Consider the following 55,607-nt stretch of genomic DNA (forward strand, 5'->3'; position numbering starts at 1 on the left):
GCGCGGCGATCTCGGACTTCGCCGGCAAGGTCAGTGCCAGCGGCCCCGACACCGTCGCGCTGGTGTTCTATGCCGGCCACGGCCTTCAGATCGACGGCGAGAACTATCTGGTGCCTGTCGATCTCGATCCCAAGCGCGAGGCCGACATCCCGCTGCAGGGCGTGCGGCTGAACGACATGCTCAACACGCTCGGCGCGCTGCCGACGCGGGCGCGCATCTTCATGCTCGATGCCTGCCGCAACAACCCGTTCCCAGCGCTCAGCGGCGCCGGCCACGGCCTTGCGATCGTCGATACCAAGGCCGGCGCGCCCGGCTCGTTCATCTCCTATTCGACCTCGCCCGGCGCCGAGGCCGAGGACGGCAACGGCCTCGACAGCCCCTATACGACGGCCGTGCTGACGGTCGCCAAGCAGCCGAACCTGCCGATCGAGGAGATGTTCAAGCGCATCCGCGTCGCGGTGGCACAGTCGACCGACGGCCGGCAGATCCCCTGGGAAAGCTCCTCGCTGACCACCGATTTCAGGTTCTTTGGCGAGAGCGGCGGCAGCACGCCCGCTCTTCCCGGCGCATCCGCCATGGCGCTCGCCGGCGGCACGCGCAGCGTCGCAGACTGGCGCAAGACATTGCAGGGCAAGCCGGCCATGGTCGCCTATGAGCTCGTGATCACCGAGGACACCGTGGAGGCGTATCAGGCCTATATCGAGCTGTACGCCCAGGACACCCGCACGCCGCGCCTTCGCACCGTGCTGGAGCGGCGTCGCCAGATGCTGGCGTGGGAGCGTGCCACCGCCATCAACACCCGCGCCTCGTTCGAGGCATACCTGGCGAACTGGGACAACAGCGATCTCGCGGCAACCGCGCGCCGGCTGCTGCTGCGCGTGCAGAACCGCAACTACGCCGTGCCCGTCGCCGCCGCGGCGACGCCCGTCGCGGTCGCGATGGCGCCGACCTGCCCGTGTTCGACGCCCGCGACCCCGGCAACGCCGGTCCCGCCCGTGATCAAGAAGCGCGTCGAGGAGACCCCGCCGAAGCGCAAGGTGGTCGAGACGCCGCCCAAGCGACGGCCGCCGTCCGAGCAAGTGGTCTACGAGCGCGCACCGCCGCCGGATCGCGGCCCGCCGCCGGAGGCCGTGATGCAGGGCATCGGCATCGGCGTGGGGATCGGCCTCGGCATGGGAATGGGCGGCCGCGGCGGCGACCATAACAGCGGTGGCTACCGCAGATACTGAGCCGGTCCGGCACCAGCAACATTCGGCTCGCGCCAATCGCGCGAGCCGAGCTTATTGCGACAGGGCCGGATGGTCCCGGAGCACGGCTTCTCGAATCCAGCCTGCCTGGATCGCACGCGACAAGATCTGCGCCGTCTTGATGTCCTCAGCCTTCATGCAGAGATCCACGATGCGGCGCACGGCGTCGTCGCGCATCAGATCGTCGGAGATCTTCATCGCGATCTCCATGGCAGCGCGGGCTGCGCGCTCATAGCGCTCGCGCGTGCTGGTCGGCGCCGAAGCGCCGGCGGCTTCGGCGATCGCCCGCGCAGCCTGGCAGATGTTGCGAATCCGGTCGGCTGCTTCGATGTCGCCGAGCGGCCCCCCGATCGGCTCGTCCCAGACGTCTGCCGGCTCTCGCCTCGCGAACCACTTCATTGCCCCACCAATGGTCTTCAATTGCTCGCGGCGTTCAGGACATGCGGCGCGGGCCGATCGCCTCGAACTGCGCCTTCTGCTCGTCGTTGAGCGTGGCGTAGAAATCATCGAGCGCCGCCCGGACCGACTTGATTCCGTCCAGCATGACATCGAGACGCTTGCGGATCGCGGCCATGCGGGCCGGCGGCGTCATCACCTCATTGGGCTCGCAGGACGCCTTGAGCGACGTGCTAACTTTAGCGCTGGTGTCCTGGAGCACCTGGAGTGCCGCGCGCTGAGTGTCGTTGGGACGAAGCCGTTCTTCGATCGTGGCGCCGGGCCAATCGAACGCGGCGGACGGGCTACAAGTCTGCACCGACGATCCACCTGTATTGTTCGATGCCGCGGCACGACGCTGATCGTCGGCAAGCGCATTGAAGCGCGCCTTCTGCTCGTCGTTGAGCGAGCCATAGAATTGGTCCAGCGCAGGCTGAACCAGATCGACGGCCTTCTGCATCGCCTCGACCCGCTGCTGCATGGCGGCGAGCCGGCCGGGCGCCGTCGCTGCGGCCTGCGTCGGACAGGAGGTGCGGATCAACGCTGCCGCGTCGACCGAGGCGTTGCCTAGCGCATCGAGAGCAGCGCCTTGCGCGTTCGTCGGCTGCACCGCGGCTGCGATTTGATCGATCGGCAGGCCGACGATGGCGCGGCGATCGCTGCCGCAGAGCTGATCGAGCGGCGCGCTGCGCGCCCGCCGCCGTCCCTGCGGCTGCTGCGGCAGATAGGCCGACAGCCGATCATAGCCATAGGGGCCGAAAATGCCGGCATAGATGTCCGGATAGCCGTAGCCCCAGAAGGCGATCCCGTCGCCCCAGATCGTGTAATCGTAGAGGTCGTTATAGGCGAACGGCCAGAACAGCGGCCCGACCCAACCGTAGCCGCCGCCGGGATGCTGCCACCATCCGCTGCTTGCACCGCTCCAGCCGGCGAGTGCCGCCGCTGCGGCAATCTGCGCGCGGGCCGCCGGATTGCTGATCAGCCGGCCGTTGCGGAATGCGCCGGCGTTCCATGCGTTGCGGAAGTTCGCTGGCCGGATCGCGGCATTGCGGATCTGACCGAAGTTCGGGCCGCCACGCCGGGCGCCGGTTGTGAACCGCATCCCGCGATGATGCCCGCCATGCGCATGCCCGCCGCCGTGGCCGCGGAAATGGCCGCCGTGGTGACCGCCGCCATGGCCACCTCCATGGCCGCCGCCGTGTCCGCCCTTCGCGAACGCGGCCCCCGCAAGCATGCAGGCAAAGGCCACCGCGGCAATTCCAACGACCGGTCGCACCATCGCACCCTCCCGCGCAAAGCCCTGCCATTGAGCATCGGAAATTGGCGGGAATTGGAACCGGCAGGATTGCCGAAAGTTCCCGGTCAGAGATGCACTGGCCCTTAGGCCTCCGGCACGATCTTGCCGGGGTTGAAAATGTTGAGCGGATCGAGTGCCTGCTTCAGCGCCCGCATCGCGTCGAGCGCCTCGGGGCCGAGCTCGGCCTCGAGATATTTCTGCTTGCCCTGCCCGATGCCGTGTTCGCCGGTGCAGGTGCCGTCCATCGCCTGCGCACGCTCGACCAGGCGATGCATGAACTCCTCGCCGCGCGCCATCTCGTCGGCGTCGTTGGTGTCGCACACCAGCGAGCAGTGGAAATTACCGTCACCGACATGGCCGACGATCGGCGACAGCAAATTGAGCCGCTTGAGATCCTCCTCGGTCTCGCTGACGCAATCGGCGAGCCGCGAGATCGGCACGCAGACGTCGGTCGCGACCACGCCGATGCTGTCGCCGGGCCGCAGCGCCTTCACCGACCAATAAGCATCGTGCCGCGCCTGCCACAGCTTGGTGCGGTCCTCCGGCTTGGTGGTCCAGGAGAAATCGCCGCCGCCGCAGTCCCTCGCGATCTCGCCGAACGCCTTGGATTGCTCGGCGACCTCGATCTCGCTACCGTGGAATTCCATCAGCAGCAGCGGCGTCTCCGGCAGCGTCAGCTTGGAATAGGCGTTGCAGGCCTTCACCTGCGCGGCATTGAGCAGCTCGATGCGCGCGACGGGAATGCCGGTCTGGATCGCCAGGATCACGGCCTGGCAGGCCCCGTGCACGGTCTCGAACGACACCGCGCCGGCCGCGATCGTCTCGGGGATGCCGCGCAGGCGGATCGTCAATTCCGAGATGATGCCGAGCGTGCCTTCGGCGCCGACGAACAGATGCGTCAGGTCGTAGCCCGCGGACGATTTCTTGGCGCGCGTGCCCGTGGTGATGATCTCGCCGTCGCCGCGCACCACTTTCAGCGCCAGTACGCTGTCGCGCATGGTGCCGTAGCGCACCGCGTTGGTGCCGGAGGCGCGGGTCGAGGCCATGCCGCCGAGCGAGGCATCCGCACCGGGATCGATCGGGAAGAACAGTCCCTGGTCACGCAGATGCTCGTTGAGCGCCTTGCGGGTGACGCCGGGCTCGATCACGCAGTCGAGGTCCTCGGCATGCACCGCGAGCACCTTGTTCATGTCGCGCAGGTCGATCGAGATGCCGCCGGCGGGCGCGTTGACCTGCCCTTCCAGCGAGGTGCCGGTGCCGAAGGGAATGACGGGCACGCGATGTCTCGCGCAGATCCGCACCACGTCCTGGATGTCGGCGGTCTCCTGCGCCATCACCACGCCATCGGGCGGCTGGTTGGGAATCCAGGTGGTGGTATGGCCGTGCTGCTCGCGCACGGCCTGCGAGGTGATGAGGCGGTTGCCGAAGCGCGCGGCAAGCTGCTCCAGCGCGCTTGCGAGGGCTTTCGGCTCCGGCCGCGGCGGATTATTGGTGATGGTCGTACCCACGGAATTCCTCCCGACGAGAAGAGACCGTGGCAAAGGACATATAACCGGTCAAGTCAAGGGACCGGACGCATAGCTTGGGAAGGACACATGCCGGAGACTGCCACAGCCCCGATCGCAGAGCCGTTTCGCTCCTCGATCATGCAGGTCGAGCCGCAATGGATCGACTATAACGGCCATCTCAACATGGCCTATTACAACGTGATGTTCGATCGGGCGATCGACGAGTTCTGGCTCGAGCTCGGGATTGGCCCGGTCTACAAGACCGAGTGCAACGGCTCGACCTTCACCGCCGAATGCCACGTGCGCTATTTGCGCGAGATCCATCTCGGCGATCCCGTGCAAATCCTGGTGTGGCTGCTGAACGCCGATGACAAGCGGCTGCACACATTCGAGGAGATGCGGCACGGCACCGAGGGCTGGCTGTCGGCGACGTCTGAGAACATGTCACTGCACATGGACATGAATGCGCGGCGCGTTGCGCCGTTTCCGCCCGACATCCGGCAGCGCATTGCAGGGGTCGCCAAATCCCACAGCGCCTTGACGCGACCCGAGGGCATCGGCCGGAGCGTGGCGATGCCCTCGAAGCGTTAGCAGCGCGGTGCTGCCTGGGATTGACCTCTCCCGCCGGGGAGAGGTCGGATTGCGCAGCAATCCGGGTGAGGGGCTGCAGCACCAAGCGAGACTGTAACCCCTCACCCGGATCGCATCTTGCGATGCGATCCGACCTCTCCCTACGGGAGAGGTAAACTACGGCGCGCTATATTCTGTTGCGGCCGCGGGCGAGGCCGACGACGGCCGAGACCAGGAACAGAACGACTGCGATGAAGAAGATGATCTTGGCGATCTCGATCGAAGCGCCGGCGACGCCGCCGAAGCCCAGGATGCCGGCGATCAGTGCGATAACCAGAAACGTCACAACCCAGCCTAGCATGGTCAAACCCTCGTCTTGATGTTGTCTGCGATCGACGCGGCTGGCCGCGCCACCTGTCCTGACAATCTCGACGCGGGAACGATAGTTCCGGTCCCGGCGGGAGCGAAATTCGCCGGCTCAGCTGGAACAAATCGGCCTGACGCGCACGTGGAAAACCCGGCCCGGCGCCCCATATAGGCACCAATCCCTGTTAAGAAGGCTCCCTTCCACCACCCCGCGGTGCCATCGTGGGGCCGATGATTCGCATGACCGAGCCGAGCAAGATCACAGCCGTACCCGACCACCAGCCCGCAGCCGGCGGCATCGCCGCGCGTGCGCGTGCCTCGGTGGGCCCGAAATACCTCGCCGGGCTCAATCCGGAGCAGCGCGAGGCGGTGGAGACGCTGGACGGCCCGGTCCTGGTGCTGGCCGGCGCCGGCACCGGCAAGACCCGCGTCCTGACCACGCGCATCGCGCACATCTTGAGCCAGGGCCGCGCCCGCCCGGCCGAAATCCTGTCGGTGACCTTCACCAACAAGGCCGCGCGCGAGATGAAGCACCGGCTCGGCCAGATGCTCGGCCACGCCGTCGAAGGCATGCCGTGGCTCGGCACCTTCCACTCCATCGGCGGCCGCGTCCTGCGTTTCCATGCCGAGCTGGCCCAGCTGAAGTCGAACTTCACCGTGCTCGACGTCGACGACCAGGTCCGGCTGCTCAAGCAGCTGCTGCAGGCCGAGAACATTGACGAGAAGCGCTGGCCGGCGCGGATGCTGGCCGGCCTGATCGACGGCTGGAAGAACCGCGGCCTGATGCCTTCGCAGGTGCCGTCGGGCGAGGCCGCGATGTTCGCCAACGGCAAGGGCGGCAAGCTCTATGCGAGCTATCAGGAGCGGCTGAAGATCCTGAACGCGGCCGACTTCGGCGACCTCCTGCTGGAGAACATCCGCATCTTCCGCGAGCACCCGGATATTCTCAGGCAGTACCAGCAGCGCTTCAAGTTCATCCTGGTCGACGAGTACCAGGACACGAACGTCGCGCAATATCTGTGGCTGCGGCTCTTGTCGCAGGCGCCTTCTTCCACCTCTCCCCGCTTGCGGGGAGAGGTCGCATCGCGAAGCGATGCGGGTGAGGGGGACTCTCCAAGCACCGAGCTCGTGGAGACTCCCCCTCATCCCGGCCTTCTCCCCGCAAGTGGGGAGAAGGAGAAGACCAAAAACATCTGCTGCGTCGGTGACGACGACCAGTCGATCTATGGCTGGCGCGGCGCCGAGGTCGACAACATCCTGCGTTTCGAGCACGATTTCCCTGGCGCCAAGGTCATTCGCCTCGAGCGCAACTACCGCTCGACGGGTCACATCCTCGCCGCCGCCTCGCACCTGATAGCGCACAATGAAGGCCGGCTCGGCAAGACGCTGCGCACCGAGGACCAGGACGGCGAGAAGGTCACCGTCACGGGCTCCTGGGATTCGGAAGAGGAAGCCCGCGGCATCGGCGAGGAGATCGAGCAGCTGCAGCGCCAGGGCGAGAAGCTCAACGAGATCGCCATTCTCGTGCGTGCCTCCTACCAGATGCGCGAGTTCGAAGACCGCTTCGTCACGCTGGGCCTGCCCTATCGCGTCATCGGCGGCCCGCGCTTCTACGAGCGCGCCGAAATCCGCGACGCGCTGGCCTATTTGCGCGTCATCAATTCGCCGGCCGACGATCTCGCCTTCGAGCGTATCGTCAATACGCCCAAGCGCGGGCTCGGCGATGCCACCGTGCAGATGCTGCACGACCACGCCCGCAAGCGCCGCATTCCCTTGTTCGAGGCGGCGCGCGCCGTGGTCGAGACCGACGAGCTGAAGCCGAAGGCGCGCGGCTCGCTTCGCGATCTCATCGCGCAGTTCGACCGCTGGCGTGCCCAGCGCGAGGTCACCGCGCACACCGATCTCGCCCAGATCGTGCTCGACGAGAGCGGCTATACCGAGATGTGGCAGAAGGACCGCTCGGCGGACGCCGCGGGCCGGCTGGAGAACCTGAAAGAGCTGGTGCGCTCGATGGAGGAGTTCGAGAACCTGCAAGGGTTCCTGGAGCACATCTCGCTGGTGATGGACCGCGAGGGTGGCGCCGAGGACGATGCCGTGTCGCTAATGACGCTGCATTCGGCCAAGGGCCTCGAATTCGACAACGTGTTCCTGCCGGGCTGGGAGGAAGGCCTGTTCCCGAGCCAGCGCACGCTGGACGAGCAGGGCCGCGCCGGCCTGGAAGAAGAGCGCCGGCTTGGCCATGTCGGCCTGACGCGCGCCCGCCGCCGCGCAAAGATCTATTTCGCGACCAATCGCCGGATCCATGGCACCTGGTCGACCACGATCCCGTCGCGCTTCCTCGACGAATTGCCGGCGGCCAATGTCGAGATCACGGAATCCAAGGGCGGCTCCGGATGGGGCGGCAGCGGCGGCTACGGCGCCTCGCGCTTCGACGACATGGAGGCGTTCGGCTCCAGCTATTCGACCCCGGGCTGGCAGCGCGCGCAGGCGAACCGGAATCGCGGCGGCGGTCGAAGCGGCGGTTTTGAGGAAGAGGCAGCGACGTTCTCCTCCTCGTCATCCGGCCCCGATTTCGGCAGCTTCTCCTCGCGCCGGCGCGGGCCCTTGACGATCGAAGGCGAGCTGGTCGCCAAATCGACCGGCACGACGTCCGAATTCTCGCTGGAAGACCGCGTCTTCCACCAGAAATTCGGCTATGGCCGCGTCACCAAGATCGACGGCAACAAGCTCACCATCGCCTTCGACAAGGCCGGCGAGAAGAAGGTCGTGGACAGTTTCGTGCAGCGGGCGTGAGGCCCGATATGGCTCAGTACGTTGCCATCATCGAGGACGCCGAGCCGGACGAAACCGTGAGCTTGTGGTTTCCGGACCTGCCCGGTTGCATCTCTGGCGGCGACGACGTCGAGGAGGCCCTGGAGAATGCGCCCGAGGCGCTCGCATTCTATGCGCAGGAGCTGATCGCGGACGGTCGCCAGCTGCCCCCGCCACGGACGCTGGACGAGCTCAAGGCCGATCCGGCGTTTGCCGAGGATGTCAGGAACCATACCATCGCCCTGGTCGACTGGCCGCCCCTCGCTGAGGCCGAGTGAGGACTGTTCGCCGCACTGCGCAACTCTCGACAGTTCTCGCCCGAAACGCCCCTTGACCACCGCGAACTTCCCCGTATCAGATAACCCCATGGTCCGGGGCTCCATCACATTGATCGTGCTTGCATTGGGGATGCCGTCGCTTGCGGCGGCGGAGACCATGAGCTTTGGCGATTCGATCGGCAAGCTGGCGGCGAGCTGCGGGGCGGAAATCGTCGCCAATTGCCGCGGCGTCAACCCGGATTCGAACCGGCTGAAGGAATGCCTGTCGCGCAATCGCGACGTGCTCTCGCCGCAGTGCACGAGCGACTATCTCGGCGTGTTCGAGGCCATCCAGAAGCGCGTCGCCGCGCGCGTCACCGTGGCGAACGCCTGCCAGCGCGAGATCGTCAAGGTCTGCGGCGGCTCGACCAAGGAGACCAGCAAGTCGGTCCCGTGCCTGGTCTCGACGCCCAAGGGCATCAGCAACAACTGCCTGAAGGCCGTTGACGACGCGGGGTATCGCTGATGCGCGCGAACGGGCTCGCCACCGCAGGACTGGGCTTGGCGCTGGGCCTCGCTTTGCTCGCGGGCCCCGCCGGCGCTCAGACGGCGGCGCCGACCCGCGACGACATCGTCGCGAAGCTGAACCATTTCGAAGAGGCCGCCGAGATCGACCTGCCCGCGCTGAAGCAGCAGGTGATGGAGCGCGCCAAGACCAGGATCAAGAACGATCCGGGGCCGGTGAACCGGCCGCTGATCGCGCCGGAGCTCGCCAAGCTGCCCGCCTTCAATGCGCAGATCCAGTTCGACGCCGACACGCCGATCATCCAGCCGACATCCTACCAGACGGTCGGCCGCATTGCGGACGCGCTGGTTCATGCCTCGCTGCTGCCCTACACTTTCCTGATCGTCGGCCACGTCGAATCCAATTCGAAGACGCGCGAGGCCAATGCGATCCTGAGCCAGCGCCGGGCCGATGCGATCCGTGACGTGCTGGTGAACACCTTCAAGATCTCGACCAAGCGGCTGCATCCGATCGGCCTCGGCGAGGAGCAGTTTCTCGATCGGGCCAAGCCGACCTCCGCCGTCAACGGCCAGTTGCAGATCCTGACTTATGCCAAGCTGCCGGAGGAGCCGCGTCCGGCAGCGACGCCAGCGCCTGCGGCGAAAAAGCCCGTCAAGAAGCGCTGAGTGAAGGCGGCTGCGCGGCTGACGGAACCCTTTGAAGTGCGGACTATTTTGCAGCCTGTCCCGGACGCGCGCAGGCGGTTTCACGCGACAAAAGTGCCGGTTTGTGCACTGCCCGGTCCAGTGCTATAGCCTCTGTTCGCCCTTCCCGACCCCGTGCTGCATGAGACCGAAATGGGTGGCTTTTTCCAGCGCCAACTTGCCGTTTATGTCGAGTACCATCGCGATCCCCGCAATACGGCGATGCATGTGGTCGGCATCCTTCTGCTGTTCACCGGCGCCGTGCTGCCGCTGACGCTGGTCAAGCTTCCGCTGTTCGGATTCAACGTCAGCCTGGCGGTGGTCCTGGCTGTTCCGGTCTTGATTTATTGGCTGCTGCTCGACGCGGCGCTCGGGCTCGGCATTCTGGCCGTCTCCGTCGTGCTATTTTCGGTTGCGACGACGATCGCGGCGCAAGTCAGCACCGCGACGATGTGGGCGATTTTCGCGACGCTGGTGGTGCTCGGCCTCGCCGCGCAGGCCATCGGCCACAAGGTTTTTGAGGGGCGCGAGGCCTCGTTGTTCACGTTCCCCTCGCATCTTTTGCTTGGACCGATGTTCGTCATGGCAAAATTATTCATTGCATTGGGCTTCCGTCGCGACCTTGCCGCGATTCTGGCGCCTCTTCCGGCCAATTCTCTTTCAACCCGATAACGCTCGAAGCGAAACAGCAACTTCTGCATGGCTCTCGTCCTGGTTACCGGTGGCAGTGGCTTCATCGGACATCACCTCGTAGAAGCGCTCCGCGCCCGTGGGCAGCGGGTCCGCATTCTTGATGTCCGTGTGCCGAGCGCGGCGAACGCGGATGTCGAGCATGTCCACGGCTCGGTGCTGGACTGTGCCGCGGTCGATGCGGCGATCGCCGGTTGCGATCAGGTCTATCACCTCGCCGGCCTGCCCGGCATGTGGGTCGCCAACAAGCAGGACTTTCACGAGGTCAATTGCCGCGGCACCGAAGTCGTGCTGGCGGCGGCGATGAAGCGCGGCGTCTCGCGCTTCCTGCACTGCTCGACCGAATCGATCCTGTTCCCCTATTCCGACCTCAAGGGCGTTCCCGCCGAAGAGGCGCTGCAGCCGGCCGAGGCGATGCCCGGCGCCTATACGCGGTCGAAATCGCTTGCCGAGCATCATGCCGCCAAGGCGGCAGAAGCGGGCTTCCCGGTGGTGATCGGCACGCCGACCATGCCGATCGGCGCCGCCGACCAACATCTGACACCGCCGACCGCGATGCTCTGGTACTTCCTGCAGAAGAAGGTGCAGCCGCATCTCAACTTTCTGGTCAACCTGGTCGACGTCCGCGACGTCGCCATGGGTCTCGTGCTGACCATGGAACGCGGCCGCCTCGGGCACCGCTACATCCTCGGCGGCGACTGCGTCCCGCTCGGCGACATCCTGCGCATGATGTCGGCGATGAGCGGCCGCCGGCAATTTCCGGTCGTCGTACCTGGCAAGATCGCCGAGCTCTCCGCGATCATGCTCGAATACATCGCCGATCACATCACGCGCCGGCCGCCCAACGGCACCGCCGAGGGCGTGCGGATCGCGCTCGCCGCGAGCGATCTTTCGATCGGCAAAGCCCGTACCGAGCTCGGCTATTCGCCGCGTCCGATCGAGCCGGTCTTGCGCGAAACCATCACCCACCTGCTCGCCCGCAACGGCCAGCAGCCCTCCGGCGCCCTCAAGCATCACGCGCTGTCCTCGCGCGCGAGCTGACGCCGCTTCAAACGCAAAGAACCTTCATGTCTTTCGATTTCAGCAAGCTTCTCTCTGTCGCCTGGGGTGGCTGGACCACGACCTGGCCGACGCAACTGCTCGCCCTGATCTGGCTCGCTTTTCTGGTCAGCTGGGTCGGCGCCTCGTTCTGGCAGGGGCGAACCAAGAAGCAGGTCATGACGCTGGAGTCGCAGCGCTATCGCCTGCCGATCCTGGTCGGCGGCATCCTGTACACGCCGTTCATTGCGGAAGCCATGGGCTGGAAGCCGCTTTGGGTGCTCGGCAACACCGGCATCATCATCGCGGCGGTCCTCTCAGTCGCCGGCATCGCTTTCGCATGGTGGGGGCGGCTGCATCTCGGAAAATTCTGGTCCAACACCATCACCCAGAAGGAAGACCATCGCGTCATCGACACCGGGCCGTATGGCTTGGTGCGCCACCCCATCTACACCGGACTAATCTTCGGGATGCTGGTCACCGGCGTCGCGATCGGCTTGGTGACGACGATCCTCGGCGCCATCCTGATCTCGCTCGGCATGTGGCAGAAGGGCCGGATGGAAGAGGTGTTCCTGTCCAAGGAGCTCGGCGAACACGCCTATGGCGCCTATTGCCGCCGCGTTCCGATGATCATTCCGTTCACGTCGCCGCGGTGAGGGCGTCACTCTCCTGTCCAGACGCGCTGCGGTGCGTCCGGGGCACGAGTGCACGATCCGACTCGCCAAGGAACCACACCTCCGCTGGTCCGTTAGCCCTCGACATCTGTCAACGGCCGCAGAGCATCGAGCCATGTCGGACGCCTACGATTATTTTCGCGCACACGCGATCGCCGCCGTCCGCAAGGCGCGGGCGCTGCCCCCCGGGCGGACGAAGCAGAAGCAGCGCACGGTGGCGCGGGTCTATCATCTGCTCTCCAGGGAAGCGGCGCTGGCGCCGAACATCCGTCACTTGGATGATTTTCGCGCGGCACGACGGCTGGAGCGGCAGATCGGCCGTTGATCTCCGGGCCGACGCCGCGACCTGTCCCATGCAAATTCGATCGGCTGCCATTCCACGGGAATAGGCCCCTGCTGAGCTCCGCACAGGTTGACGTCGGCCCCGTCAACCAGTTGGATGCGCGCGCACACGGGGGCTTGTCATGACGTTTTCCAGCATCTTCGCGCAGTTCGTCGCCTTCATTGGCGGCATCGCGCTGCAATGGCGCAAGATGACGGGCACCGAGCCCACGCCGGCCTGGGGCGAAAAGCCCGCCATTCCCGAAGCGAAACCGCAAGGCGCGATCCCGACCTTGAAGATGCCGACCGCACGCGGCTGGCGCGACGGACAGAAGCCGATCGCTGCACCCGGGCTGAAGGTCGATGCATTCGCGACCGGTCTCGACCATCCGCGCTGGATCGAGGTGCTGCCCAATGGCGACGTGTTGATCGCAGAGGCAACGCAGATCGCGGGCGCCCCGCGCAGCGTGTTCCACTATGCGATGCAGGCGACGATGCGCCGCGCCGCCGCGCTCGGCGTCTCCGCCAACCGCATCACGCTGTTGCGCGACAAGGACGGCGACGGCGTCGCCGAAGTGCGCGGCACGTTCATGGAGAACCTGAGCCAGCCGTTCGGCATGGCACTGGTCGGCGACACTTTCTATGTCGGCAACACCGACGGCGTAATGGCTTTCCCGTACGTTGCCGATGCCGACCGCATCACAGCACCGGGCAAGCGGCTCACGACGTTCAAGCCTGCCGGCCACTGGACGCGCAGCCTGCTCGCCAGTCCCGACGGCAAGAAGCTCTATGCCGGCGTCGGCTCGCTTAGCAACATCGCCGAGATGGGCATGGAGGTCGAGCAAGGCCGCGCTGCGGTCTACGAGCTCGATCTCGTCGCCGGCACGCATCGCATCTTTGCGGCCGGCCTGCGCAATCCCGTGGGCCTTGCCTGGGAGCCGACTACGAAGGTGCTCTGGACCGTCGTCAACGAGCGCGACGGCCTCGGCGACGAGACGCCGCCCGACTATCTCACGTCCGTGCGCGACGGAGGCTTCTACGGCTGGCCCTACTGCTACTGGGGCAAGACGGTGGACGACCGCGTGCCGCAGGATCCCGTGATGGTCGCCAAGGCGATTCAACCGGACTATGCGCTCGGTGGCCACACAGCCTCGCTCGGCCTGTGCTGGATGCCCGCAGGCACCCTGCCCGGCTTCGGCGACGGCATGGTGATCGGCCAGCACGGCTCGTGGAATCGCAGCAAGCTGTCCGGCTACAAGCTGGTGTTCATCCCGTTCGCGAACGGCAAGCCGTCCGGCCCCTCGCGCGACATCCTGTCGGGCTTCCTGTCGCCGGACGAGAAGGAATCCTACGGTCGCCCGGTCGGCGTCACGATCGGTCCCGACGGGAAATCGCTACTGATGGCCGACGACGTCGGCAACGTGATCTGGCGCGTGACGGGGGCGTAGGAGCTCACGTCCCGACGCACAGCGTGGCGCGCTGCTTGCGGAGCAGCGCGATCACCGACAGCGCGGTGATCAAGCCGGTCTTGGGATTCTCGGACGGGATGTTCTCGATGCCCATCGAGAAGCGCGCCGAATCCGCCTCGACCTCGATGCGGTGAACGTTGCGTGTCACGGTCGGGTCGGCCCAAACCTGGATTTGGGTGCGATCAGGCCCGATGCCCGCGAGCGACAACGCAACGGCGACATTGACGTTGGCCGGAAAGCCCTTTGCCGCTTCGCGCGCGCTGCCCTCGAACAGCTTCAGCGGCTCGCGCAGATTGTCGATGTCGATCCTGTTCTGGACGATGAACGGCGCGCCCTTCAAGCCGTCAATCGGCTTGCGGGTCACCATCTTCACGGAATGGATGGTGCCGATTGCGGCGGCGTTGACGGCATCGAGGCCGATCAGCGCGCCGGTCGGCACGAGGATGCGGCCGCCATTGGCGCGGGCGAGATCGACGAGATCGAAATTGTCGAGCAGGCCGCCGACGCTGACCACGACGGCGGCCTTGCCGCGCTTCACCGCCGGCTCGACGATCGCACGCAGCTGGCTGCTCGGCGCGCATTCGACGACGATGTCGGCGGCATCGCCGAGCTGGGCGATCGGCAGGATCTTCGGCGGGTGGCGCAGGCTGTCGACGAAGGCTTGATGCTTGGCGGGATCCCGCACGGCCACGGCCGCGAGCGACAGGCCCTCGATGCCCTGATCGAGCGCGGCTGCAATCTTGGTGCCGATCGAGCCCAGCCCGGCAATGGCCACCCGCAATTCGCCTGAAGGCGTCTGATCCGTCATCACCATCCCTCTGTCTTGGCCTCTGTCTTGGCCTCTGTCTTGGCCTCTGTCTTGGCCGATGTCATAGCCGCTCACGCCTCCCGCGCATAGCTGCGCAGGCGGGCTTCCAGAACCGCCAGCATGGCATCGCGGGCCGGATCGCGCGAGCCACGCAGCCAGGCGGCGGCAAGCGGCAACCGGCCGACCGACCCGCTCTGCCTCAGTCGAAGCGGCACGAAGCGCACACCCGCCACCGCCATCCGTGCGGTCCAGCGCGGCACGATCGCGACCCCGAGCTTCGTTGCCACGAGGTTAATGATGGTCTGCTTCTCGTCGGCGACCTGCACGATGCGCGGCGTTAGGCCGGCCTGCTCGAACAGCTTGACCGTGAGGTCGTGGCTATCCGGTCGCGAGCGGCGGTCCGGCACCAGCATCGCCTCCTGGGCGATATCCGCGAGCGTGATCGCTTTGCGCCCGGCCAGAGCGTGCCGCCGCGGGAACGCAACGATCGCGCTCTCCTGAAGCAGGTCTCGGAATTCAAGTCGCTTGTCCGGCCGGTCAGGCGGACGCACGAAGGCGAGATCGATCGCACCGGTCAAAATCTTCGGCAGCAGCCGGACAGTCTTGTCTTCGAGGAGCTGCACCGCAATGTCAGGGTGCCTGGCACGAAAATCGCGCAGAAGCGGCGGCAACAGTCCGGCCGCTGCGCTGTCGATGGCACCGACCCGCAGCCGTCGCGCGGTCCCCGCGCGCAAGCGATTTCGGAAGTTGCTCTCGACAGCCTCGACCTTGGCGAGGATGGCGCGGACATCGCGCAGCAGCGTCGCGCCGTCCTCGGTGAGCTGCACCGCTCGCGTCGTCCTCGCAAACAGCCGCGTTCCAAAATGCTCCTCCAGCAGCCTGATCTGCCGGCCGAGCGCAGAAGGTAGCATCTGGAGCTGCTGCGCCGCGCGGCCGAAGTGCAGCTGCTCGGCCGTCGCCACGAAGCATCGGAGCTGATGCAATTCCATTCGCCGTCCTCTCGCCTCGCCAGACCGCGCTTGAAGCCTTGCGCGAGGTCGTCATGCCCGGGCTTGTCCCGGGCATCCACGTTCTTGGGCCGCGGGGAAAGGCGTGGATGGCCGGGTCAAGCCCGGCCATGACGCCGTGGCGGCCTCCCCAGGATTATATCATTTTTTTGTATAAACTAGCGCCGATTGAGTTTGCCCTGCGCTCCCGTCTAGATTCGCCCGCGACGCCGACGGCCGGATATGCCGGCCCGATCTCTCAAACGGAGCCTTCCCATGCGGACCCATTCGATCGCAGCCATTCCCGCCGACGGCATCGGCCCCGAAGTCATTTCGGCCGGGTTGCGCGTGCTGGAGGCTCTTGCAAAACGCAGCGGCGACATCGCTTTCAACGTCAAGACGTTCGACTGGGGCTCGGATTATTACAAAAAGCACGGCGTGATGATGCCGGCGGAGGGTCTCAGCGAGCTGAAGACGTTCGACGCGATCTATTTCGGCGCGGTCGGCGCCCCCGACGTGCCCGACCACATCACGCTGTGGGGCCTGCGCCTGCCGATCTGCCAGGGTTTTGACCAATACGCCAATGTGCGGCCGACCAAGATCCTGCCGGGCGTCGCCTCGCCGCTGCGCAATGTCGGCGTCGGCGATCTCGACTGGGTGATCGTGCGCGAGAACTCGGAAGGCGAATATGCCGGCATGGGTGGCCGCGCCCACAAGGGCCTGCCGGAAGAGGTCGGCACCGAAGTCGCCGTCTTCACCCGCGTCGGCGTCACGCGGATCATGCGCTATGCGTTCCAGCTCGCGCAGTCGCGCCCGCGCAAGCTGCTGACCGTCGTGACCAAGTCGAACGCGCAGCGCCATGGCATGGTGATGTGGGACGAGATCGCGGCCGAGGTCGCCGGCGAATTCCCTGACGTGACCTGGGACAAGATGCTGGTCGACGCCATGACGGTGCGCATGACGCTGCATCCGAAGAGCCTCGACACCATCGTCGCAACCAATCTCCATGCCGACATCCTCTCCGATCTAGCCGGCGCGCTGGCGGGAAGCCTCGGCGTCGCGCCGACCGGAAACATCGATCCGCAGCGCCGCTTCCCCTCGATGTTCGAGCCGATCCACGGCTCGGCCTTCGACATCACCGGCAAGGGCATCGCCAACCCGGTCGCGACGTTCTGGACCGGCGCGCAGATGCTCGAGCATCTCGGCGAGAAGGATGCCGCCTTACGGCTGATGGCGGCCGTCGAGCGTGTCTGCGCCGCCGGCGTGCTGACGCCGGATGTCGGCGGCAAGGCAACGACGAAGGAAGTGACTGATGCCGTGGTCGATGCGATTCACGGATCGAATGTTTGATCACGGCTCTACGTCATGGCCGGGCTTGTCTCGGCCATCCACGATCTTTCGTGCCGTGCCAAGCACGTGGATGCCCGGGACAAGCCCGGGCATGACGCGTTTGCGGAACGACTGCTCACTCGACAAGCACTGCGTCCCTCGGCGACAAGAGGGCCTCTTATTTTCGTCCAGCCGTCGCCGGAGCTGGCGAAGGAACCGCCATCGCGGCGGCCGGCTCGGGCGGTGTCAGGTGGCGGGGGACGATGATGGTCTGGCCCGGCGTCAGCTGCGCGTTCTCGGGCAGCGAGTTGCTCTGCGCCAGCGTCCACAGCGGCACGCGGTTGGCTGCGGCGATGCTCTCCATGGTGTCGCCGCGGCGCACCGGCACCCGCACGCCACTGTCCCACAATTCGACCAGCGTGTCCGCCGGCACGAGATAGCGCAGCGGCACGGCATCGGCCTGCGTTTGCGGCGGAATACGCGGCAGCTGCGTCACCATCTCGACGATCTGACGATGGATATCGTCGGACTTCTCGATGTTGATGTGGGTGACGCGCGCGTTCCGCTTGAGGTCATAGCTGGCGTAATGGCCGCGAAAGCCGGGAACAGCCACGACGTCGCCGCCGCCGAGCACGCTGTCGGACAGGAAGATGTTGATGAAGCGCTCGACGTTGAGGGGAACATCGCCGGTCGCTTGCGCGGGATCGATGGCGATGACGAGGCTGATCGGGATGTTCTCCTTGGCCGCCATCTCGGAGATGACGATCGAGCACAGCCCGCCCATGGAATGGCCCATCAGCACGATCGGCGCCGGCGATTCCTTATAGCTGGAGATGGCGCGATCGCCGATCCACCGGCAGATGGTGAATTCGTAGACGTTAGCCGAGAAGCCCGCCTTCGTTAGCTTCTCTTCGAGCCGATCCATGCCGGTCGAGAAGATGGGACCCATGGCGCCGCGGAACAGGTAAATTTTTGGCGGCGGCAACGGCTCGAACGGCGGAGGCGGCGGCGGCGCGGCGGGGGCGGTCGCGTTGGTCTTGGACTTCGGCGGTGAGGCAGCGGCCGTGCCGCTGCTCAAGGCGAGCAGCACGATCGCTGCCAGCGCGAGGAGTCGCCTCGAATGAATCATCAGTCCAGCAGTCCCACCCTGGGAGGCAGCGGCCTCCCCTGCCGGGCTTAGTGACCACCGATTGGGTGGATTTTGGGGCACGGAACCGACCATCTCTCGTCCGGCGCCCTCTCCGGCTGCCGCGCCGCGGGACGGGGCTGCGACCGTCGGCCTCAGGCGGGCCTCTCCCGGGCTAAAGCGGCAGCAGCCGGTTGAGCAATTCGAGGAGGGTGCGTTGCTCCGCCTCGGTGAGCGGGGCCAGCATCTTCCGGTTATAGAGCCCCGTCAGGCTTGCCCCGTCCTGAATGAGCTTGGCGCCCTTCGGCGTAAGCATCAACTCGACCGCGCGGCGGTCGGATTTCGAGCGGTTACGCTTGATGAAGCCGGACGATTCCAGCTCGTTCAGGATCTTGATCAGGTTCGGCAGGCGCAGGCGGAGCAGGCTGGCAAGGCTGCTGGGGGGAACGCCCGGATTGTCGCGAATGACGACGAAGATCGCATAGGTCGCGGGCGTAAGGCCCAGAGCGGCGAACTCCTCGTAGAAGCCTTCGAAGAACTTCAGCTGCGCGAGCCGCAGCATGAAGCCGGGCGTGCGCTGCAGCGCGCGCAAGTCCAGTGACGTCTCCGACGGTTGAGCGGGCTTCGCTCCGGGTCTGACTGCTTTCGGGCTCATGATCCTGGATCCGGCGGCCACAAGTCGGCCGAATTGACACTCTCGAAAATAGCTATAAAATATAACTATTATAGAGCGGCACCAAGACCGCCCAGGGGAGGGACACAATGAACAGCAAATTCCTGCATAAACTATGCATGGTGGCCGCGGTGCTGACCGCCGCACCGGCCTTGGCCCAGGACGTCGTGAAGATCGGCATCCTGAACGATCAATCGGGGCCGTTCGCGAGCTATCAGGGCATCGGCTCGGTCGTCGCCGCCAAGATGGCCGTCGAGGACTATGGCGGAAAGGCCGCCGGCAAGCCGGTGGAAGTCGTTGCGGCGGACCATCAGAACAAAACGGACATCGGCATCGGTATCGCCCGGCGCTGGTACGAGAACGAGAGCGTCGATGCGATCTTCGACATTCCGAACTCGTCGATTGCGCTCGCCGTGGCCGGCATGAGCGCCGAGAAGAACAAGGTCTTCGTCGGCTCGGGCGCCGGCACGGTGCTGCTGACCGGGGAGAAGTGCACGCCAAACACCGTGCACTGGACCTACGACACCTATTCCTACGGGCGCGGCCTCGGCAAGGCCATCGTGCAGCAGGGCGGCAAGAAATGGTTCTTCATCACCGCGGATTACGCGTTCGGCCATGATCTGGAAAAGCAGGCCGCGGAAGCCGTGAAAGCGTCCGGCGGTGAGGTGCTCGGCAGCGTGCGGCATCCGTTGGGCACGGCTGATTACGCCTCATTCCTGCTCCAGGCCCAGGCGTCGGGCGCGAGCGTCATCGCATTCGCCAATGCAGGGGACGATACCATCACCTCGATGAAGCAGGCCGCCGAGTTCGGGCTGACGAAGGATCACAAGCTGGTCGGATTGATCCTCGGCATGAACGGTCTTCCCGCGCTTGGGCTCAAGTTTGCGCAGGGCGCGCAGATCATGAATCCGTTCTACTGGGATCTGACCGACGGCACGCGTGCTTTCGCGAAGCGCTTCGCCGAACGCATTCCCTCGAAGGCCTATCCGAACGACATGCAGGCCGGCGTCTATGCCTCGGTCATCCACTACCTCAAGGCAGTCGACAAGGCCGGCGGCGCCAAGGACGGCAAGGCCGTGGTCGCGACGATGAAGCAGATGCCGACCGACGATCCGGTGTTCGGCAAGGGCTACATCCGCAAGGACGGCCGCAAGATCCATCCGCTCTACCTGTTGCAGGTCAAGGCTCCCGAGGAATCGAATTCGTCCTGGGATCTGCTGAAGGTCGTTGCCACGATCAAGGGCGAGGACGCGTTCCGGTCCGAGAGTGACGGTCAGTGCCCGCTCGCAAAGCAATAGCGGTTCGGAGCTGACCATGAGCGGCATTGCATCCAGTCCGATCGATCCGTTCGCGCCCGGCTTTCTGACGGATCCCTATCCCGCCTATGAGGCGCTGCGCGCAATCGGGCCGGTGTTCGAAGTGGAGCGCTACGGCGTGTGGGCTATGGCCTGCAATGCCGAGGTCGAAGCGGCCCTGAAGGACTGGAAAACGTTCATCAGTGGCGAGGGCGTCGGGCTGAACGGGATGAACCCGGCGCTGCCAAAGCCGCTGACGCTGCAGATCGATCCGCCCGACCACGACAAGGGCCGCCGCGTGCTCGGCCGCACGCTGTCTCCGGGCGTCGCAAGGAAGCTGCGCGAGACGTTCCAGCGCGAAGCAGAGAGGAAGGTCTCGGAGCTGATCGACAAAGGCACGTTCGATGCCGTGACCGATCTTGCGGAAGCCTATCCGATGAAGGTGTTTCCGGACGCGATCGGCATCCGCCCCGATGGGCGCGAGAAGCTGCTCGCCTGGAGCACGTTCGTATTCAACAGCTTCGGCCCGGAGAACGAGATCCTCGCGGCGTCGCGGAAGGACGGTCTCGCGGCGCAGAGCTGGATCATGGAATGTTGTGCGCGCGATGCGCTACGGCCCGACAGCCTCGGCATGATGATCTACCAGGCGGCCGATGAGGGCGAGATCACCGAGCACGAGGCGACGCATCTGGTGCGGCCGTTCCTCACTGCCGGGATCGACACCACCGTCAACGGCATCGGCAATACCCTGCTCGCGCTCGCCACCCATCCGGACGAATATCGCAAGCTGCACGAGAAACCAGAGCTGGCACGCAACGCCTTCGAGGAAGGTCTGCGCTACGATTCACCGGTGCAGACGTTCTTTCGTACCACCTCGCGCGATGCCGAGATCGGCGGCGGCGTGATCCCGGCGCACCGTAAGGTGCTGCTGTTCATGGCCTCCGCCAATCGCGATCCCGCGCGCTGGGACAAGCCGGGCCGTTTCGACGTGGAGCGGGTTGCAACCGGCCATGTCGGCTTCGGCGCAGGCATCCACGCCTGCGTCGGCCAGATGATCGCGCGTCTGGAGGGCGAATTGATCTTCGGCGAGCTCGCAAGGCGCGTGAAGACGATCGAGTTCACGGCGGAGCCGAAGCGCAGGCTCAACAATTCCCTGCGCGGGCTGGAGAGCATGCCGGTTCGCGTGACGCCAGCTTAGGCGGCATCACGCGGCCGGATGCGCGACGGCTCAGTTCCGCGCCGGCGCCGTCGCCGCCGCAGCGCGCGCGGGCCGCGGTGCGCCGGGCTCGGCGACGGGAGCAGCCGGCGCGCGCGAGCGCATGATCGCGGCATTGATCTCGGCGATGACACGGCGCTGGATCGCCTCGTTCTTGTCGATCGAGACGTGGCCGACTCCGGTGCCGCGGACATCGACATTGTCGAGCTTGCCGCGGAACCCGGCCGCGGCCCGCACCGGCTCGCCGGGGCCGTCACCGATATAGATGTTGATGTAGCGTTCCGCGCCGGTCGAGAGCTTGGTCTTGAACACGGAGTCGAGGCCGATCGCGAGCTTCACGGGCACGCCGAGTTGGTTGAGCTTGGCGATCATGTCGGGCAGCGCGGTCGCACCGGAGGAATGGCCGACCAGGATGATGGTCTTGAGCCGACCGGCCTTGTAGGCAGCCGCCGCTTCATCGGCGAGCGAGGACCAGGACACGAAATTGGCGACGGTCACCGGGATGCCCTGCGCCTGGAGGCGGGCGCCGATCGTGTCGAGGCCGAGCGAGAAGATGTTGAGCACGCCGCGGAGCAGATAGACATGCGTGGTCGCCGCCGCGGCCTGGCTCGGCGCGGCCTTGGCGGTGGTCGGGCTGATGGCAACAGCTGACAGCAGGAGCAGGCCCATCGCCCAAACACGGAGGGCGGACAATTGGCTGGCGCCGGCGGTGTGACGGCCGTTCGGTCTCATCGATCTTTTCCCTGGAGACAATACGCTTCGCGATTGGCCGGAATCGTAGCCACGGCGCGCTCGCAGACGCAACAAAGAGGCGCGTGAGCGCCAATCTTAGCAGCAAGCCGTGACCATCGCGCAACACTTGCCCGGAACATGCCGCTAAAGCGCCTGTTTTGAGACCATTTTTCTCCGGGGAATTGCGGAGGGACAATGGCGTTCCTATTTCAGGGCTCCGCCGACCTGTCCTCCTGGATGGTCCGGCCCCTCCCCCAGCCTTTGCTCCTCAGCCTTGCGGCCATCATGTCTTCCATCATTTCCGTCGCCAATCTGTCGAAGACCTATGGGTCCGGCTTCAAGGCACTCAAGAACGTCAATCTCGACATCAAGCGCGGCGAGATTTTTGCGCTGCTCGGCCCCAACGGCGCCGGCAAGACCACGCTGATCTCGATCATCTGCGGCATCGCCAATCCGAGCGAGGGCCGCGTCCTGGTCGGCGGCGAGGACATCCAGGCCTCCTACCGCAAGGCGCGCTCGCTGATCGGCCTCGTGCCGCAGGAATTGCACACCGACGCCTTCGAGAGCGTGTGGGCGACCGTGAGCTTCTCCCGCGGCCTGTTCGGCAAGCCGAAGAACCCCGATCACATCGAGAAGGTGCTGAAGGCCCTCTCGCTGTGGGACAAGAAGGACAACAAGATCATCACGCTCTCGGGCGGCATGAAGCGCCGCGTGATGATCGCCAAGGCATTATCGCACGAGCCGCAGATCCTGTTCCTGGACGAGCCGACCGCCGGCGTCGACGTCGAGCTGCGCAAGGGCATGTGGGAGGTGGTGCGCGGGCTTCAGCAGTCCGGCGTCACCATCATCCTCACCACGCATTACATCGAGGAAGCCGAGGAGATGGCCGACCGCATCGGCGTCATCAACAAGGGCGAGATCGTGCTGGTCGAGGACAAGACCACCTTGATGCAGAAGCTCGGCAAGAAGCGGCTGACGCTGCACCTGCAGAGCAAGGTCTCGTCGTTGCCGGAAAGCCTCGCGCATTACGAGCTCGAGCTCTGCGACGGCGGCGCGACGCTGGTCTACGATTACGACACCCAGGGCGAGCGCACCGGCATCACCAGCCTGCTCGGCGACTTGCGCACCGCCGGCATCCGCTTCAACGACCTCGACACGACGCAATCGTCGCTCGAGGACATTTTCGTCGACCTCGTGAGGACGTCATGAACCACCGCGCCATCCGAGCCATCTACCTGTTCGAAATGGCGCGCACCTGGCGGACCCTGCTGCAAAGCATCGTCTCGCCGGTGGTCTCGACCTCGCTCTATTTCGTGGTGTTCGGCGCTGCGATCGGCTCGCGCATCAGCGAGGTCGAGGGCGTCAGCTACGGCACCTTCATCGTGCCGGGCCTGATCATGCTCTCGGTGCTGACGCAGAGCATCGCCAACGCCTCGTTCGGCATCTACTTCCCGAAATTCACCGGCACGATCTACGAGATCCTGTCGGCGCCGATCTCCTATTTCGAGATCGTGCTCGGCTATGTCGGTGCCGCCGCCACCAAGTCGATCATCCTCGGCCTGATCATCCTGGCGACCGCCGGGCTCTTCGTTCCATTGCATATCCAGCATCCGGTCTGGATGCTGGCCTTCCTGGTGCTGACGGCGGTGACGTTCAGCCTGTTCGGCTTCATTATCGGCATCTGGGCCGACGGGTTCGAGAAGCTGCAGATGATTCCGATGCTGGTGGTGACGCCGCTCACCTTCCTCGGCGGCAGCTTCTATTCCATCGACATGCTGCCGCCGACCTGGCGCACGGTCGCGCTGCTCAACCCGGTCGTCTATCTGATCTCGGGCTTCCGCTGGAGCTTTTACGAGATCGCGGACGTCAGCGTGTCCGTCAGCATCGGCATGACGCTGGCCTTCCTGGTGATCTGCCTGGTCGTGATCTGGTGGATTTTCCGAACCGGCTACCGGCTCAAGAACTGACCACGCTGCACTCGCGAAAATGTCAGCGCCTCCGGCCGGCGCGGCACAAAGCGGCCTTGCTTACGCCTGCCATCACGTTAACGATGGACAGGCTGGCCGCTGGAACCAACGCCGGGCTGCAGGCATAATGCACGCCGGGGGACGGAGAGCCGCGGCGCTAAGCGTGAACAGGCCGGAGGCCAGAAGTAAGATGCGTTCGTTTTTTATTGCTTTCACATCCCTGATGCTTTTGAGCGCGGGCACCGCGCAGGCCAAGGTCGAGATCACCGTCGACAAGGACAACCAGCAGATGACCGTCGCCGTCGACGGGGTCGCGCGCTACCGCTGGCCGGTGTCGACCGGCCTCCCCTCGCGCGAGACGCCGAACGGCGCCTTCCGGGCCTTCCGCATGGAAGAGGATCACTACTCCAAGGAATTCGACGACGCGCCGATGCCGCACGCGATCTTCTTCACCAAGGTCGGGCACGCCATCCACGGCACCGACTCGGTCGGCCGGCTCGGCTGGCCGGCATCCCATGGCTGCGTGCGCCTGTCGCGTCAGAATGCCTCGACGCTCTATGCGCTGGTACAGCAGCAGGGCGTGCTCAACACCACGGTGACGCTGACCGGCTCGGCACAGGTGGCGCTGGCGCGCAATCCGCGCGGCCGCAACAACACTGCGGTGGCCCGCGCCCCGCAGCCGGCCGAAGACCAATACGCGACCACCGGCGCCCCCGTGGACCTGACCCCGCCGGCGCAGCCCGCGCGGCGCTACATGCCGCAGGACGACAATTACATCTACCCGGCCGACGGCAGCGACACCGGCGCGCGCTATCCGGCGCCGCGCTCGGCCACCCGCCCGCTCTACGACGCGCAGGTCTATCAGCAGCAGCCGCGGCCCTCTTACGACCAGGGCTACGGCCAGCAGGGCTATTACTATCAGCCGCAGCCGCGGCAGGTTTATCAGCCGCGCGGCTACTACTATCAGAACTGACGCGACGACCATCAATCGCCTTGAACCGTCGAGGCACCATGCCATCACGTGCCACGACAATCCCGGTGCTGCTCTCGCTGCTCACTGCCGGACAAGCCATGGGATCTGATTTGGCCTTCGACCTCGAGGCGCATCGCGGCGGGCGGGCGCTGCTGCCGGAAAACACCCTGCCCGCCTTCGCCCATTCGCTGACGATGGGCGTGGACACGCTGGAGCTCGACGTCGGCGTCACCGCCGACGGCGAAGTGATCGTCGCGCATGAGCGCGGGCTCAATCCCGATCTCGCACGGCGGCCCGATGGCGCCTACATCGCTCCGCCCGGCACGCCGTTCGTGAAATTGCGGCTCGACGAGATCAGGACCTATGACGTCGGCCAGATTCGGCCGGACAGTGCCTATGCGAAACAATTTCCGGACCAGCGTGCCGTCCCTGGGACTCGCATTCCCACCTTGCGCGAGCTGTTCGCGCTGGTGCGCAAGTCCGGCAACAGGCAAGTGCGCTTCAACATCGAGACCAAGATCGATCCGAACCGTCCCGATGAAACGCTTGATCCGCAAGAATTCGTCGCGAAGCTGTTCGGGGTGATCGAGACCGAGGGAGTCTCCGATCGCGTCATGATCCAGTCGTTCGACTGGCGAACCTTGCGTCGCGTCCAGCAGCAGGCGCCGAACATCCCGACCGCGTACCTGACGATCCAGCGCGGCCTGGCTCCGACGGTAGCGCTCGACAAGGCGACAAACTGGACGGCGGGGTTCAACCCGGCCGATCACGCCGGCTCGCTGCCGCGCACGATCAAGGCTGCGGGCGGCGCGATCTGGTCGCCCTATTTCGGCGACGTGACCGCTCCTCTGGTTTCGGAGGCCCACGCGCTCGGACTGCGCGTCGTGGTCTGGACGGTGAACAAGCGCGAGGACATGACGCGCATGATCGAGCTCGGCGTCGACGGCATCATCTCGGACAGGCCGGATCTATTACGAGAGGTGGCCGGCGCTAAGGGAATTGCGCTGCCGGTGGGGACGCCCGTGGCGCCTTAGGCCGCGCTCGTGTCCCCTACTCCCCATTCTTCCAACGCCGATACAGCGCGCCCAGGATGTTCGAATAGTCATCGGTCCAGACTCGCACCCTGTCGTCGGCTTCGGTCTGTTCCCATTGCTTGGAGGACGCGAGCCTGCCGATGTCGGCCTCCTCGCGCGCGGAGATGACGACGTCGGTGGAGAAGATGTAGTCACCATCGCGCCCGGAATCCTCGTTGAAGACCCAGCTCTTGAGATCATTGGCGTCCGCGATACCGACGACGACGGTTTCGAGATCCAGATGCCGGTTCGAGACGTGCATCACCACGGCACCGTGCGGCGCGAGCTTGTCCTTGTAGATCTTCATCGCCTCTTCGGTCGCAAGATGGATCGGGATCGCGTCGGACGAATAGGCGTCCACGATGACGAGATCATAGGCGCCGTCGGGCTCCTTGGCGAAGGTGAGGCGCGCATCGCCGATGACAGGCTTCATGTCCGGCATGCAGCTCGAGATGTAGCGGAAATTCCTGGGATCACGCGCCGCATCGACCATGGACTGGTCGATCTCGAAAAAGGTCCAGTCCTCCCCCCGCTCGGCGGCGCAGGCGAGCGTGCCGGAGCCGACGCCGATCGCGGCGACCTTCAGCGGCGCGCCCTTACGCTCGCGGATCGCGCTGACCGCCTGACCGATGCCGCCGTCCTTGTGATAATAGGTGATCGGCTCGGGCCGGCCGGTCACAGGCGTGCCGTCATTGTTGCGGAAGCGCTCGGCGCCATGAATGGTGGTGCCGTGCATCAGCACGTGGAAATAACCGCCGGGCGTCACGACGATCTTGTGCACGCCGAAGAAGCTGCGCACGGTCGTGACGCGGCCCTCGTCCGCGGGATAAACGCGGATCAACGCCAGCGCCAGCGCGACGGTGGCAAAGATCTTCCAGCGTCCGGCATTGAGGATCAGCGCGAGCAGCGCGGCGAGCACGCCGACGGCGCCGGCGACCCAGACGCGATGATCCTCGAACCAAGTCAGGAGGCCGCCGGTCGTGTATGACGGCGCGATGAGCGCCACCGCGATCGCGGCGAGCGCCAGCCAGTACCATTTGACGATTGCGGCCAGCCGCTCATTCGCGGACGGACGGCACAGCGCGGCAAGCGCGATCAGAATCGGATATTCGGCGATCCACGAGAAGGTGAAGGGCGCAACCAGCCCCGCGAACAAGCCACCGACCATGCCGCCCAATGACAGCGCGACATAGAATCCGGTGAGATATTTTGCGGCCGGCCGCGTCCGCGCCAGCTCGCCGTGGCAGGCCATGGCGATGACGAAGTAGCAGAGTTGATGTCCGCCGAGCGTCAGCAGCAGGTTCTGCTCGCCGCCGAAAGCCAGCAGGACGACGACGCCGGCGATCGCGACCGGCTGGAGCATCAGCATCCATTTGTGCGGCAGCAGCGGCCGCGACTGGAACACGACGACCCAGGTCAAGAGGTAAAGCGACAGCGGCAGCACCCACAAAAGCGGCGCCGCCGCGACGTCGGTCGAGATGTGCGCGGTGACGGCGATGAGCAGACCCGAGGGCACTGCGGCGAGGAAGATCCAGCGCAGCCGCGTCAAGAGGCCGGGCGCGGGTGCATTCACGTCCTCGGCCCGCGTGTCGGTCAGCGCCAGCTTCGGCGAACGCAACATCAGCACGCCGCAGGCGCCGATGAGGAGTATCAGCAGGCCATAGCCACCGGTCCAGAACCGGTTCTGCATCTGAAGCGTGAACATCGGCTCCAGCAGGAACGGATAGGACAACAGCGCAAGGAAGCTGCCGATATTGGAGGAGGCGTAGAGGAAATAGGGATCATGCCCGGCCGGGTGGCCGGTGCGGACAAACCAGGCCTGCAGCAGCGGATTGTTCGCGGCGAGCGCGAAGAACGGCAGCCCGATCGAGACCGCGAACAGGGCGAGCAGCCAGACCGCGTAGCCCGAAGCCGGCGGCTCGCCATAGGCGGAGGCGATGCCGAGCGGCAGCGTGGCGAAGGCGGCGAACAGCAGCACCAGATGTACCGCGACGGGGACGATCCGGTTCCGCGCCTGCATCAGCAGATGCGCATAGGCATAGCCGGCCAGCAGCAGCGACTGGAAGAACACCATGGCCACCGACCACACCGCCGGCGAGCCGCCGAGCCGCGGCAGCACCATCTTGGTGAACAGCGGCTGCACCGAGAACAGCAGGAGCGCGCTGACGAAGATCGCAGCGGTGTAGATCGTCAGCAGCAGCCGGTTGCGCGACGACGACGGCTGCTCCGTGGCGGCGGGTTGCACGATCGAATCCATGAATGCTCCGGCTCAAACCCCGGCGGGCGCCGGATCGCGCGCAATGGAGCACAAGGCGCCTGGACGGGCAATAAAGTGTGGCGTGATGTTGCAGCAAGGAATGCCTGATATAGAGATGTCGTTCCGGTACGATGCGCAGCATCGAACCCGGAACCTCGAGATTCTCCGGTGCGGAGCCCGCACCATAGTTCGGCTCTGCCGAGTAGCGCCGGAATGACGCCAAGGAAGTCATGACCGATACCGACGTCATCATCATCGGCGCGGGCCACAACGGCCTCACCTGCGCGACCTATCTGGCGATGGCGGGCCTGCGCGTGCGCGTGGTCGAACGGCGCAAGGTGGTCGGCGGTGCCGCGGTGACGGAGGAGTTTCACCCCGGCTTTCGCAATTCTGTCGCCGCCTACACCGTCAGCCTGCTCAATCCGCAGGTGATCCGTGACCTCAAGCTCGCTGAGCAGGGCCTGCGCATCGTCGAGCGGCGTGCGCAGAATTTTCTGCCCGCGCCGGACGGCAGCTATCTCCTCACCGGCGAGGGGCGAACGAAAGCCTCGGTGGCGCGGCTCAGCGCGCATGATGCGGAAGCGCTCGACGGCTTCGCGCGCGAGCTGGAAGACATTGCCGACGTGCTCAGGCGGTTCGTGCTGCGCGCGCCGCCGAACCTGCTCGACGGTTTTGGCACCAACGCGATCCGCGAGGCCGTGAACGCTTTGCAGAGCGCCAACATTCTCCGCGGCCTGACGCTGGAACAGAGCCGCAGCCTGCTCGATCTGTTCACGCGTTCGGCCGGCGAGATGCTGGACGAACGTTTCGAGCACGATCTGGTCAAGGCGCTGTTCGGCTTCGACGCCATCGTCGGCAACTATGCCAGCCCCTACGCCGCCGGCTCGGCCTATGTGATGCTGCATCACGCGTTCGGGGAGGTGAACGGCAAGAAGGGCGTGTGGGGCCACGCCATCGGCGGCATGGGCGCGATCACGCAGGCGATGGCGCGCGCGGCGCGCGACCGCGGCGTCGCGATCGACACGGATGCCGGTGTGCGTGAGATCATCGTCGAGCGCGACCGCGCCGTCGGAATCGTGCTGGAGAACGGCTCTGCGATCCGCGCGAAATATGTGGCGGCCAACGTCAATCCAAAGCTGCTCTACACGCGCTTGATCGCGGCCGATGCTCTGCCTGCGGACTTCCTCGCCCGCATCCGGCATTGGAAGAATGGCTCCGGCACCTTCCGGATGAATGTGGCGCTGGACCGCCTGCCCTCCTTCACGGCGCTCTCAGGCGAGGGCGATCACCTCACCTCCGGCATCATCCTGGCGCCGAGTCTGGGCTATATGGACCGTGCCTGGCTCGACGCGCGCGCCCAGGGCTGGAGCCGCGAGCCCGTGGTGGAGATGCTGATCCCCTCGACGCTCGACGACACGCTGGCCCCGCCCGGCAAGCATGTCGCGAGCCTGTTCTGTCAGCATGTCGCCCCAGGGCTTCCCGATGGAAGGTCCTGGGACGACCATCGCGAAGAGGTCGCCGATCTCATGATCGCGACGGTGGACAAATATGCCCCGGGTTTTGCGGCGAGCGTGCTCGGCCGCCAGATCCTGTCTCCGCTCGACCTCGAGCGGCAATTCGGGCTGCTCGGCGGCGACATCTTCCACGGCGCGCTGACATTGAACCAGCTGTTCTCGGCGCGGCCGATGCTGGGCCACGCCGATTATCGCGGGCCGCTGAGAGGCCTCTACCATTGCGGATCCGGCGCCCATCCAGGCGGCGGCGTCACCGGCGCGCCCGGCCATAACGCCGCGCAGGCGATCCTGCGGGATCACCGCGCCCTGTTCGGGAGCCGTGGATAGGACTGTGGATTGGTTGTGGGCAGGCTGTCGAAAGGCCTGTGAGCGGCCAGAGGAGGCCTGGGCGATACGGCCAGGAGCGATCCTGGGGAAAGCCGGTGGGAAATCGGCGGGGCGATCAGGGGAAAAGTGGTGGATAAAGTCCGGACAAGCAGGCGGATAAGCTGTGAAGTCGGGCGGCAAAAACGACCTCGCCCGCCAGGGGGAATCCCCAGCGGGCGGTGATCAGGAACAGCCTTAAGAAAGTAGCCCCCGCTGGGAAATGGCGGCGGAAATTACTTCAAGGAGGTGCTAATCGAAGTGAACTTCTCGTTCATGGTGGTGCCCAGGCCGTTCACCACGGTAATGATCGCCAGGGCGATACCCGCGGCGATCAGGCCGTATTCGATCGCGGTTGCACCGGACTCATCCGACCAGAACTTCTGAATCATGCGCTTCAAGACTCGCCTCCGTTTCAATTCCAAGCTGCGTGGACTTGCTTGTACATCCGAAAATATACGGGCACACACTGCAGGCGCGTTAATGTGGGAACCTCAACTTGTCCGAAAACTGGGCACCAAAAGTTCCAAAAATTGAACTCAACGGAACCCTGAATGCAGCCTTCCCCGACCCATCGCGCCAGCTTTTCGATCGGCAGCGAAGCCGACGCCAAGCGCGTCGTCGACGTGCTCACCGAGGTCTTTTTCGACGGCGATGCGGCGGTCGCCGCGTTCGAGCGGCCTGACGGACGCTGGGACGTCACGTTGCATTTCGCCGCAGCGCCCGATCAGGCATGGCTGCGCGAACTCGTTGCAACTTCAGCAGGAAATGAGATCGCGGCGACGCTCGTCTTCGATACTGTCGAAGCCAAGGACTGGGTCAAGGCCAGCCTTGAAGATCTCGTCCCGGTGCCGGCCGGCCGCTTCGTCGTGCACGGCAGCCACGATCGCGACCGTGTGGCGCCGAACAAGCTCGCCATCGAGATCGAGGCGGCGCTCGCGTTCGGCACGGGTCACCATGGCACGACGCGCGGCTGTTTACTTCTGCTTGACCATGTCCTGAAGAGCTCCCGCCCGAGGAGCCTGCTCGATCTCGGCACAGGCACGGGCGTGCTGGCGATCGCGGCGGCGAAGGCGCTGCATCGCGCGGTGCTGGCTTCCGACATCGATCCGCCATCGGTCCGGGTGGCCGCCGAGAACGCCACGCTGAACGAAGTTGGCAACCATGTGCGGGTGATCCGCGCGACCGGCTTTGCCGCGCCGGATTTTGCGCGTGCAGGCCCGTTCGACCTGGTGCTCGCCAATATCCTTGCCAATCCGTTGCGGCAATTGGCGAGCCCGATGACGCAGCACCTTGCGCCTGGCGCCCGCGTCATCCTCTCCGGCCTCTTGACGCACCAGGCGCCCGCCGTGATCGCCGCCTACCGCGCCCGCGGCCTCGTGCCGGTGAAGCATCTGCGCATCGAGGGGTGGAGCAGTCTGCTGCTGAGGAAGGTGGGATGAACTAACTGCGTCGCGACGGCGGTGCGCTCCCTTGCCGCGCTACTCGGCCGGCTTCTCGTCGCGGCGTGACGCGCGCTTGCCCCGCAAGGCGCGTTTGGCGCGGCGCTCGGCGAAACGGTCGATCATCTGGCTGATGAGGCCGCGCGGCTTCTTCGGTACTGCCGCTGTCGGAGCGCGGCGCGCCGGCGGCGAAATCTTCTCAAAGGTGAACGCTGGCATCGTGTGTCCCCTCGCCGTTGAGATGAACCACCCGCTCGAATTTCCCTGTTATCCGGACGAAGCGCAACTGCCACATCCTTTACTCCACTCAATTCGAATGGAACTATTTCAAGCACAGTCCATGCCAGATGCGACGCAAATGCGTCTACATTGCGGACTGATCTCCATGATCCTAAAGTGATCCACCATGTTCGAAGCGCACTTCCAGACATTCGAGGAGCCGGAGGCCGGCGTCGCCTTGGCGGCACGACTGGCCGCACTTCGCGAAGAACTTGCCCGTCGCAAGTTGACCGGCTTCGTCGTGCCACGTGCCGACCAGCAGCAGAACGAATATGTGCCGCCATCGGAAGAGCGGCTCGCCTGGCTGACCGGCTTTACCGGCTCGGCGGGACTGGCCGTGGTTCTGCCGCAGGAGGCTGCGCTGTTCGTCGACGGCCGCTACACGCTGCAGGCGGCCAAGCAGGTCGATGCCAAGGCATGGGTAGTGGAATCGCTGATCGATCCGCCGCCGGAGAGCTGGGTGGCGGCGCATCTGAAAGCCGGCGACCGCCTCGGATTTGATCCGTGGCTGCACACTTTTTCGGCAGCCGAACGATTGTCCGCCGCCTGCGCCAAGGCCGGGGCCGAGTTGGTCGCGATCGACAGCAATCCGATCGACGCGATCTGGCAGGACCGGCCGCAGCCGCCGCTCGCTCCCGTCGCGGTGCACAGCCTTCAGCACGCCGGTATCACTGAAGCGGAGAAGCTGACCCAGATCAGGGCCGAGATCGCCAAGCTCGGCACCGATGCCTTGGTGCTGTCGGACAGCCACGCAGTGGCCTGGACCTTCAACATCCGCGGCGCCGACGTCGCCCATACGCCGCTGCCCCTGTCCTACGCGCTGGTGCCGAAGGACGGCCGTCCCACGATCTTCATCGACCACCGCAAGCTCTCCAACCTCACACGCGACCATCTCGAGCAGTCCGCCGACGTGCGCGAACCGGACGCCATGGCGCCGACGCTGATGGCGCTGGCCAAGAGCGGTGCGGCCATTGCGCTCGACAATGCCACAGCGGCCGACGCACTCAGCCGCCTGATCAGCGGGGCCGGCGGCAAGCCGGTGCGCGGCAGCGATCCTGTTGCACTGCTGAAGGCGGTCAAGAACGCGACCGAGATCAAGGGCACCAAGACGGCTCACGTGCGCGACGCCGTGGCGCTGGCGCGCTTCCTCGCATGGATCGATCGCGAGGCGCCAAGCGGCAAGCTCACCGAGATCGACGCGGTCGAAGCGCTGGAGACCTTCCGCCGCGACACCGGCGCGCTCAGGGACGTCTCGTTCCCGACCATCTCCGGCACCGGCCCGAACGGCGCCATCGTGCATTACCGCGTCACCCGCAAGAGCAACCGGCGGATCGCGCCCGGCGATCTCCTGCTGATCGATTCCGGCGCGCAATATGAAGACGGCACCACCGACGTCACGCGCACCATGGCGGTAGGCGAGCCGACGGATGAGATGCGCGACCGCTTCACCCGCGTGCTGCGCGGCCACATCGCGATCGCGCGCGCCGTCTTTCCGGACGGCACCACGGGCGCGCAACTCGACACGCTGGCGCGGCAACATCTCTGGGCCGTCGGGCTCGATTTCGAGCACGGCACCGGCCACGGCGTCGGCAGCTATCTCTCGGTGCACGAAGGACCGGCACGGATTTCGAAGCTCGGCACCACGCCGCTGAAGCGCGGCATGATCCTGTCGAACGAGCCCGGCTATTACAAGACCGATGGCTTCGGCATCCGCATCGAGAATCTCGAGCTGGTCGTCGCCGCCGACATCAAGGGTGCCGAGAAGCCGATGAACGCGTTCGAGACGCTGACCTTGGCACCGATCGACCGCCGCCTGATCGATGCCGCGATGCTGAGCCGCGACGAACTCGATTGGCTGAACGCGTATCATTCGCGCGTCCGCGCCGAGGTGCGGCCCGCGCTGGACGAGGCGACGAAGACCTGGCTCGATCAGGCCACGGCGGAGCTGAAGCTCTAATTCCGTCATAAGACTGCCTGCGTAGGGTGGGCAAAGCATCCGCTGCCGCTCGAAGAGCGGAGGCGGATGCGTGCCCACCATCCATCTCCGCGTGACGGCAGCAATGGTGGGCACGCCGCGCAAAGAGCGCGTCTTTGCCCACCCTACAGGCCCAGCGCCTTGACGCGTCGCGCATAGCCGTATGCCGAAATGAGCGTATTCGCTCGCAACGCGATGCGGCTAGTGTCCGGCGATGCACGGCATCATCAGCAAGCCGCCCGAAGCGGCCGGCAACCTCGCGACCTCGCGTCTGGTGTTGCTGCTGCTGGTGGTGATGACCGGGGTCGCACCGATCTCGCTCTACATCCTGGTTCCGGCGCTGCCGGTGCTGGCGACGGATTTCGGCAGCGACATCTCGATCGCGCAGATGACGGTGTCGCTCTACATGGTCGGCATCGCGCTGTCGCAGCTGATCATGGGCCCGCTGTCGGACCGGTTCGGGCGGCGCCCGGTGCTGCTCGGAGGTCTTGCACTGATGGTGGCGGCCAGCGTCGCCTGCATTTTCGCCGAGACCCTGCCGCAGCTGATTGCCGCACGTTTCTTCCAGGCGCTCGGCGGCGCATCCGGCATGGTGATCAGCCGGGCCATCATCCGCGACATCTACGAGCGCGACCGCGTCGCCTCGATGATCAGCCTCGTGGTCGCGGCGCTGATGATCGGGCAGATGGTCTCGCCGCTCACCGGCGGCCTGATCGAGACCGCGTTCGGCTGGCGCGCGATCTTCTACGCCATCACCATCGCCGCCATCGTCGTTGCCGTCGGGATCGCCTTGGCGCTGCCTGAGACCCGCCGCAGCCGCGCCGCCGGCAGCGGCTTCCGCGGCGATATCGGCATGCTCATCCGCAACCGCGCCTTCGTCGGCTATGTGATGTGCCAGGTGCTGGCGTCCCAGATCATTTTCACCTTCGCCGGCGGCGGACCCTACATCGTGGTGACGCAGATGGGCCGCAGCAGCGCCGAATACGGCGCCTGGTTCGCGACGACGGGCTTTGCGTTTCTGGTCGGCAACCTGCTCTGCGTGCGCTTTGCGCCGCGCCACTCACTGGAGAAGCTGATCTGGTTCGGGCTCGCCCTGCAGCTCTGCGGCAGCCTTGCGAACCTAATCTGGAGCTTCGTCGGCTGGAACGAGGCGCCCGCCTGGCTGTTCGGCACCCATATGATCGTGATGGCCGGCAATGCCTTCGTGATGGCGAATTCCGCCGCCGGCGCCATCAGCATCCGTCCCGAAGCGGCCGGCACCGCCTCGGGCGCGATGGGTTTCCTGCAGCAAGGCATTGGCGCGCTGATGTCGCAGTTCGGCGCCTATCTCGGCGGCCACTCCGCATCGACGCTGCCGCTGACCTCAGCGGTCCTCGCGATCTCGACCCTTTGCGCCTGCGTGATGATGTTCGTCGTGCCCCGCCGCGAGGAGGTAGCGAGCGCGGCGCTGATCGGGCAGGCCGAGGAGGACGAGACGGGGATGATGTGAGGGGCGCCGAGTAGAGTCCCTCTGCGGAACGATTCTGGATTGCTTCCGCCTTCGCCGAGGCTTCGGCGGACAAGTCGCTACGCTCGCAATGACGACGCGGAGAGAGCAGTGCCAAAAATGAGAGGCGGGGCTGGGCCCCGCCTCTCTCAATTCAAGTCTGTGTTTCGGCTTACGCCTGACTCGCGATCGCCTTGCCTAGCGCGGCCTGCGCCGCTGCAAGCCGCGCGATCGGCACGCGGTAGGGCGAGCAGGAGACGTAGTCGAGACCGATATGGTGACAGAAGGCGACGGAGGCAGGATCGCCGCCATGCTCGCCGCAGATGCCGACCTTGAGCGACGCGCGGGTCTTGCGGCCGCGGGCGACGCCGATCTTGACCAGCTCGCCGACGCCTTCCTGATCGAGCGAGATGAAGGGATCGACCGTGAGGATGCCCTTCGCCACATAGGGACCGAGGAAGCTCGCCGCGTCGTCGCGGCTGATGCCGTAGGTCGTCTGCGTCAGGTCGTTGGTGCCGAACGAGAAGAACTCGGCCGACTGCGCGATCTCGCCCGCGAGCAGGCAGGCGCGCGGCAGCTCGATCATGGTGCCGACCTGATAGGCCAGCTTGGTGTTGGTCTCGCGCATCACGGCCTGCGCGGTGGCATCGATCCGTGCCTTGACCAGGTCGAGCTCGGCCTTGGTCGCGATCAGCGGCACCATCACCTCGAGGCCGACGGCCTTGCCGGTGCGCTTCTGCGCCTCGACCGCCGCCTCGAAGATCGCGCGGGCCTGCATCTCGGCGATCTCGGGATAGGCGATGGCGATGCGGCAGCCGCGGAAGCCGAGCATCGGGTTGAACTCCGAGAGCTCGCGGGCGCGATCGGCGAGGCGCCGTGGGTCGGTGTTCATGGCGCGCGCCACTTCCTCGACCTCGGCATGGGTGTGCGGCAGGAATTCATGAAGGGGAGGATCCAGAAGCCGGATCGTGACGGGCAGGCCCTTCATGATCTCGAACAGCTCGACGAAGTCGGCGCGCTGCATCGGCAGCAGTTTTGCCAGCGCGGCGCGGCGCGACTGCTCGTCCTCGGAGAGGATCATCTCGCGCACCGTGCGGATGCGCGTCTCCTCGAAGAACATATGCTCGGTGCGGCAGAGGCCGATGCCTTCCGCGCCGAACTTGATCGCCGTGCGCGCGTCGTCCGGCGTGTCGCCGTTGACGCGGACGCCGATCTTGCGGACCTGGTCGGCCCAGTTCATCAGCGTGCCGAACTCGCCGGACAGCTCCGGCTCGATCATCGGCATGCGGCCGGCGAGCACCTGGCCGAGCGAGCCGTCGATGGTGATGACGTCACCGGTCTTGAAGGTGCGCGAGCCGATGCTCATGGTGCCGCGGCCGTAATCGACGCGGATGGTGCCGCAGCCGGAGACGCAGGGCTTGCCCATGCCGCGCGCGACCACCGCCGCGTGCGAGGTCATGCCGCCGCGCGTGGTCAGGATGCCTTCGGCGGCGTGCATGCCGTGGATGTCTTCCGGGCTGGTCTCGATGCGGACCAAAATCACCTTGCGTCCGTCGCCCTGAAGCTTGGCCGCCTCGTCCGAGGAGAACACGATCTCGCCCGAGGCCGCGCCCGGCGATGCCGGCAGGCCGGTCGCGATCACGTCGCGCTTGGCGTTGGGATCGATGGTCGGATGCAGGAGCTGGTCGAGCGAGGCCGGATCGATCCGCGTCACCGCTTCCTTCTTCGAGATCAGGCCCTCATTGGCGAGCTCGACCGCGATGCGCAGCGCCGCCTTGGCAGTGCGCTTGCCGCCGCGGGTCTGGAGCATCCAGAGCTTACCCTGCTCGACGGTGAACTCCATGTCCTGCATGTCGCGGTAGTGCTTCTCGAGCAGCGTGTAGATCCGCGTCAGCTCCTTGAAGGCTTCCGGCATCGCCGCTTCCATCGACGCCTTGTCGGAGCCCGACTCCTTGCGCGCCTCCTCGGTGATGTCCTGCGGCGTGCGGATGCCCGCGACCACGTCCTCGCCCTGCGCGTTGATCAGGAACTCGCCGTAGAGCTTGCTCTCGCCGGTCGAGGGGTTGCGGGTGAAGGCAACGCCCGTGGCCGAGGTCTCGCCCATGTTGCCGAACACCATGGCCTGCACGTTGACCGCGGTGCCCCAGGATTCCGGAATGTCGTGCAGCTTGCGGTAGGTCACCGCGCGCGCGTTCATCCAGGATGAGAACACCGCGCCGATCGCGCCCCAGAGTTGGTCGTGCGGATCCTGCGGGAATTCCTTGCCGGTCTCGCGTGCGACCGCGTCCTTGTACTTGCCGACCAGTTCGACCCAATCCTCGGCCGACAGATCGGTGTCGAGCGTGTAGCCCTGACTGTCCTTGAAGGTGTCGAGGATCTCCTCGAAATGATGATGCTCGAAGCCGAGCACCACGTCGGAATACATCGTGATGAAGCGGCGATAGCTGTCATAGGCGAAACGGCGGTCGCCCGACAGCTCGGCCAGCGCTTCCACGGTCTGGTCGTTGAGGCCGAGATTGAGCACGGTGTCCATCATGCCCGGCATCGAGGCGCGCGCGCCGGAGCGCACCGAGACGAGCAGCGGGTTCCTGGTGTCGCCGAACACCTTGCCGGTCAACTTGCCGACATAGTCGAGCGCCTTCTCAACCTGCGGCTTCAGTTCCTTCGGGTAGGTCTTGTCGTGCTCGTAGAAATAGGTGCAGACCGAGGTCGGGATGGTGAAGCCCGGAGGCACCGGCAGGCCGAGATTGGCCATCTCGGCGAGGTTGGCGCCCTTGCCGCCGAGCAGGTCGCGCATTTCCGTCCGGCCCTCGGCCTTGCCGTCACCGAACGTGTAGACCCATTTGCCGGCCTTGGCCGCTGCCGGCGCCGCCTTGGCAGGCACAACCTTCTTCGGCGCAGGCTTCGCGGCAACCTTCGGCGAAGCCGCCTTGGTCATTGCCTTTGCCACCGGCTTTGCAGTGGGTTTGGCGACCGGCTTCGGCGCGCTCTTGGCCAGCGCCTTGCGGGCCGCCGGCGCGGCCTTCGCCTTGGCGGAGGGCTTTGATTTCGCTGCAGTTTTAGAAGGCTTCGAGGCGGCTTTGGCCATAGCTTGCACACAACCTGCGAGAGGAATGGGAAATCGCGGGCCTTACACCACTTTGGGCGGGCCCGCGCAAGACGGACAGTTCCGAAAAGTGAACGCCTAGAAGCGGAGCCACTTCAGGAGCCCGAGCCCAATCGCGCCGTTGACGATGAGGAAGATCGCGACGATGAGGTTGAGGAGCCGCGGCATGATCAGGATGAGCACGCCCGCAATCAACGACAGGATCGGCGAAATGTGGGCGACGGTGATGTGCATGAACTATCTTTCTGTGGAGGTGAGGCGAATCGCGCGGGGATCATAACCGGCCAAGTTCCGGGAGTAGAGATGCGCAAGAATGGCTACGAGTTCCCCACCTCACGAAAACTGCCCGAAATTGCCGCGAATGCGGCAGACCTTTTGCCGGAACATTGGCTTTCGGCATGCATTGGCAACCGGTCGCGCCATTGGCGCGTCAGAAGATTCAAGTCGAAGGAGTTGTCCATGCGGAACAGGATTCTTGCTCTCGCAGCGCTCGCCGTCGCGATCGGCGCGCCCCTTGCGGCGCAGGCGCAAAGCAGCGTCACAGTCGGACGCGTGGTCGACGGTGCTCCGACCATTGCCGTCGAACAGCGGCCCGCCTTCCGCGAATATGTCGTTGAACAACGTGTGCCGCCCTTCCGCATTCCGGATCGCGTGGTGGTCGGTGCCACCTTACCCGAAGTCGGCGTCACCTATTATGACGTGCCGCAACGTTTCGGCGCCACGACCTATCGCTACACCTGCGTGAACGGCGAAACCGTGCTGGTCGAGCCGCGCTCGCGCCGCATCGTCGAGGTTCTGGACTAAAGACGCAGCCGCTCCATTCGATGTCCGGCGCGTCACATCAGGCTGGCGCGAGCAGTGTTAAATCGGACATCAGGCCCCGCCCGGTCCTCCCCCCGCCGGGCGGGGCTTCTTGTTGTGGTCTCGTGTCCCGGACAAGGCGCGACGCGCAAGCGTTGCGACGCAGAGCCGGGACCCAGATGCTACGAGCACGCGGCAGCATGGGCCCCGGCTCTGCAGCGCACCACGCCGCGAAGCGGCGCGTTGCGCAGCGTCCGGGGCACGAGAGCCGCTATACCCCCCGCCTCAATCCTGGATCTTCGAGAAGTCCGCCACCGCGCGCGTGGCGCTGCGGATCTCGTTGAGGAGCTTCAGGCGGTTCTCGCGCACCTTCGGATCATCGTCATTGACGCGCACCTTATCAAAGAACGCATCGACCGGCGGACGCAGCTTCGCCATCGCACTCATCGCGGCGGCGAAGTCTTCCTTGGCCACCGCAGCGCTGGCTTCCGCCTTGACCTCACCGATCGCCTTGGCCAGCGCCTTCTCCTCAGCGAGGCTGTAGAGCACGGCATCGGGCTCGTGATCGTACTCGCGTTTATCCCTCTTCTCTTCGATAGTTAGAATGTTGCTCGCGCGTTTTGTCCCTGCCAGCAAATTCTTTCCATCATCGCTATCAAGCAATTTTCCGAGAGCCTCGATGCGATCCACGATCGAAATGAGCGAGTGCCCCTTAAAAAGCGATTCCGCACTCAAAACGGCATCGACCAGATCGTGTCGGGCCTTCTGATCCTTGAGCTGGACCTTCAGGCGATCCTCAAAAAAGAGCATCAAGTCATCGATCTTATCGACAACCTCAAGATACTTCTTTCTGTATGAATTCTCGAAGTGCTTTTCGACAATGTTTCGAAGACTGATCTTGATCCGCCGTTCAAGAACTATCCTGATGACGCCAAGTGCCGCGCGACGGAGCGCATATGGGTCTTTGCTCCCGGTTGGCTTTTCATCAATCGCCCAGAAACCGACTAGCGTATCCATCTTGTCGGCGAGCGCCACGGCGACGCTGACCGGATCGGTCGGCACGCGGTCCGCAGGCCCTTGCGGCTTGTAGTGCTCCTCGCAGGCGGCGGCGACGGAGGCGTCCTCGCCCTGCGCCAGCGCATAGTACTTGCCCATCAGGCCCTGCACCTCCGGGAATTCGCCGACGACTTCCGTCAGCAGATCCGCCTTGGCGAGCTGCGCCGCGCGCGTCGCCTTGGCGACATCGGCGCCGACCAGCGGCGCGATCTCAGCAGCAAGGCGCTCGATGCGCTTGATGCGCTCCGCCTGCGTGCCGAGCTTCTCATGGAACACGATCTGCTCGAACTTCGGCAGCCGGTCCTCGAGCCTGGTCTTGAGGTCCGTCTCGTAGAAGAACTTCGCATCCGATAGCCGCGCCCGGATGACGCGCTCGTTGCCGGCGATGATGGTTTTGCCACCGTCGGTCGCCTCGATATTGGCGACCAGGATGAACTTGCTCGCGAGCTTGCCCGTCTTGGGGTCGCGCACCACAAAACACTTCTGGTTGTTGCGGATGGTGGCGCGGATGACTTCGTCAGGAGTCTTCAAAAATTCCGGCTCGAACGAGCCCATCAGCACGACCGGCCATTCGACCAGGCCGGCGACCTCATCGAGCAGGTTCTGGTCCTCGACCAGCTCAAAACCTTGCGCGAACGCGAGCTGCTTGGCGTCGGTGAGGATGGCGTCCTTGCGGCGCTCGGCGCCGAGCACGACTTTTGCGGCAAGAAGCTTAGCCTCGTAGTCCTCGAAGCGGCGCACGGAGATCGGCGCCGGCGCGAGGAAGCGGTGGCCGTAAGTGGTCTGGCCGCTCTCGATGCCGTCGACCTCGAACTTCACGACATCGGGCTCTTCGGTCTCGGGGCCGAAGGTCGCGGTGATCGCGTGCAGCGGACGCACCCAGTTCAGCGAGCCGGGCTTGCCCGAGCGCGCGCCCCAGCGCATCGATTTCGGCCACGGGAAGGTGCGGATGATGACAGGCAGGATCTCGGCGAGCACATCGATCGCGTCGCGGCCGGGCTTCTCGATCAAGCCGATGTAGAAATCACCCTTGGGGTCGCGCTGGATTTTGGCTTCGTCCAGCGACTTCAATCCCGTCGCTTTCAGGAAGCCCTGCACGGCCGCATCGGGCGCGCCGACTTTCGGGCCGCGCCGTTCGGTCTTCAGGTCAGGCTGGCGCGCAGGGATGCCGTGCACGGTAAGCGCAAGGCGCCGCGGCGTCGCGAAGGCCTTTGCGCCCTCGTAGACGAGGCCTTCGGCAACCAGCTTGTCGGTGACCATGCGGCGCAGATCGTCCGCCGCCTTCGCCTGCATGCGCGCGGGAATCTCTTCGGAAAACAGTTCAAGCAAAAGATCGGGCATCAGGCCGCTCCGCCCGCTTCAGTGTGGATCCAGGCCTCGCCACAAGCTTTTGCCAGCTCGCGCACGCGCAGAATGTAGCTCTGCCGTTCGGTCACGGAGATCACGCCGCGGGCATCGAGCAGGTTGAAGACGTGGCTCGCCTTGATGCACTGGTCATAGGCCGGCAGTGCCATCAGGTGCTGTTTCCGGTTGCCGCCGTCGCGCCAGCCGGCATCGAGATATTTTCTGCAGGCAGCTTCCGCCATCTTGAACTGTTCGAACAGCATCGCGGTGTCGGCATATTCGAAATTGTGCCGCGAATATTCCTGCTCGGCCTGCAGGAACACGTCGCCATAGGTGACCTTCTGGTCACCGTCGCGGCCGTTGAAATTGAGGTCGTAGACTCGGTCGACGCCCTGCACATACATCGCGAGGCGCTCGAGCCCGTAGGTGAGCTCGCCCGCGACCGGCGCGCATTCGAAGCCGGCGACCTGCTGAAAATAAGTGAACTGGCTGACTTCCATGCCGTCGCACCAGCACTCCCAACCGAGGCCCCAGGCGCCGAGCGTCGGGCTCTCCCAATCGTCCTCGACGAAGCGGATGTCGTGCACGGCGGAATCGATGCCGATCGCGGCGAGCGACTTCAGGTACAGCTCCTGAAGGTTCGGCGGCGACGGCTTCATGATCACCTGGAACTGGTAATAGTGCTGCATCCGGTTCGGGTTCTCGCCGTAACGGCCGTCCTTGGGCCGGCGCGAGGGCTGCACATAGGCCGCGTTCCACGGCTTTGGCCCGAGCGCGCGCAGCGTGGTCGCCGGATGGAAGGTGCCCGCGCCCATTTCCATGTCGTAGGGCTGCAGGATCACGCAGCCCTGCTCGGCCCAGAACCGCTGGAGCGCGAGGATGAAGCCCTGGAACGAGCGTTCCGGGCGCATATGGGCGGGCAATGAGGCGTCCATCGTCAGATCGGGCTCTCGCGGGGGTTTTGAATCGCGCGGGACCGTATCGACGGCGGGGATGGGAATCAAGGCGAAGGGGGCCGGATTCGGGCGTCATTCCGGGGCGCCCGCAGGGCGAGCCCGGAATCCATTGCGCCGCTCACTCCGTGGTTCGGATGGATTCCGGGTTCTCGCTTCGTGAGCCCCGGAATGACGAACGCGTGGAGGTGTGCCCTTAACCCGGCCGGTAAGCTCCGGTCACGGGGTCACGCTTCAGCGTCTGGATATCCCCCATGCGGGCGGCCTCGGTGACGCGCGACAGGCGCATCTCCTCCAGCTCCTGGTTGATCCGGATGGCGGTCTTGTAGGCCCAGCGGACCACGGCAAGCCCGCCCAGGACGCCCGCGAAAGCGACGAACGGCGGCATCGGTCGATCCTCGTCTCATGCTCAGCCCCCACCAGCATTCTTGCGCAGATGGACCTGCGCCGCAATCGGCGCCGCCCGGGCGAAATGGCGCGGGAGCGCGAGACCTAGAACCCGAATTTCGCCCAAATCGCCCGCGTCTCCACCGCCGAGATCAGCTCGTCCGGCAGCCCGGCCATTGATTCCAGGGCCGAAAGCTGCCCCGCGCCGGGCGATTTCCGGCCCAAAAGGCCGGAGAGCAGCCCGGTCGGCTGCGCGATCACGGGGGTGAGAACCTTCTCACCATAGCGGGCACGAAGAGTTGAGCGGAGATCGCCGATGCTGTCGGCGAGCCCCAGCGCGATCGCGCTGTCCCCCGCCCAGTATTCGCCCGAGAACAGCGTATCGTCGGCTCCCTTCAGCCGGGCGCCGCGGCTTTCCTTGACCAGCGCGATGAAGATCTGGTGGATCTCGCGCTGGATCGCCTTCAGCCTCATGACGTCGTCAGGGTTTTCCGGAAGGAACGGGTCGAGCATCGCCTTGTGCTCGCCCGAGGTGTAGAGGCGCCGCTCGATGCCGAGCCGCCTGATCGCCTCCTGAAAACCGAAACTGCCGCCGACCACGCCGATCGAGCCGAGGATCGAGGAGGGATCGCAGATGATCTCGTTGCCCGCGCAGGCGATCATGTAACCGCCGGAGGCCGCGACGTCCTCGACGAACACGAGCACCGGCAGCTTCTTCTCCGCGGCGAGCTGCTTGATGCGCAAGTAGATCTGGCGCGACTGCACCGGCGAGCCGCCGGGCGAGTTGATCACCAGCGCCACGGCCTTGGCGTGCCGATAGGAAAACGCGCGCTCGAGCACCCGCGCGACGCCGGCAAGCGTCAGGCCCGGACGAAGCGGCGTCACCGCACCGATCACACCGGACAGCCGCACCACAGGCACGACAGCCGTGCCGGGACGAAAGCGCGCCGGCAGGTATTGCATGAGCTTGTCGGCCAGGCCGGAACTCTCACGATCGTTCAATTGTTCGGCCATGGCCTTACCTCTGATTAACCATTTCTTATCACGCGAGTGTCATTGAAAGTGCCAGGAACGTGTTTTGCAGAATTCGCGTTGGGAAGCTGCAATAGGCAGCGGAAGGAAACGCCATGAAGATCTATCTGCTGTTGCTGCTGATCGGTGCGCTTTTCACGGCGCTTCACTTTACGTCGCCGCAAGAGCAGCAGACGGAATCGCTTCCGCAATAAGCCGTCACGGCCTCGCCAGCGGCAACGCCGCCCTCCCCTCCAGAATATCCTTCACCTCTTTCTTCGGCACGTTTGACTCCTCGTTGAGCATGAGGCCCGGCAGCAATTGCGACGGTGCCCGGCCGCCTTTGACTGCGCGCACCAGCACCCGGATGGCAGGCTTTCCCGCTTCGCCATGAACCGGCAGGATCGCGAGGCTGCCGAAGCCGCGTGACAGCGCTGCCATGACATCGCCAATTCCGTCCGCGCGCCAGATCAAGGTCAGCACGCCGCTCGATCGGAGAATGCGCCGGGCTGCATGCACCCACGCATGCAGCGTCTCCTCCCTCGCCACATGCGCGGTGTGGCGCGCCTGATCCGGCGAGCCGCGATGGCGTGCGGGATCGTTGAAGGGCGGGTTCATCAATACGGCGTCGGAACTGTCGGGCAGAAGTCCGTTCGCTGCAAACGCCTGCGCGTCGGCGGTGACGTCGAGCACGATGACCTCGGCGGGAATCGTGTTCGCTGCGGCGTTCGCCCGCGCGAGCTCTGCCAGTTCCGGATCGATCTCGACGAGGCTCAGCCTGATCCCCACGACGCGCCGCGCCAGCGCAAGGCCCGCCGTGCCGACGCCGGCGCCAAGCTCGACCACGCGGTCACCCGCCCTAGCGTCGGTCGCTGCTGCCAGCAGGACGGCGTCGTGCCCGGCGCGGTGACCTGACCGCTTCTGCATCAAGCGCAACTGCCCGCCGAGAAACGCGTCCTCGGTAATATCCGCGGCCTCAATCATCGCCGCGCAGTTCGTGGCTGAGGCCTGCCTCGGTGAGGAGCGCCCTGGCTTCCTCGGCGTCGTCCTCATGAACCAGGATCCGCCGCGGCAGAATGCCGAGAGACCCCTCGATGATGCTCATGTTCTGGTCCAGCACCAGATGATGGATGTTGGCGCCGTCGAGCAGCGCGCCAATCGCCGACACCAGCACCATATCGTTGGTCCGAACCAGTTCACGCAAAACGGAGGTCTCCTGCCTGAAAGTGGCTAACGCGGCAAATGTCAATGGTTCCGCGGCCCTTGCCGCATCCGCCGCCAGTTTCTATTGTATTTCCATCAGAATAGCCCTTCCGGGGCAAATATTGGAGACCGGCGTGGCCGTCATCGTACCTTTCGAAACCCCCGGCGCGTCGATCGAAGAGCTGGTTGCCCTTGTCGCTCCCGACATGGAGCGCGTCAATGCCACGATCCTGTCGCGGACCGGCTCCGACGTGACCATGATCCCTGAAGTGGCCAACCACTTGATCTCCTCGGGCGGCAAGCGCCTGCGCCCGATGCTGACGCTCGCCATGGCCAACCTCGCCGGCTACACCGGTGACGGCCACATCAAGCTAGCTGCCAGCGTCGAGTTCATGCACACCGCCACCCTGCTCCACGACGACGTGGTCGACGAGAGCGAGATGCGCCGCGGCAAGCTGTCGGCGCGCATGCTCTGGGGCAACGAGGCAAGCGTGCTGGTCGGCGACTTCCTGCTCGGCCAGGCTTTCCGCATGATGGTCGAGGTCGGATCGCTGCGCGCGCTCGACATCCTCTCCGCGGCGGCCGCCACCATCGCCGAGGGCGAGGTGATGCAGCTCGCCGCCGCCAAGAACACCGCGACCACCGAGGACGAGTATCTCGCCGTGATCCGCGGCAAGACCGCCGAATTGTTCGCCGCCGCCTGCGAGGTCGGCCCCGTGATCGCGAACCGCCCGAAGGCGGAGCAGACTGCCTGCCGCTCGGTCGGCATGAATCTCGGCATCGCCTTCCAGCTCGTCGACGACGTGCTCGACTATGGGGGCAAGAGCGCCAAGCTCGGCAAGAACACCGGCGATGATTTCCGCGAAGGCAAGATCACGCTGCCCGTCGTGCTCGCCTTCCGCCGCGGCAACGACACCGAGCGCGCCTTCTGGATCCGGGCGCTCGAGCGCGGCGAGATCGGCGATTCCGATCTCGATCACGCTATCGGCCTGATGAACAAGCACCGCGCGCTCGAGGACACGCTGATCCGCGCCCAGCACTACGGCGCCATGGCCGTGGATGCGCTGGCGCTGTTCCCCCCCTCGCCGATGAAGAGCGCGCTGGAGCAGGTCGTGGCGTTCTGCTTGGCAAGATCGCATTAGGCGACTGACGCTCACGCTTTGCGCGCTCCCTCCACCCGTCATTGCGAGCGCAGCGAAGCAATCCGGAATCCCCGCCGCGGAGATAATCTGGATTGCTTCGCTGCGCTCGCAATGACGGAGTACGCCGCGACGGCACCGCTCGCTCTCGTGTCCCGGACGCGCTGCAGCGTGAAACGCTGCTGCGCAGAGCCGGGACCCAAGCGACATCCGCAATCATGATCAATATGGGCCCCGGACGCAGCGCACCGCTAAGAGGCGCTGCGCTGCGTCCGGGGCACGAGAGCGCGCTTCATCTCACCAGCAGAACCCAGCCCCACTCGCTCCACATGGCTGCCCGCGCAGTCACTTGCATTTTGCAAGTTACTGACCTACCTTGCCTGCCATGCAGCCCAAATCCCCTTCCATCCTGGAATGCCCGGTCGGCCGCGCGGTGGAGACGGTCGGCGAGGGGTGGAGCATCCTGATTCTGCGCGATGCATTTCAGGGTGCGACGAAGTTCGACGAGTTCTTGCAAGGCCTCGGCATTGCGCCGAACATCCTGTCGCGGCGGCTGGCGCATCTGACCGAAAGCGGCATGTTCGTGCGTCGCCGCTATCAGGAGCGCCCGCCGCGCTACGAATATGTGCTGACGGACAAGGCGCGGGATTTCTTCCCCGTGATCGCTACGCTGCTCGCCTGGGGCAACAAGCATCTGGCGCCGAAAGGCGAATCCATCCTGCTGGCGAGCCGCGACGATGTCCGCCCGCTCGAGCCGCTCTTGGTCGATGCCGCCGATAAGCGCCCGATCACGCTCGCCAATGCGGTCGTCGTCGCAGGTCCCCGCGCCAGCCGCGGCATGCGCGCACGGCTTGCTTCGCTCAAGGCCATGAACCCGGCCGTCGCGCCGGCTGGAGACTGACATGCGTCGTATCGTGGTGACGGGAATGGGCGCGGTGTCGCCGCTTGGCTGCGGCGTCGAATTGACGTGGCGGCGGCTGCTCGCCGGGCAAAGCGGGCTGCGCCCGTTGCCGGAATGGGCAGAGGCGCTGCCCGCGCGCATCGCAGGTCTCGTGCCCGACAAGACCGATGATGCCGAAGGCGGTTTCGATCCGGCGCAGGCTGCCGCGCCAAAAGACCAGCGCAAGATGGACCGCTTCATCCTGTTCGCGCTGCTCGCCACCGCGGAAGCCGTCGCGCAAGCCAAATGGACACCGCAGGACGCTGGCGCGCTCGAGCGCACCGCGACGATCATCGCCTCCGGCGTCGGCGGCTTTCCGGCGATGGCGGAGGCGGTGCGCATCACCGAGCAGCGCGGCGTGCGCCGGCTGTCGCCGTTCACGATCCCCTCGTTCCTCGCCAATCTCGCCGCCGGCCACATCTCGATCAAATACGGCTACAAGGGCGCGCTGGGCACGCCCGTCACGGCCTGCGCCGCCGGCGTGCAGGCGATCGGCGATGCCGCGCGCATGATCCGATCAGGCGAAGCTGACGTTGCGATCTGCGGCGGCGCGGAGGCCTGCATCGACATCGTCAGCCTCGGCGGCTTTGCGGCCGCTCGCGCGCTGTCGAGCGGCTTCAACGACGAGCCAGCGCGCGCCTCGCGTCCGTTCGATCGCAACCGCGACGGTTTCGTCATGGGCGAAGGCGCCGGCATCCTGGTGATCGAGGCGCTGGAGCATGCGCAGGCGCGCGGTGCGACGCCGATCGCCGAGATCGTAGGCTACGGCACGACCGCGGACGCCTATCACATGACCTCGGGGCCGCCCGATGGCGATGGTGCCCGCCGCGCCATGGAGATCGCGCTTCGGCAGGCCAAGCTTGCGCCCGCGGATGTGCAGCACCTGAACGCGCACGCGACCTCGACACCGGCCGGCGACGAAAGCGAGCTCGGCGCTATCGGCGCGCTGTTCGGCCGCAACCGCGGCATTGCCGTGAGCGCAACCAAATCGGCCACGGGTCACCTGCTCGGCGCCGCCGGCGGGCTGGAAGCGGTTTTCACCGTGCTCGCATTGCGCGACCAGATCGCGCCGCCCACGCTCAATCTCGAAAACCCCGATCCGGGCGCTGAAGGCATCGATATTGTCGCAGGTAGCGCGCGGCCGATGCCGATGCAGCATGCCATCTCCAACGGGTTCGGCTTCGGCGGGGTCAATGCCAGCGTGATCTTGCGCCGGCTGGGCTGAACGAGAGGCCTTGCAATCGCCGCCCGCTCCGCTACGAAAACGGCATGATCGAAACGAATTTCTGGCTGTTCCTGGCCGCAGCTCTCCTCATTGCCGCCGTTCCCGGCCCCGGCATTTTTTACGTCGCCGCGCGAACCTTGTCGGAGGGGCGTGGCAGCGGCTTTGCCTCGACCGCGGGCACGGCGCTGGGCGGACTGGTTCATGTGGTCGCGGGCAGCCTCGGCATCTCCGCCATCATCCTGGGCAGCGCGGAGCTGTTTGCCGCCGTGAAGTTCGTCGGCGCGCTCTATCTGGTCTGGCTCGGCATCAAGACGTTTCGCTGCGCCGGCAACAACCTGTCGCTCGGGAGCGAGCCGATCGGCGACAAGCGCGCCTTTCGCGACGGCGTGCTGGTCGAAGCGCTCAATCCGAAGACCGCGGCATTCTTCCTCGCCTTCATTCCACAGTTTCTCGATCCGTCGGACTCGAACCCGACGCTGCAATTCATCCTGCTGGGTGCGATCTCCGTGGCCCTGAACACGCTCGCCGATGTCGTGGTGGTGCTGATGGCCTCCGCGACGCGCGCGCAGCTGACCGGACGGCCGCTTCTGATGCGTCGCCTCACACAGGGCTCCGGCGTCTTCATCGCGGGTCTCGGCCTCTCGCTCGCCCTGGCGCGGCGGCCGGCAAATGGCTAGCGCCCCGCAAAGCCGCTTCTATGAATCGCACGGCCTGCGGCTACACTACGCCGACTGGGGCAACGAGGGCGCACCCGCCGCCATCCTGGTGCATGGCGGTCGCGATCATTGCCGCAGCTGGGATCACATCGCGCGTTCGCTGCAACCGCATTTTCGCGTCGTCGCGCCCGACCTGCGTGGTCACGGCGATTCTGACTGGACGAGAGGCGGCAGCTACGCGCTGACAGAATATGTGTACGATCTCGCGCAGCTGGTTCGCACCTTAGCCACGTCTCAGGTCACCCTGATCGGCCATTCGATGGGCGGCATGGTGAGCCTGATCTTTTCGGGCGCATTCCCCGAACAGGTCACGAAGCTCGTCGTCCTCGACGGCGTGACCATGTTGCCCGACGCACCGAAGCCGCCGGCGCATGAGCGCATCGGCAGATGGGTCGGCCAGCTCGACAGACTGCACGACCGCACCCCGCGCCGCTATGCGACGCTCGAGGACGCCGCCGCGCAGATGATGCTTCACAACAAGCGCCTTGCCCGCGACCTCGCGCTGCATCTCGCCAAGCACGGCGCACGGCGGAACGAAGACGGCAGCTACAGCTGGAAGTTCGATCCCTACCAGCGCGCCTCCGCGCCACACCGGCTCTGGCCCGACGATCACATCGAGCTGTGGTCGCGGATCACGTGCCCGACGCTGCTGCTCAATGCCGGCGAAAGCTTTCTGGTGGGCGCCAGGGCCGCGGGCCTGGAGCGGTACTTCCAGAACGCGCGCGTCGAGACCATCGCCGGGGCGGGACACTGGCTGCAGCACGACAAGCCGCAGGAGGTGTTGGGTGAGATCCGGACGTTTCTGGGATTGACCGGGGAAAGCGGCGAGTAGCTGACTGCCGTAGGGTGGGCAAAGCGAAGCGTGCCCACCGCTTTCACCGCGCAACGGGAATGATCGTGGGCACAGCGCTATCGCGCCTTTGCCCACACTACGGCAGCGGTACCCTAGCTCAACGTGCCCGCATGCACCCACCAGGCGGGGTGATCGCGGCGGATCTTTTCGGCCGCGGCATGCGCCTCCGCGGGCGCGCCGTAGATCGCAAAGCACGTCGCGCCCGAGCCGGACATGCGGGCGAGCTTGACGCCGGCGGAATCGCGCAAGGCGTCCAGCACCTCGCCGATCACAGGCTCGATCCGCAGCGCGGGCGCTTCGAGATCGTTGGCGACGGTCTCGAGAACCTCGACCCAATCGGAAATCGAGGCGCCCTCCTCCGGCCAAGCCGGCGCGCGGATGACGTCGGTGACGCCGACCAGGAGCTCGCCGTTGCGCAGGCCCAGCGCCTGGAACACGTCCTTGGTGGCGACCGGCACGCGCGGATTGACCATGACGCAAGGCATGCTCGGCAGCGCGAGCGGCAGCAGCTGCTCGCCGACGCCGGTCATGTCGCAGGCGCGCGAGAGGAGGCACACCGGCACGTCGGCGCCGGTTGCGAGCGCGACCTTCTGAATGCGGGGATCATCGAGCGACAAATCGTTGAGACGCGCCAGGAGCCGCAGCGCGGCCGCGGCATCCGCCGAGCCGCCGCCGATGCCGGCTGCAACGGGGAGCACCTTGTCGAGCGCGAAGGCGCCCAGCTGCAGGCCAGGGATCGCCTCGGCAAGCAGCTTGGCGGCCTTGAGCACGAGATTGTCGGCGGTGTCGCCGCAGGCGGCAGCCAGCGGCCCAGTCGTGGTGAGCTTCAGCTCCCCGCCCGGCTCCAAGGTGAGCCGGTCGGCGCAGTCGGCAAACGCGACCACGCTTTCGAGATCATGATAACCGTCGGCACGACGGCCGACGACGCGAAGGCTCAAATTGACCTTCGCCCGTCCCTCTTCAATCCACGCCGACATTGGCGATCAGCCCCCAAGACTCACTTGTTTGCGCATGATCCGATCGGAAAACCGCTCCACACTTTTCCGGATCATGCGCCTAGCTTAGCCGCCCTTGCCGTCGTCCTTCTTCTTCTCGGCCTGCGCCGCAGAAGAGTTCGAATTGTCGTCGGGGAGGCCATTGGCGATCTTGGCCTCGATCTTCGGCAGCTCTTCCGGCTCGGGCTTGAGATCGCGCGCATGCGACCACTGGAATTTTGCCTCGAGCGTTCGGCCGACGCGCCAATAGGCGTCGCCGAGGTGGTCGTTGATGGTGGGATCCTCGGGCTTGAGATCGATCGCGCGTTCGAGGTTCTTCACCGCCTCCTCGAAATTGCCGATGCGGTAATAGGCCCAGCCGAGGGAATCGACGATGTAGCCGTCGTCGGGACGCTGCTCGACGGCCCGCTTGATCATCTTCATGCCTTCGTCGAGATTCACGCCCTGGTCGATCCAGGAATAGCCGAGATAGTTGAGGACGTGCGGCTGATCGGGCTGCAGCTCCAGCGCCTTCTTCATGTCGGCCTCGGCCTTGGCCCATTGCTTGGAGCGCTCCTGGCAGATGCCGCGATAATAGTACCAGACGCTATTGGCCTTGTCGTTGCCGGGCGGCAGCACCTCGATGCCGCGCGAATAGGTCGCGCCGCAATCGCCGAACCGCTTGCGGCCGCGCTCGATGTTGCCGAGCGCCATGATGGCTTCGAGGTCCTTGGGATCCTCCGAGGTGACGCCCTTGAGGATCTTGATCGCCTCGTCGGTGCGGTCGGCGGAATCGAGATCGATGGCGAGCTGAATCTGCGCGTTGCGCTTGAGCGGCGAGTTGGCGGGCACGCGCTCGTAGACCTTGATCGCCATCTTCGGCCGCTTGACCGATTCGTAGAGATCGGCGAGCGACAGCAGCGCCAGCGGATGGCTCGGCTGCAGGTAGAGCGAGAGCTGGAGATAGACCAGCGCCAGATCCTCGCCGCCGCGGCGGGTCAGCGTCGCGCCGATGCCGTAGAGCGCTTCGGCGGCGCCGGCCTGCGCGGAATCGACCAGCGGCGGCATCTTCTTGCCGGCCTTGGTCTCGCGCAGGCCTTCCTGGATCAGCGGATGGCGTGCCAGCTTCTTGTCGAAGGCCTGGTAGACATTGGTGGCCGCGGCGGAATCCTTGTTGCGCGACAGCCAGCGCGCATAGGCCTCGGTCACGCGCAGCATGGAATCGTCGAGCTTGTAGGCGCGCTCGAAGCGCGTGCCGGCGTCCTTGTCCTTGCCGGAGAGCTCCAGGATCATGCCGGTGTGGAGATCCTTGAACAGCGGATACCATTCCGGACCTGTCAGCTTGTCGATGGTGGCGACACCACCCTTGGCATCGCCCGCACCATAGGCGGCCCAGCCCGACAGCAGCGTGGCGACGAGATCGGTGATCGGACCACGGATCGACTGGTTGATGTTGGTCTGCGCCGCGACGTACTTCTTCAGCTTGAGATCGTGCACGCCGACGACGAGACGGGCGACGCGGTTGGTCTTGTCGATGGTGAGGATGCGCTCGGCGAGCTTGACCGCCTCCTCGATGTCGCCGTCGGCGACCGACGAGATGAAGGCACGGTCGAGCAGCTCGTTGTTCTTGGGATCGGTGCGGAGCGCCGAACGGTAGAATGCGGCGGCCGAGGCCGCGTCGCGCTCGACGCTGGCATGGCGGGCGGCGAGATAGCTGCCGGCGCCGGTGAGCGACTTCAGATCGTTTCGCGTCGGAAACTGCGCCGCCGTGTTCTCCGGATGATCCGGCGTCTGCGCCAGGACCGCGCCGGGGACCGTCGCGATCGCGGTGCCCATGAGGGCGATGGCGGCAGCAGTCCAGCGGTTGAAACGATTTGAAAACATCAGGGCTCGCCTTGAGTTGGTGGTGCCTGGGTTTGCAGCAGAAGGCCGTATCGCAAGCGAACGCAGCCGGTGACATCCGGGCCCGGAACCGTCAGGCCGACAATGCCGCTTTTGGCGCTTCGCCGCAAGGATTCGGACCCGGGAAGATCCCCTCCGCACGCCCAAACCGGCCCATTGAAACCGCGCCAGCGCCCCAAGACGCCGCCACTATGGCCTTATCGTGGCCGCGGCGGGTCGCCGCAGCCTCGTCCTCACGGGAACGTGCGTCTGGTCACCCGTGCGATGCGCCCCTCACATCGCCTCGTAGTTCGGGCCGCCGCCGCCCTCCGGGGGAACCCAGGTGATGTTGCCGTTGGGATCCTTCACGTCGCAGGTCTTGCAGTGAACGCAGTTCTGGGCGTTGATCTGGAAGCGCGGGCCGGAGCCCTCCTCGATCCATTCATAGACGCCAGCCGGGCAATAGCGGTTCGAGGGGCCGGCATAGACGTCGTGCTCGGAGCTCTTTTGGAGGTTCATGTCGGTGACCTTCAGATGGATCGGCTGGTCCTCCTCGTGATTGGTGTTGGACAAAAACACCGAGGACAGCTTGTCGAACGTGATCTTGCCGTCGGGCTTCGGGTAGTTCCTGGGCGCGTGGCTCTTGGCCGAATCGAGCGTGGCGCGGTCGGGCTTGACGTGCGACTGCGTGCCAAACAGTGAGGTGCCGAACAGCGTATTGCACCACATATCGAAGCCGCCCAGCGCGACGCCGAGCACGGTGCCGAACTTCGACCACAATGGCTTGACGTTGCGGACCAGGAACAGGTCCTTACCGACCGATGAGGAGCGCCAGGCGTTCTCGTATTCGACGAGCTCGTCATTGGCGCGGTCGGCGGCGAGCGCGGCCGCAACATGTTCGGCAGCAAGCATGCCGGTGCCCATCGCATTGTGCACGCCCTTGATGCGCGGCACGTTGACGAAGCCGGCCGCGCAGCCGATCAGCGCGCCGCCGGGGAAGCTCAGCTTCGGCACCGACTGATAGCCGCCCTCGGTGATGGCGCGCGCGCCGTAAGCGAGCCGCTTGGCGCCTTCGAAGGTGCCGCGGATCGAGGGATGGGTCTTGAAGCGCTGGAATTCGTCGAACGGGGACAGATAGGGATCGTCGTAGTTCAGATGCACGACGAAGCCGACGGCGACGAGATTGTCGTCGTAGTGATAAAGGAACGAGCCGCCACCGGTCTTGAGGTCAAGCGGCCAGCCGAATGAATGCTGGATCAAGCCCTTCTGGTGCTTGGCGGGATCGATCTGCCAGACCTCCTTGAGGCCGATGCCGAACTTCGGCGGCTCGCTCTTGGCGTCGAGCGCGAACTTGTTGATGAGCTGCTTGGTCAGGCTGCCGCGGGCGCCTTCGGCGAACAGCGTGTACTTGCCGAGCAATTCCATGCCGCGCGTGAAGGAATCCTTCGGCTTGCCGTCGCGGCCGATGCCCATGTCGCCGGTGGCAATGCCCTTGACCTTGCCCTCCTCGTCATAGAGCACCTCGGCCGCCGCAAAGCCCGGATAGATCTCAACGCCGAGCGCCTCGGCCTTGCGCGCCAGCCAGCGGCAGACATTGCCGAGCGAGCCGATGTAGCAGTGATGATTGTCCATCAGCGGCGGCATCATGAAATTCGGCAGCTTGATCGCGCCGCCGCCGGTCATCCAGTAGAAGCGGTCGTCCTTGACCTGCGTCTTCAGCGGGCAGTCGGCATCCTCGCGCCAGTCCGGAATCAGCTTGTCGAGGCCAGCGGGATCGATCACGGCGCCCGAGAGGATGTGCGCACCAACCTCGGAGCCCTTCTCCACCACGACGACGTTGAGCTCGGCGTTGAGCTGCTTGAGCCGGATCGCGGCCGACAGACCCGACGGGCCGGCGCCGACGATGACGACGTCGAATTCCATGGATTCGCGCGGGGGAAGTTCTTCGGTGCTCATCTGATCTCAGCCCTTGAGACGGTCCTTGGTCGTTTGCGCCCTCTTGTTTCCGATTTTTCCGGGTAGGACAACCTCGGAATCGCGTTCCGCCGGGATGCAAGGCCGTCCAAGGTGATATAAAAGTCAGACTTTCCCATGATCCCCGAACCCGCACCCACCGTCCGAGAGCTGCTCGCCTTCTATCTGGAGGCCGGTGTCGACTGCGCGCTTGCGGAGGAACCGATAGACCGCCTCGCGGAAATCGATGCGCCGCCACCCAGCCCGCGCGCGGCCCCGCCAGCCGAAGCGCCGCGGCCGGTCGCCGCGCCCGCGGTCATGCGCGGCGAAGCCGCGCCTGCACCGGACGTCGCCATCGCCTCGGCACGCGAAGCCGCACGCACCGCGCCGACCCTGGAGGCGCTGCGCGAGCTGATGCAGAATTTCGAGGGCTGCGCGTTGAAGCACACCGCGACGCGGCTGGTGTTTGCCGACGGAAACCCGCAGGCGCGCATCATGTTCGTCGGCGAGGCGCCGGGCCGCGACGAGGACATCGAGGGACTGCCTTTCGTCGGGCGCAGCGGCAAGCTGCTCGATCTGATGATCGGAGCCATCGGCCTCAACCGCACCACCGCCTACATCGCCAACGTCATTCCCTGGCGGCCGCCCGGCAACCGCACGCCGACGCCGCAGGAGACGC

52 protein-coding genes (2 of these 52 only partly in view) are annotated in these 55,607 nt (G+C 65.6%); 29 read left to right on the forward strand and 23 right to left on the reverse strand.

All coding sequences use genetic code 11. From position 1 onward, the window contains the following. Positions 1-1,229: the 3' portion of a caspase domain-containing protein gene (locus ABIA40_RS22955; RefSeq protein ID WP_404543339.1), read on the forward strand. The gene continues 241 nt to the left of window position 1, outside the view; the window shows 1,229 of its 1,470 coding nt (coding positions 242-1,470); the start codon falls outside the window, past its left edge; it ends in the stop codon at positions 1,227-1,229. 51 nt (positions 1,230-1,280) lie between these two features. Here ABIA40_RS22955 and ABIA40_RS22960 read toward each other — a convergent pair whose 3' ends face one another. The 3 genes from ABIA40_RS22960 to ABIA40_RS22970 form a co-directional block, all read right to left on the reverse strand. Next, positions 1,281-1,646 (reverse strand): hypothetical protein, encoded by a 366-nt coding sequence (locus ABIA40_RS22960; protein WP_036037392.1) that lies wholly within the window; start codon positions 1,644-1,646, stop codon positions 1,281-1,283. Between the two features lie 34 nt (positions 1,647-1,680). After that, positions 1,681-2,961: a Spy/CpxP family protein refolding chaperone gene (locus ABIA40_RS22965; protein WP_271540726.1), complete on the reverse strand. Its 1,281-nt coding sequence runs from the start codon at positions 2,959-2,961 to the stop codon at positions 1,681-1,683. Positions 2,962-3,062: 101 nt separating this feature from the next. Continuing rightward, positions 3,063-4,487 (reverse strand): FAD-binding oxidoreductase, encoded by a 1,425-nt coding sequence (locus ABIA40_RS22970; RefSeq protein ID WP_271540727.1) that lies wholly within the window; start codon positions 4,485-4,487, stop codon positions 3,063-3,065. Positions 4,488-4,574: 87 nt separating this feature from the next. Between ABIA40_RS22970 and ABIA40_RS22975 the strand changes: the two genes are divergently transcribed. Next, positions 4,575-5,078 carry a thioesterase family protein gene (locus ABIA40_RS22975; RefSeq protein ID WP_271540728.1) on the forward strand — a complete coding sequence of 168 codons (504 nt, stop codon included), beginning with the start codon at positions 4,575-4,577 and terminating at the stop codon, positions 5,076-5,078. A gap of 166 nt (positions 5,079-5,244) precedes the next feature. On the opposite strand, the gene ABIA40_RS22980 is transcribed toward ABIA40_RS22975, so the two are convergent. Beyond that, positions 5,245-5,418, reverse strand: a complete 174-nt coding sequence (locus ABIA40_RS22980; RefSeq protein WP_036006471.1) for a DUF1328 domain-containing protein — start codon at positions 5,416-5,418, stop codon at positions 5,245-5,247. Between the two features lie 236 nt (positions 5,419-5,654). Here ABIA40_RS22980 and ABIA40_RS22985 point away from each other — a divergent pair, with 236 nt between their 5' ends. The 9 genes from ABIA40_RS22985 to ABIA40_RS23025 all read left to right on the forward strand — a co-directional run bounded on the left by ABIA40_RS22985 (position 5,655) and on the right by ABIA40_RS23025 (position 13,871). Beyond that, positions 5,655-8,216: an ATP-dependent helicase gene (locus tag ABIA40_RS22985; RefSeq protein WP_271540729.1), complete on the forward strand. Its 2,562-nt coding sequence runs from the start codon at positions 5,655-5,657 to the stop codon at positions 8,214-8,216. An 8-nt stretch (positions 8,217-8,224) separates the two neighbouring features. Beyond that, complete coding sequence (locus ABIA40_RS22990; RefSeq protein WP_157284743.1) at positions 8,225-8,512, forward strand: type II toxin-antitoxin system HicB family antitoxin; 288 nt, start codon at positions 8,225-8,227, stop codon at positions 8,510-8,512. 88 nt (positions 8,513-8,600) lie between these two features. Next, positions 8,601-9,017: a hypothetical protein gene (locus ABIA40_RS22995; RefSeq protein ID WP_271540730.1), complete on the forward strand. Its 417-nt coding sequence runs from the start codon at positions 8,601-8,603 to the stop codon at positions 9,015-9,017. Beyond that, complete coding sequence (locus tag ABIA40_RS23000) at positions 9,017-9,682, forward strand: OmpA family protein (RefSeq protein ID WP_271540731.1); 666 nt, start codon at positions 9,017-9,019, stop codon at positions 9,680-9,682. Before ABIA40_RS22995 ends, ABIA40_RS23000 begins: the two co-directional genes overlap by 1 nt. 171 nt (positions 9,683-9,853) lie before the next feature. Then, complete coding sequence (locus ABIA40_RS23005; protein WP_157284818.1) at positions 9,854-10,372, forward strand: DUF962 domain-containing protein; 519 nt, start codon at positions 9,854-9,856, stop codon at positions 10,370-10,372. Between the two features lie 27 nt (positions 10,373-10,399). Then, the gene (locus tag ABIA40_RS23010; RefSeq protein WP_271540732.1) at positions 10,400-11,431 is read left to right on the forward strand and encodes an NAD-dependent epimerase/dehydratase family protein; all 1,032 of its coding nucleotides are present in this window, start codon (positions 10,400-10,402) and stop codon (positions 11,429-11,431) included. A gap of 26 nt (positions 11,432-11,457) precedes the next feature. Beyond that, the gene (locus ABIA40_RS23015) at positions 11,458-12,084 is read left to right on the forward strand and encodes an isoprenylcysteine carboxylmethyltransferase family protein (protein WP_271540733.1); all 627 of its coding nucleotides are present in this window, start codon (positions 11,458-11,460) and stop codon (positions 12,082-12,084) included. 133 nt (positions 12,085-12,217) lie between these two features. Next, positions 12,218-12,427, forward strand: coding sequence for a hypothetical protein (locus tag ABIA40_RS23020; RefSeq protein ID WP_025038081.1), 210 nt, complete (start codon positions 12,218-12,220; stop codon positions 12,425-12,427). 139 nt (positions 12,428-12,566) lie between these two features. Continuing rightward, the gene (locus ABIA40_RS23025) at positions 12,567-13,871 is read left to right on the forward strand and encodes a sorbosone dehydrogenase family protein (protein WP_271540734.1); all 1,305 of its coding nucleotides are present in this window, start codon (positions 12,567-12,569) and stop codon (positions 13,869-13,871) included. 4 nt (positions 13,872-13,875) lie between these two features. Here the strand turns inward: ABIA40_RS23025 and ABIA40_RS23030 are convergent, their stop codons facing one another. Continuing rightward, on the reverse strand, positions 13,876-14,700 hold the full coding sequence (locus ABIA40_RS23030) for an aspartate dehydrogenase (protein ID WP_157284750.1): 825 nt from the start codon (positions 14,698-14,700) through the stop codon (positions 13,876-13,878). A gap of 71 nt (positions 14,701-14,771) precedes the next feature. Continuing rightward, positions 14,772-15,689 carry a LysR family transcriptional regulator gene (locus ABIA40_RS23035; RefSeq protein WP_271540735.1) on the reverse strand — a complete coding sequence of 306 codons (918 nt, stop codon included), beginning with the start codon at positions 15,687-15,689 and terminating at the stop codon, positions 14,772-14,774. 273 nt (positions 15,690-15,962) lie between these two features. Between ABIA40_RS23035 and ABIA40_RS23040 the strand changes: the two genes are divergently transcribed. Then, positions 15,963-17,036, forward strand: a complete 1,074-nt coding sequence (locus ABIA40_RS23040; RefSeq protein WP_271540736.1) for a tartrate dehydrogenase — start codon at positions 15,963-15,965, stop codon at positions 17,034-17,036. A gap of 157 nt (positions 17,037-17,193) precedes the next feature. Here the strand turns inward: ABIA40_RS23040 and ABIA40_RS23045 are convergent, their stop codons facing one another. After that, positions 17,194-18,144 (reverse strand): LysM peptidoglycan-binding domain-containing protein, encoded by a 951-nt coding sequence (locus ABIA40_RS23045; protein WP_271540737.1) that lies wholly within the window; start codon positions 18,142-18,144, stop codon positions 17,194-17,196. A 172-nt stretch (positions 18,145-18,316) separates the two neighbouring features. After that, a complete protein-coding gene (locus ABIA40_RS23050) occupies positions 18,317-18,796 on the reverse strand; it encodes a MarR family winged helix-turn-helix transcriptional regulator (RefSeq protein WP_036024920.1) in 480 nt (159 codons plus the stop codon). Positions 18,797-18,903: 107 nt separating this feature from the next. Between ABIA40_RS23050 and ABIA40_RS23055 the strand changes: the two genes are divergently transcribed. Both ABIA40_RS23055 and ABIA40_RS23060 read left to right on the forward strand, forming a co-directional pair. Continuing rightward, positions 18,904-20,112, forward strand: a complete 1,209-nt coding sequence (locus ABIA40_RS23055) for an ABC transporter substrate-binding protein (protein ID WP_271540738.1) — start codon at positions 18,904-18,906, stop codon at positions 20,110-20,112. Positions 20,113-20,128: 16 nt separating this feature from the next. Continuing rightward, positions 20,129-21,307 carry a cytochrome P450 gene (locus ABIA40_RS23060; RefSeq protein WP_271540739.1) on the forward strand — a complete coding sequence of 393 codons (1,179 nt, stop codon included), beginning with the start codon at positions 20,129-20,131 and terminating at the stop codon, positions 21,305-21,307. Positions 21,308-21,337: 30 nt separating this feature from the next. On the opposite strand, the gene ABIA40_RS23065 is transcribed toward ABIA40_RS23060, so the two are convergent. Then, on the reverse strand, positions 21,338-22,057 hold the full coding sequence (locus ABIA40_RS23065; RefSeq protein ID WP_275508419.1) for a hypothetical protein: 720 nt from the start codon (positions 22,055-22,057) through the stop codon (positions 21,338-21,340). Between the two features lie 285 nt (positions 22,058-22,342). Between ABIA40_RS23065 and ABIA40_RS23070 the strand changes: the two genes are divergently transcribed. The 4 genes from ABIA40_RS23070 (at position 22,343) to ABIA40_RS23085 (ending at position 26,031) form a co-directional block, all read left to right on the forward strand. Beyond that, positions 22,343-23,266 carry an ABC transporter ATP-binding protein gene (locus tag ABIA40_RS23070; protein ID WP_157284757.1) on the forward strand — a complete coding sequence of 308 codons (924 nt, stop codon included), beginning with the start codon at positions 22,343-22,345 and terminating at the stop codon, positions 23,264-23,266. After that, positions 23,263-24,024, forward strand: coding sequence for an ABC transporter permease (locus ABIA40_RS23075; RefSeq protein WP_036006407.1), 762 nt, complete (start codon positions 23,263-23,265; stop codon positions 24,022-24,024). The genes ABIA40_RS23070 and ABIA40_RS23075 overlap by 4 nt, the downstream gene beginning before the upstream one ends. Before the next feature lie 190 nt (positions 24,025-24,214). Then, positions 24,215-24,997: a L,D-transpeptidase gene (locus ABIA40_RS23080; protein ID WP_404543344.1), complete on the forward strand. Its 783-nt coding sequence runs from the start codon at positions 24,215-24,217 to the stop codon at positions 24,995-24,997. Between the two features lie 38 nt (positions 24,998-25,035). Further along, a complete protein-coding gene (locus ABIA40_RS23085) occupies positions 25,036-26,031 on the forward strand; it encodes a glycerophosphodiester phosphodiesterase (RefSeq protein WP_271540485.1) in 996 nt (331 codons plus the stop codon). Between the two features lie 16 nt (positions 26,032-26,047). On the opposite strand, the gene ABIA40_RS23090 is transcribed toward ABIA40_RS23085, so the two are convergent. Further along, positions 26,048-28,327: a fused MFS/spermidine synthase gene (locus ABIA40_RS23090; RefSeq protein WP_404543346.1), complete on the reverse strand. Its 2,280-nt coding sequence runs from the start codon at positions 28,325-28,327 to the stop codon at positions 26,048-26,050. Between the two features lie 230 nt (positions 28,328-28,557). Here ABIA40_RS23090 and ABIA40_RS23095 point away from each other — a divergent pair, with 230 nt between their 5' ends. Further along, positions 28,558-30,168: a phytoene desaturase family protein gene (locus ABIA40_RS23095; protein ID WP_404543347.1), complete on the forward strand. Its 1,611-nt coding sequence runs from the start codon at positions 28,558-28,560 to the stop codon at positions 30,166-30,168. A gap of 272 nt (positions 30,169-30,440) precedes the next feature. Here ABIA40_RS23095 and ABIA40_RS23100 read toward each other — a convergent pair whose 3' ends face one another. Beyond that, the gene (locus ABIA40_RS23100; protein WP_085968950.1) at positions 30,441-30,596 is read right to left on the reverse strand and encodes a Flp family type IVb pilin; all 156 of its coding nucleotides are present in this window, start codon (positions 30,594-30,596) and stop codon (positions 30,441-30,443) included. 162 nt (positions 30,597-30,758) lie between these two features. Between ABIA40_RS23100 and ABIA40_RS23105 the strand changes: the two genes are divergently transcribed. Beyond that, complete coding sequence (locus tag ABIA40_RS23105; protein WP_157284762.1) at positions 30,759-31,646, forward strand: 50S ribosomal protein L11 methyltransferase; 888 nt, start codon at positions 30,759-30,761, stop codon at positions 31,644-31,646. Between the two features lie 39 nt (positions 31,647-31,685). Here the strand turns inward: ABIA40_RS23105 and ABIA40_RS23110 are convergent, their stop codons facing one another. Next, complete coding sequence (locus ABIA40_RS23110; RefSeq protein ID WP_271540478.1) at positions 31,686-31,865, reverse strand: hypothetical protein; 180 nt, start codon at positions 31,863-31,865, stop codon at positions 31,686-31,688. Between the two features lie 187 nt (positions 31,866-32,052). Here ABIA40_RS23110 and ABIA40_RS23115 point away from each other — a divergent pair, with 187 nt between their 5' ends. Together ABIA40_RS23115 and ABIA40_RS23120 are read left to right on the forward strand one after the other, a co-directional pair. Then, the gene (locus ABIA40_RS23115; RefSeq protein WP_404543348.1) at positions 32,053-33,882 is read left to right on the forward strand and encodes an aminopeptidase P family protein; all 1,830 of its coding nucleotides are present in this window, start codon (positions 32,053-32,055) and stop codon (positions 33,880-33,882) included. Between the two features lie 232 nt (positions 33,883-34,114). Then, positions 34,115-35,389 carry a multidrug effflux MFS transporter gene (locus ABIA40_RS23120; RefSeq protein WP_404543350.1) on the forward strand — a complete coding sequence of 425 codons (1,275 nt, stop codon included), beginning with the start codon at positions 34,115-34,117 and terminating at the stop codon, positions 35,387-35,389. A gap of 169 nt (positions 35,390-35,558) precedes the next feature. On the opposite strand, the gene ppdK is transcribed toward ABIA40_RS23120, so the two are convergent. Further along, complete coding sequence (gene ppdK, locus ABIA40_RS23125; RefSeq protein ID WP_404543351.1) at positions 35,559-38,474, reverse strand: pyruvate, phosphate dikinase; 2,916 nt, start codon at positions 38,472-38,474, stop codon at positions 35,559-35,561. Between the two features lie 96 nt (positions 38,475-38,570). Beyond that, positions 38,571-38,726: a DUF3096 domain-containing protein gene (locus ABIA40_RS23130; protein WP_008562090.1), complete on the reverse strand. Its 156-nt coding sequence runs from the start codon at positions 38,724-38,726 to the stop codon at positions 38,571-38,573. Positions 38,727-38,951: 225 nt separating this feature from the next. Here ABIA40_RS23130 and ABIA40_RS23135 point away from each other — a divergent pair, with 225 nt between their 5' ends. Further along, the gene (locus tag ABIA40_RS23135; protein ID WP_404546325.1) at positions 38,952-39,296 is read left to right on the forward strand and encodes a DUF1236 domain-containing protein; all 345 of its coding nucleotides are present in this window, start codon (positions 38,952-38,954) and stop codon (positions 39,294-39,296) included. A gap of 282 nt (positions 39,297-39,578) precedes the next feature. Here the strand turns inward: ABIA40_RS23135 and glyS are convergent, their stop codons facing one another. The 6 genes from glyS to ABIA40_RS23165 all read right to left on the reverse strand — a co-directional run bounded on the left by glyS (position 39,579) and on the right by ABIA40_RS23165 (position 45,248). Further along, entirely contained in the window at positions 39,579-41,690 is a 2,112-nt protein-coding gene (gene glyS / locus ABIA40_RS23140) for a glycine--tRNA ligase subunit beta (RefSeq protein ID WP_404543353.1), read from the reverse strand. Further along, complete coding sequence (locus ABIA40_RS23145) at positions 41,690-42,628, reverse strand: glycine--tRNA ligase subunit alpha (protein WP_036024903.1); 939 nt, start codon at positions 42,626-42,628, stop codon at positions 41,690-41,692. Before ABIA40_RS23145 ends, glyS begins: the two co-directional genes overlap by 1 nt. 214 nt (positions 42,629-42,842) lie before the next feature. After that, positions 42,843-43,034, reverse strand: coding sequence for a hypothetical protein (locus tag ABIA40_RS23150; protein ID WP_036006375.1), 192 nt, complete (start codon positions 43,032-43,034; stop codon positions 42,843-42,845). 104 nt (positions 43,035-43,138) lie between these two features. Further along, positions 43,139-44,047: a S49 family peptidase gene (locus tag ABIA40_RS23155; protein WP_404543354.1), complete on the reverse strand. Its 909-nt coding sequence runs from the start codon at positions 44,045-44,047 to the stop codon at positions 43,139-43,141. 216 nt (positions 44,048-44,263) lie between these two features. Then, positions 44,264-45,028 carry a tRNA1(Val) (adenine(37)-N6)-methyltransferase gene (locus ABIA40_RS23160; protein ID WP_271540465.1) on the reverse strand — a complete coding sequence of 255 codons (765 nt, stop codon included), beginning with the start codon at positions 45,026-45,028 and terminating at the stop codon, positions 44,264-44,266. Beyond that, on the reverse strand, positions 45,021-45,248 hold the full coding sequence (locus ABIA40_RS23165; protein ID WP_008562067.1) for a DUF2007 domain-containing protein: 228 nt from the start codon (positions 45,246-45,248) through the stop codon (positions 45,021-45,023). The genes ABIA40_RS23160 and ABIA40_RS23165 overlap by 8 nt, the downstream gene beginning before the upstream one ends. 133 nt (positions 45,249-45,381) lie before the next feature. Between ABIA40_RS23165 and ABIA40_RS23170 the strand changes: the two genes are divergently transcribed. The 5 genes from ABIA40_RS23170 to ABIA40_RS23190 all read left to right on the forward strand — a co-directional run bounded on the left by ABIA40_RS23170 (position 45,382) and on the right by ABIA40_RS23190 (position 50,099). Beyond that, positions 45,382-46,389 carry a polyprenyl synthetase family protein gene (locus ABIA40_RS23170; protein WP_036006386.1) on the forward strand — a complete coding sequence of 336 codons (1,008 nt, stop codon included), beginning with the start codon at positions 45,382-45,384 and terminating at the stop codon, positions 46,387-46,389. A 382-nt stretch (positions 46,390-46,771) separates the two neighbouring features. Further along, positions 46,772-47,287: a winged helix-turn-helix transcriptional regulator gene (locus ABIA40_RS23175; RefSeq protein WP_404543355.1), complete on the forward strand. Its 516-nt coding sequence runs from the start codon at positions 46,772-46,774 to the stop codon at positions 47,285-47,287. Position 47,288: 1 nt separating this feature from the next. Next, positions 47,289-48,551, forward strand: a complete 1,263-nt coding sequence (gene fabF / locus ABIA40_RS23180; protein ID WP_404543357.1) for a beta-ketoacyl-ACP synthase II — start codon at positions 47,289-47,291, stop codon at positions 48,549-48,551. Positions 48,552-48,595: 44 nt separating this feature from the next. Next, a complete protein-coding gene (locus ABIA40_RS23185) occupies positions 48,596-49,228 on the forward strand; it encodes a LysE family translocator (RefSeq protein WP_404543358.1) in 633 nt (210 codons plus the stop codon). Continuing rightward, the gene (locus ABIA40_RS23190; RefSeq protein ID WP_404543360.1) at positions 49,221-50,099 is read left to right on the forward strand and encodes an alpha/beta fold hydrolase; all 879 of its coding nucleotides are present in this window, start codon (positions 49,221-49,223) and stop codon (positions 50,097-50,099) included. The genes ABIA40_RS23185 and ABIA40_RS23190 overlap by 8 nt, the downstream gene beginning before the upstream one ends. 113 nt (positions 50,100-50,212) lie before the next feature. Here the strand turns inward: ABIA40_RS23190 and ABIA40_RS23195 are convergent, their stop codons facing one another. The 3 genes from ABIA40_RS23195 to ABIA40_RS23205 form a co-directional block, all read right to left on the reverse strand. Continuing rightward, complete coding sequence (locus ABIA40_RS23195) at positions 50,213-51,097, reverse strand: 4-(cytidine 5'-diphospho)-2-C-methyl-D-erythritol kinase (protein ID WP_271540451.1); 885 nt, start codon at positions 51,095-51,097, stop codon at positions 50,213-50,215. Positions 51,098-51,181: 84 nt separating this feature from the next. After that, positions 51,182-52,978 (reverse strand): tetratricopeptide repeat protein, encoded by a 1,797-nt coding sequence (locus tag ABIA40_RS23200; RefSeq protein WP_157284776.1) that lies wholly within the window; start codon positions 52,976-52,978, stop codon positions 51,182-51,184. 291 nt (positions 52,979-53,269) lie between these two features. Further along, the gene (locus ABIA40_RS23205; RefSeq protein ID WP_404543361.1) at positions 53,270-54,931 is read right to left on the reverse strand and encodes an electron transfer flavoprotein-ubiquinone oxidoreductase; all 1,662 of its coding nucleotides are present in this window, start codon (positions 54,929-54,931) and stop codon (positions 53,270-53,272) included. 135 nt (positions 54,932-55,066) lie between these two features. Between ABIA40_RS23205 and ABIA40_RS23210 the strand changes: the two genes are divergently transcribed. Further along, positions 55,067-55,607: the 5' portion of a uracil-DNA glycosylase family protein gene (locus ABIA40_RS23210; RefSeq protein ID WP_404543363.1), read on the forward strand. It continues 266 nt past the right edge of the window; the window shows 541 of its 807 coding nt (coding positions 1-541); its start codon is at positions 55,067-55,069; its stop codon lies beyond the right edge, outside the window.

This window comes from Bradyrhizobium sp. USDA 223, assembly GCF_044909005.1.
Lineage (GTDB): Bacteria > Pseudomonadota > Alphaproteobacteria > Rhizobiales > Xanthobacteraceae > Bradyrhizobium > Bradyrhizobium yuanmingense.

Excerpts from the sequence above, each read along its gene's own strand:
- ABIA40_RS22960 (WP_036037392.1), bottom strand. The coding sequence starts at position 1,646 with ATGAAGTGGTTCGCGAGGCGAGAGCCGGCAGACGTCTGGGACGAGCCG.
- ABIA40_RS22965 (WP_271540726.1), bottom strand. The coding sequence starts at position 2,961 with ATGGTGCGACCGGTCGTTGGAATTGCCGCGGTGGCCTTTGCCTGCATG.
- ABIA40_RS22975 (WP_271540728.1), top strand. The coding sequence starts at position 4,575 with ATGCCGGAGACTGCCACAGCCCCGATCGCAGAGCCGTTTCGCTCCTCG.
- ABIA40_RS22980 (WP_036006471.1), bottom strand. The coding sequence starts at position 5,418 with ATGCTAGGCTGGGTTGTGACGTTTCTGGTTATCGCACTGATCGCCGGC.
- ABIA40_RS22985 (WP_271540729.1), top strand. The coding sequence starts at position 5,655 with ATGATTCGCATGACCGAGCCGAGCAAGATCACAGCCGTACCCGACCAC.
- ABIA40_RS22990 (WP_157284743.1), top strand. The coding sequence starts at position 8,225 with ATGGCTCAGTACGTTGCCATCATCGAGGACGCCGAGCCGGACGAAACC.
- ABIA40_RS22995 (WP_271540730.1), top strand. The coding sequence starts at position 8,601 with ATGGTCCGGGGCTCCATCACATTGATCGTGCTTGCATTGGGGATGCCG.
- ABIA40_RS23000 (WP_271540731.1), top strand. The coding sequence starts at position 9,017 with ATGCGCGCGAACGGGCTCGCCACCGCAGGACTGGGCTTGGCGCTGGGC.
- ABIA40_RS23005 (WP_157284818.1), top strand. The coding sequence starts at position 9,854 with ATGGGTGGCTTTTTCCAGCGCCAACTTGCCGTTTATGTCGAGTACCAT.
- ABIA40_RS23010 (WP_271540732.1), top strand. The coding sequence starts at position 10,400 with ATGGCTCTCGTCCTGGTTACCGGTGGCAGTGGCTTCATCGGACATCAC.
- ABIA40_RS23015 (WP_271540733.1), top strand. The coding sequence starts at position 11,458 with ATGTCTTTCGATTTCAGCAAGCTTCTCTCTGTCGCCTGGGGTGGCTGG.
- ABIA40_RS23020 (WP_025038081.1), top strand. The coding sequence starts at position 12,218 with ATGTCGGACGCCTACGATTATTTTCGCGCACACGCGATCGCCGCCGTC.
- ABIA40_RS23025 (WP_271540734.1), top strand. The coding sequence starts at position 12,567 with ATGACGTTTTCCAGCATCTTCGCGCAGTTCGTCGCCTTCATTGGCGGC.
- ABIA40_RS23030 (WP_157284750.1), bottom strand. The coding sequence starts at position 14,700 with ATGACGGATCAGACGCCTTCAGGCGAATTGCGGGTGGCCATTGCCGGG.
- ABIA40_RS23035 (WP_271540735.1), bottom strand. The coding sequence starts at position 15,689 with ATGGAATTGCATCAGCTCCGATGCTTCGTGGCGACGGCCGAGCAGCTG.
- ABIA40_RS23040 (WP_271540736.1), top strand. The coding sequence starts at position 15,963 with ATGCGGACCCATTCGATCGCAGCCATTCCCGCCGACGGCATCGGCCCC.
- ABIA40_RS23045 (WP_271540737.1), bottom strand. The coding sequence starts at position 18,144 with ATGATTCATTCGAGGCGACTCCTCGCGCTGGCAGCGATCGTGCTGCTC.
- ABIA40_RS23050 (WP_036024920.1), bottom strand. The coding sequence starts at position 18,796 with ATGAGCCCGAAAGCAGTCAGACCCGGAGCGAAGCCCGCTCAACCGTCG.
- ABIA40_RS23055 (WP_271540738.1), top strand. The coding sequence starts at position 18,904 with ATGAACAGCAAATTCCTGCATAAACTATGCATGGTGGCCGCGGTGCTG.
- ABIA40_RS23060 (WP_271540739.1), top strand. The coding sequence starts at position 20,129 with ATGAGCGGCATTGCATCCAGTCCGATCGATCCGTTCGCGCCCGGCTTT.
- ABIA40_RS23065 (WP_275508419.1), bottom strand. The coding sequence starts at position 22,057 with ATGAGACCGAACGGCCGTCACACCGCCGGCGCCAGCCAATTGTCCGCC.
- ABIA40_RS23070 (WP_157284757.1), top strand. The coding sequence starts at position 22,343 with ATGTCTTCCATCATTTCCGTCGCCAATCTGTCGAAGACCTATGGGTCC.
- ABIA40_RS23075 (WP_036006407.1), top strand. The coding sequence starts at position 23,263 with ATGAACCACCGCGCCATCCGAGCCATCTACCTGTTCGAAATGGCGCGC.
- ABIA40_RS23080 (WP_404543344.1), top strand. The coding sequence starts at position 24,215 with ATGCGTTCGTTTTTTATTGCTTTCACATCCCTGATGCTTTTGAGCGCG.
- ABIA40_RS23085 (WP_271540485.1), top strand. The coding sequence starts at position 25,036 with ATGCCATCACGTGCCACGACAATCCCGGTGCTGCTCTCGCTGCTCACT.
- ABIA40_RS23090 (WP_404543346.1), bottom strand. The coding sequence starts at position 28,327 with ATGGATTCGATCGTGCAACCCGCCGCCACGGAGCAGCCGTCGTCGTCG.
- ABIA40_RS23095 (WP_404543347.1), top strand. The coding sequence starts at position 28,558 with ATGACCGATACCGACGTCATCATCATCGGCGCGGGCCACAACGGCCTC.
- ABIA40_RS23100 (WP_085968950.1), bottom strand. The coding sequence starts at position 30,596 with ATGATTCAGAAGTTCTGGTCGGATGAGTCCGGTGCAACCGCGATCGAA.
- ABIA40_RS23105 (WP_157284762.1), top strand. The coding sequence starts at position 30,759 with ATGCAGCCTTCCCCGACCCATCGCGCCAGCTTTTCGATCGGCAGCGAA.
- ABIA40_RS23110 (WP_271540478.1), bottom strand. The coding sequence starts at position 31,865 with ATGCCAGCGTTCACCTTTGAGAAGATTTCGCCGCCGGCGCGCCGCGCT.
- ABIA40_RS23115 (WP_404543348.1), top strand. The coding sequence starts at position 32,053 with ATGTTCGAAGCGCACTTCCAGACATTCGAGGAGCCGGAGGCCGGCGTC.
- ABIA40_RS23120 (WP_404543350.1), top strand. The coding sequence starts at position 34,115 with ATGCACGGCATCATCAGCAAGCCGCCCGAAGCGGCCGGCAACCTCGCG.
- ppdK (WP_404543351.1), bottom strand. The coding sequence starts at position 38,474 with ATGGCCAAAGCCGCCTCGAAGCCTTCTAAAACTGCAGCGAAATCAAAG.
- ABIA40_RS23130 (WP_008562090.1), bottom strand. The coding sequence starts at position 38,726 with ATGCACATCACCGTCGCCCACATTTCGCCGATCCTGTCGTTGATTGCG.
- ABIA40_RS23135 (WP_404546325.1), top strand. The coding sequence starts at position 38,952 with ATGCGGAACAGGATTCTTGCTCTCGCAGCGCTCGCCGTCGCGATCGGC.
- glyS (WP_404543353.1), bottom strand. The coding sequence starts at position 41,690 with ATGCCCGATCTTTTGCTTGAACTGTTTTCCGAAGAGATTCCCGCGCGC.
- ABIA40_RS23145 (WP_036024903.1), bottom strand. The coding sequence starts at position 42,628 with ATGGACGCCTCATTGCCCGCCCATATGCGCCCGGAACGCTCGTTCCAG.
- ABIA40_RS23150 (WP_036006375.1), bottom strand. The coding sequence starts at position 43,034 with ATGCCGCCGTTCGTCGCTTTCGCGGGCGTCCTGGGCGGGCTTGCCGTG.
- ABIA40_RS23155 (WP_404543354.1), bottom strand. The coding sequence starts at position 44,047 with ATGGCCGAACAATTGAACGATCGTGAGAGTTCCGGCCTGGCCGACAAG.
- ABIA40_RS23160 (WP_271540465.1), bottom strand. The coding sequence starts at position 45,028 with ATGATTGAGGCCGCGGATATTACCGAGGACGCGTTTCTCGGCGGGCAG.
- ABIA40_RS23175 (WP_404543355.1), top strand. The coding sequence starts at position 46,772 with ATGCAGCCCAAATCCCCTTCCATCCTGGAATGCCCGGTCGGCCGCGCG.
- fabF (WP_404543357.1), top strand. The coding sequence starts at position 47,289 with ATGCGTCGTATCGTGGTGACGGGAATGGGCGCGGTGTCGCCGCTTGGC.
- ABIA40_RS23185 (WP_404543358.1), top strand. The coding sequence starts at position 48,596 with ATGATCGAAACGAATTTCTGGCTGTTCCTGGCCGCAGCTCTCCTCATT.
- ABIA40_RS23190 (WP_404543360.1), top strand. The coding sequence starts at position 49,221 with ATGGCTAGCGCCCCGCAAAGCCGCTTCTATGAATCGCACGGCCTGCGG.
- ABIA40_RS23195 (WP_271540451.1), bottom strand. The coding sequence starts at position 51,097 with ATGTCGGCGTGGATTGAAGAGGGACGGGCGAAGGTCAATTTGAGCCTT.
- ABIA40_RS23200 (WP_157284776.1), bottom strand. The coding sequence starts at position 52,978 with ATGTTTTCAAATCGTTTCAACCGCTGGACTGCTGCCGCCATCGCCCTC.
- ABIA40_RS23205 (WP_404543361.1), bottom strand. The coding sequence starts at position 54,931 with ATGAGCACCGAAGAACTTCCCCCGCGCGAATCCATGGAATTCGACGTC.